This is a genomic window from Rhodococcus sp. IEGM 1351, assembly GCF_030056875.1.
GTDB lineage: Bacteria > Actinomycetota > Actinomycetes > Mycobacteriales > Mycobacteriaceae > Rhodococcus_F > Rhodococcus_F opacus.
Map to the genome: position 1 here is coordinate 1 of NZ_JASHKU010000013.1, position 55,972 is coordinate 55,972.

53 protein-coding genes and 2 pseudogenes are annotated in these 55,972 nt (G+C 66.6%); 29 read left to right on the forward strand and 26 right to left on the reverse strand.

Annotation, left to right across the window (positions count from 1 at the left end; all coding sequences use genetic code 11):
- Window positions 1-53: 53 nt before the first annotated feature.
- Window positions 54-233, forward strand: a pseudogene (locus tag QM806_RS22355) (glycosyl hydrolase family 65 domain-containing protein); the annotation flags it as partial.
- Window positions 234-271: 38 nt separating this feature from the next.
- On the opposite strand, the gene QM806_RS22360 reads toward QM806_RS22355, so the two are convergent.
- Window positions 272-874, reverse strand: a complete 603-nt coding sequence (locus tag QM806_RS22360; protein ID WP_054245538.1) for an Rv1733c family protein — start codon at window positions 872-874, stop codon at window positions 272-274.
- A 296-nt stretch (window positions 875-1,170) separates the two neighbouring features.
- Here QM806_RS22360 and QM806_RS22365 point away from each other — a divergent pair, with 296 nt between their 5' ends.
- From QM806_RS22365 to QM806_RS22380, 4 genes are all read left to right on the forward strand, one after another.
- Entirely contained in the window at window positions 1,171-1,461 is a 291-nt protein-coding gene (locus QM806_RS22365) for a hypothetical protein (RefSeq protein WP_054245539.1), read from the forward strand.
- A gap of 95 nt (window positions 1,462-1,556) precedes the next feature.
- Window positions 1,557-2,228, forward strand: a complete 672-nt coding sequence (locus tag QM806_RS22370; protein ID WP_054245540.1) for a response regulator transcription factor — start codon at window positions 1,557-1,559, stop codon at window positions 2,226-2,228.
- 45 nt (window positions 2,229-2,273) lie between these two features.
- Window positions 2,274-3,992: a GAF domain-containing sensor histidine kinase gene (locus QM806_RS22375; RefSeq protein WP_054245541.1), complete on the forward strand. Its 1,719-nt coding sequence runs from the start codon at window positions 2,274-2,276 to the stop codon at window positions 3,990-3,992.
- Between the two features lie 121 nt (window positions 3,993-4,113).
- Window positions 4,114-4,995 (forward strand): universal stress protein, encoded by an 882-nt coding sequence (locus QM806_RS22380; protein ID WP_005257925.1) that lies wholly within the window; start codon window positions 4,114-4,116, stop codon window positions 4,993-4,995.
- A 12-nt stretch (window positions 4,996-5,007) separates the two neighbouring features.
- Here QM806_RS22380 and QM806_RS22385 read toward each other — a convergent pair whose 3' ends face one another.
- Window positions 5,008-7,341 (reverse strand): heavy metal translocating P-type ATPase, encoded by a 2,334-nt coding sequence (locus QM806_RS22385; protein WP_283292894.1) that lies wholly within the window; start codon window positions 7,339-7,341, stop codon window positions 5,008-5,010.
- A gap of 202 nt (window positions 7,342-7,543) precedes the next feature.
- Here QM806_RS22385 and QM806_RS22390 point away from each other — a divergent pair.
- Together QM806_RS22390 and QM806_RS22395 are read left to right on the forward strand one after the other, a co-directional pair.
- Window positions 7,544-8,443, forward strand: a pseudogene (locus QM806_RS22390) (cation-transporting P-type ATPase); the annotation flags it as partial.
- A gap of 109 nt (window positions 8,444-8,552) precedes the next feature.
- Entirely contained in the window at window positions 8,553-8,744 is a 192-nt protein-coding gene (locus QM806_RS22395; protein ID WP_283292896.1) for a hypothetical protein, read from the forward strand.
- 11 nt (window positions 8,745-8,755) lie between these two features.
- Here QM806_RS22395 and QM806_RS22400 read toward each other — a convergent pair whose 3' ends face one another.
- The 7 genes from QM806_RS22400 to QM806_RS22430 are packed head-to-tail and all read right to left on the reverse strand — an operon-like array spanning window position 8,756 to window position 14,611.
- On the reverse strand, window positions 8,756-9,004 hold the full coding sequence (locus tag QM806_RS22400) for an acyl carrier protein (protein ID WP_005261629.1): 249 nt from the start codon (window positions 9,002-9,004) through the stop codon (window positions 8,756-8,758).
- A gap of 9 nt (window positions 9,005-9,013) precedes the next feature.
- A complete protein-coding gene (locus QM806_RS22405) occupies window positions 9,014-10,180 on the reverse strand; it encodes a dihydrolipoamide acetyltransferase family protein (RefSeq protein ID WP_283292898.1) in 1,167 nt (388 codons plus the stop codon).
- Between the two features lie 15 nt (window positions 10,181-10,195).
- Entirely contained in the window at window positions 10,196-11,170 is a 975-nt protein-coding gene (locus QM806_RS22410; protein ID WP_005261633.1) for an alpha-ketoacid dehydrogenase subunit beta, read from the reverse strand.
- Window positions 11,167-12,165 carry a pyruvate dehydrogenase (acetyl-transferring) E1 component subunit alpha gene (pdhA, locus tag QM806_RS22415; RefSeq protein ID WP_005563393.1) on the reverse strand — a complete coding sequence of 333 codons (999 nt, stop codon included), beginning with the start codon at window positions 12,163-12,165 and terminating at the stop codon, window positions 11,167-11,169. Before pdhA ends, QM806_RS22410 begins: the two co-directional genes overlap by 4 nt.
- Complete coding sequence (gene acsA, locus QM806_RS22420) at window positions 12,162-13,931, reverse strand: acetate--CoA ligase (protein ID WP_043788178.1); 1,770 nt, start codon at window positions 13,929-13,931, stop codon at window positions 12,162-12,164. Before acsA ends, pdhA begins: the two co-directional genes overlap by 4 nt.
- Window positions 13,932-13,940: 9 nt before the next feature.
- Window positions 13,941-14,261, reverse strand: coding sequence for a dsRBD fold-containing protein (locus QM806_RS22425; RefSeq protein ID WP_169693337.1), 321 nt, complete (start codon window positions 14,259-14,261; stop codon window positions 13,941-13,943).
- Window positions 14,258-14,611 (reverse strand): three-helix bundle dimerization domain-containing protein, encoded by a 354-nt coding sequence (locus QM806_RS22430; protein ID WP_005563400.1) that lies wholly within the window; start codon window positions 14,609-14,611, stop codon window positions 14,258-14,260. Before QM806_RS22430 ends, QM806_RS22425 begins: the two co-directional genes overlap by 4 nt.
- A gap of 177 nt (window positions 14,612-14,788) precedes the next feature.
- On the opposite strand from QM806_RS22430, the gene QM806_RS22435 reads away from it, so the two are divergent.
- Genes QM806_RS22435 through QM806_RS22445 form a run of 3 tightly spaced genes read left to right on the forward strand, consistent with a single transcriptional unit; the run spans window position 14,789 to window position 17,875 of the window.
- Window positions 14,789-15,346: a GNAT family N-acetyltransferase gene (locus QM806_RS22435; protein WP_054245545.1), complete on the forward strand. Its 558-nt coding sequence runs from the start codon at window positions 14,789-14,791 to the stop codon at window positions 15,344-15,346.
- A gap of 9 nt (window positions 15,347-15,355) precedes the next feature.
- On the forward strand, window positions 15,356-16,867 hold the full coding sequence (locus QM806_RS22440; RefSeq protein ID WP_349307606.1) for a bifunctional aminoglycoside phosphotransferase/ATP-binding protein: 1,512 nt from the start codon (window positions 15,356-15,358) through the stop codon (window positions 16,865-16,867).
- A gap of 54 nt (window positions 16,868-16,921) precedes the next feature.
- Window positions 16,922-17,875, forward strand: a complete 954-nt coding sequence (locus QM806_RS22445; RefSeq protein WP_283292906.1) for a 1-phosphofructokinase family hexose kinase — start codon at window positions 16,922-16,924, stop codon at window positions 17,873-17,875.
- On the opposite strand, the gene QM806_RS22450 is transcribed toward QM806_RS22445, so the two are convergent.
- Together QM806_RS22450 and ppsA are read right to left on the reverse strand one after the other, a co-directional pair.
- On the reverse strand, window positions 17,876-18,241 hold the full coding sequence (locus QM806_RS22450; protein ID WP_065491096.1) for a hypothetical protein: 366 nt from the start codon (window positions 18,239-18,241) through the stop codon (window positions 17,876-17,878).
- The gene (gene ppsA / locus QM806_RS22455; protein ID WP_005563405.1) at window positions 18,238-20,607 is read right to left on the reverse strand and encodes a phosphoenolpyruvate synthase; all 2,370 of its coding nucleotides are present in this window, start codon (window positions 20,605-20,607) and stop codon (window positions 18,238-18,240) included. The genes QM806_RS22450 and ppsA overlap by 4 nt, the downstream gene beginning before the upstream one ends.
- 157 nt (window positions 20,608-20,764) lie before the next feature.
- On the opposite strand from ppsA, the gene QM806_RS22460 reads away from it, so the two are divergent.
- Complete coding sequence (locus QM806_RS22460) at window positions 20,765-21,487, forward strand: hypothetical protein (protein ID WP_005563406.1); 723 nt, start codon at window positions 20,765-20,767, stop codon at window positions 21,485-21,487.
- A 136-nt stretch (window positions 21,488-21,623) separates the two neighbouring features.
- The gene (locus QM806_RS22465; RefSeq protein WP_167117813.1) at window positions 21,624-24,527 is read left to right on the forward strand and encodes an arylsulfatase; all 2,904 of its coding nucleotides are present in this window, start codon (window positions 21,624-21,626) and stop codon (window positions 24,525-24,527) included.
- 43 nt (window positions 24,528-24,570) lie between these two features.
- Here QM806_RS22465 and QM806_RS22470 read toward each other — a convergent pair whose 3' ends face one another.
- Together QM806_RS22470 and QM806_RS22475 are read right to left on the reverse strand one after the other, a co-directional pair.
- Window positions 24,571-25,446: a 3-oxoacyl-ACP synthase III family protein gene (locus tag QM806_RS22470; RefSeq protein ID WP_005261658.1), complete on the reverse strand. Its 876-nt coding sequence runs from the start codon at window positions 25,444-25,446 to the stop codon at window positions 24,571-24,573.
- Entirely contained in the window at window positions 25,430-26,533 is a 1,104-nt protein-coding gene (locus QM806_RS22475) for a 3-oxoacyl-ACP synthase III family protein (protein ID WP_005563413.1), read from the reverse strand. The genes QM806_RS22470 and QM806_RS22475 overlap by 17 nt, the downstream gene beginning before the upstream one ends.
- A gap of 178 nt (window positions 26,534-26,711) precedes the next feature.
- Between QM806_RS22475 and QM806_RS22480 the strand changes: the two genes are divergently transcribed.
- The 4 genes from QM806_RS22480 (at window position 26,712) to QM806_RS22495 (ending at window position 29,227) form a co-directional block, all read left to right on the forward strand.
- Complete coding sequence (locus tag QM806_RS22480; RefSeq protein WP_005563414.1) at window positions 26,712-27,311, forward strand: CBS domain-containing protein; 600 nt, start codon at window positions 26,712-26,714, stop codon at window positions 27,309-27,311.
- 2 nt (window positions 27,312-27,313) lie between these two features.
- Window positions 27,314-27,571: a hypothetical protein gene (locus QM806_RS22485; protein WP_005563417.1), complete on the forward strand. Its 258-nt coding sequence runs from the start codon at window positions 27,314-27,316 to the stop codon at window positions 27,569-27,571.
- 109 nt (window positions 27,572-27,680) lie between these two features.
- Window positions 27,681-28,577, forward strand: a complete 897-nt coding sequence (locus QM806_RS22490; protein ID WP_043788197.1) for a universal stress protein — start codon at window positions 27,681-27,683, stop codon at window positions 28,575-28,577.
- Window positions 28,578-28,663: 86 nt separating this feature from the next.
- Entirely contained in the window at window positions 28,664-29,227 is a 564-nt protein-coding gene (locus tag QM806_RS22495) for a CBS domain-containing protein (RefSeq protein ID WP_005563421.1), read from the forward strand.
- Between the two features lie 6 nt (window positions 29,228-29,233).
- Here QM806_RS22495 and QM806_RS22500 read toward each other — a convergent pair whose 3' ends face one another.
- Complete coding sequence (locus QM806_RS22500; RefSeq protein ID WP_240482675.1) at window positions 29,234-29,536, reverse strand: DUF1918 domain-containing protein; 303 nt, start codon at window positions 29,534-29,536, stop codon at window positions 29,234-29,236.
- 455 nt (window positions 29,537-29,991) lie between these two features.
- Here QM806_RS22500 and QM806_RS22505 point away from each other — a divergent pair, with 455 nt between their 5' ends.
- Genes QM806_RS22505 through QM806_RS22515 form a run of 3 tightly spaced genes read left to right on the forward strand, consistent with a single transcriptional unit; the run spans window position 29,992 to window position 31,140 of the window.
- Complete coding sequence (locus QM806_RS22505; RefSeq protein ID WP_005563423.1) at window positions 29,992-30,450, forward strand: Hsp20/alpha crystallin family protein; 459 nt, start codon at window positions 29,992-29,994, stop codon at window positions 30,448-30,450.
- Between the two features lie 39 nt (window positions 30,451-30,489).
- Window positions 30,490-30,648, forward strand: a complete 159-nt coding sequence (locus QM806_RS22510) for a hypothetical protein (RefSeq protein WP_037205825.1) — start codon at window positions 30,490-30,492, stop codon at window positions 30,646-30,648.
- Window positions 30,649-30,705: 57 nt separating this feature from the next.
- Window positions 30,706-31,140: a CBS domain-containing protein gene (locus tag QM806_RS22515; protein ID WP_005563426.1), complete on the forward strand. Its 435-nt coding sequence runs from the start codon at window positions 30,706-30,708 to the stop codon at window positions 31,138-31,140.
- A 53-nt stretch (window positions 31,141-31,193) separates the two neighbouring features.
- On the opposite strand, the gene QM806_RS22520 is transcribed toward QM806_RS22515, so the two are convergent.
- Window positions 31,194-31,943, reverse strand: a complete 750-nt coding sequence (locus QM806_RS22520; protein ID WP_054245551.1) for a hypothetical protein — start codon at window positions 31,941-31,943, stop codon at window positions 31,194-31,196.
- 87 nt (window positions 31,944-32,030) lie between these two features.
- A complete protein-coding gene (locus QM806_RS22525) occupies window positions 32,031-33,395 on the reverse strand; it encodes a wax ester/triacylglycerol synthase family O-acyltransferase (RefSeq protein ID WP_169693343.1) in 1,365 nt (454 codons plus the stop codon).
- A 246-nt stretch (window positions 33,396-33,641) separates the two neighbouring features.
- Between QM806_RS22525 and QM806_RS22530 the strand changes: the two genes are divergently transcribed.
- The 5 genes from QM806_RS22530 (at window position 33,642) to QM806_RS22550 (ending at window position 39,107) form a co-directional block, all read left to right on the forward strand.
- Complete coding sequence (locus tag QM806_RS22530) at window positions 33,642-34,637, forward strand: Acg family FMN-binding oxidoreductase (RefSeq protein ID WP_054245553.1); 996 nt, start codon at window positions 33,642-33,644, stop codon at window positions 34,635-34,637.
- Between the two features lie 518 nt (window positions 34,638-35,155).
- Window positions 35,156-35,704 (forward strand): PAS domain S-box protein, encoded by a 549-nt coding sequence (locus tag QM806_RS22535; RefSeq protein WP_005563437.1) that lies wholly within the window; start codon window positions 35,156-35,158, stop codon window positions 35,702-35,704.
- Between the two features lie 300 nt (window positions 35,705-36,004).
- A complete protein-coding gene (locus QM806_RS22540; RefSeq protein ID WP_283292915.1) occupies window positions 36,005-37,576 on the forward strand; it encodes an MBL fold metallo-hydrolase RNA specificity domain-containing protein in 1,572 nt (523 codons plus the stop codon).
- An 82-nt stretch (window positions 37,577-37,658) separates the two neighbouring features.
- Entirely contained in the window at window positions 37,659-38,558 is a 900-nt protein-coding gene (locus QM806_RS22545) for a universal stress protein (protein WP_283292917.1), read from the forward strand.
- Between the two features lie 129 nt (window positions 38,559-38,687).
- Entirely contained in the window at window positions 38,688-39,107 is a 420-nt protein-coding gene (locus QM806_RS22550; protein ID WP_005261688.1) for a hypothetical protein, read from the forward strand.
- Between the two features lie 44 nt (window positions 39,108-39,151).
- Here QM806_RS22550 and QM806_RS22555 read toward each other — a convergent pair whose 3' ends face one another.
- The 5 genes from QM806_RS22555 to QM806_RS22575 form a co-directional block, all read right to left on the reverse strand.
- A complete protein-coding gene (locus QM806_RS22555; RefSeq protein ID WP_005261689.1) occupies window positions 39,152-39,373 on the reverse strand; it encodes an Hsp20 family protein in 222 nt (73 codons plus the stop codon).
- Window positions 39,370-40,767, reverse strand: coding sequence for an alpha/beta family hydrolase (locus QM806_RS22560; RefSeq protein ID WP_241769639.1), 1,398 nt, complete (start codon window positions 40,765-40,767; stop codon window positions 39,370-39,372). The genes QM806_RS22555 and QM806_RS22560 overlap by 4 nt, the downstream gene beginning before the upstream one ends.
- A 124-nt stretch (window positions 40,768-40,891) precedes the next feature.
- Window positions 40,892-42,436, reverse strand: a complete 1,545-nt coding sequence (locus tag QM806_RS22565; protein ID WP_005261692.1) for an FAD-dependent monooxygenase — start codon at window positions 42,434-42,436, stop codon at window positions 40,892-40,894.
- Window positions 42,433-43,560 (reverse strand): GyrI-like domain-containing protein, encoded by a 1,128-nt coding sequence (locus QM806_RS22570; RefSeq protein ID WP_265145955.1) that lies wholly within the window; start codon window positions 43,558-43,560, stop codon window positions 42,433-42,435. Before QM806_RS22570 ends, QM806_RS22565 begins: the two co-directional genes overlap by 4 nt.
- 435 nt (window positions 43,561-43,995) lie before the next feature.
- Window positions 43,996-46,044: an erythromycin esterase family protein gene (locus QM806_RS22575; RefSeq protein ID WP_283292920.1), complete on the reverse strand. Its 2,049-nt coding sequence runs from the start codon at window positions 46,042-46,044 to the stop codon at window positions 43,996-43,998.
- 409 nt (window positions 46,045-46,453) lie between these two features.
- On the opposite strand from QM806_RS22575, the gene QM806_RS22580 reads away from it, so the two are divergent.
- Complete coding sequence (locus QM806_RS22580) at window positions 46,454-47,353, forward strand: universal stress protein (protein WP_082359685.1); 900 nt, start codon at window positions 46,454-46,456, stop codon at window positions 47,351-47,353.
- A gap of 38 nt (window positions 47,354-47,391) precedes the next feature.
- Window positions 47,392-48,399, forward strand: coding sequence for a potassium channel family protein (locus QM806_RS22585; RefSeq protein WP_167117877.1), 1,008 nt, complete (start codon window positions 47,392-47,394; stop codon window positions 48,397-48,399).
- 15 nt (window positions 48,400-48,414) lie between these two features.
- Here QM806_RS22585 and QM806_RS22590 read toward each other — a convergent pair whose 3' ends face one another.
- From QM806_RS22590 to QM806_RS22600, 3 genes are all read right to left on the reverse strand, one after another.
- Window positions 48,415-48,657, reverse strand: a complete 243-nt coding sequence (locus tag QM806_RS22590) for a PLDc N-terminal domain-containing protein (protein ID WP_054245559.1) — start codon at window positions 48,655-48,657, stop codon at window positions 48,415-48,417.
- A gap of 74 nt (window positions 48,658-48,731) precedes the next feature.
- Window positions 48,732-49,274, reverse strand: a complete 543-nt coding sequence (locus tag QM806_RS22595; protein ID WP_005563455.1) for a flavodoxin domain-containing protein — start codon at window positions 49,272-49,274, stop codon at window positions 48,732-48,734.
- Window positions 49,271-50,767, reverse strand: a complete 1,497-nt coding sequence (locus QM806_RS22600; protein ID WP_064080116.1) for a DUF4389 domain-containing protein — start codon at window positions 50,765-50,767, stop codon at window positions 49,271-49,273. The genes QM806_RS22595 and QM806_RS22600 overlap by 4 nt, the downstream gene beginning before the upstream one ends.
- A 188-nt stretch (window positions 50,768-50,955) precedes the next feature.
- Between QM806_RS22600 and QM806_RS22605 the strand changes: the two genes are divergently transcribed.
- Together QM806_RS22605 and QM806_RS22610 are read left to right on the forward strand one after the other, a co-directional pair.
- Window positions 50,956-51,885 carry an ABC transporter ATP-binding protein gene (locus tag QM806_RS22605; protein ID WP_283292925.1) on the forward strand — a complete coding sequence of 310 codons (930 nt, stop codon included), beginning with the start codon at window positions 50,956-50,958 and terminating at the stop codon, window positions 51,883-51,885.
- Entirely contained in the window at window positions 51,882-53,525 is a 1,644-nt protein-coding gene (locus QM806_RS22610; protein WP_064080117.1) for an ABC transporter permease, read from the forward strand. Before QM806_RS22605 ends, QM806_RS22610 begins: the two co-directional genes overlap by 4 nt.
- Before the next feature lie 39 nt (window positions 53,526-53,564).
- Here the strand turns inward: QM806_RS22610 and QM806_RS22615 are convergent, their stop codons facing one another.
- A complete protein-coding gene (locus tag QM806_RS22615) occupies window positions 53,565-54,104 on the reverse strand; it encodes a TetR/AcrR family transcriptional regulator (protein WP_005572908.1) in 540 nt (179 codons plus the stop codon).
- Window positions 54,105-54,157: 53 nt separating this feature from the next.
- Here QM806_RS22615 and QM806_RS22620 point away from each other — a divergent pair, with 53 nt between their 5' ends.
- On the forward strand, window positions 54,158-55,123 hold the full coding sequence (locus QM806_RS22620; protein ID WP_283292927.1) for an alpha/beta fold hydrolase: 966 nt from the start codon (window positions 54,158-54,160) through the stop codon (window positions 55,121-55,123).
- On the opposite strand, the gene QM806_RS22625 is transcribed toward QM806_RS22620, so the two are convergent.
- Window positions 55,099-55,845 carry a response regulator transcription factor gene (locus QM806_RS22625; protein ID WP_005257175.1) on the reverse strand — a complete coding sequence of 249 codons (747 nt, stop codon included), beginning with the start codon at window positions 55,843-55,845 and terminating at the stop codon, window positions 55,099-55,101. The two genes, QM806_RS22620 and QM806_RS22625, sit on opposite strands and share 25 nt — an antisense overlap.
- Window positions 55,846-55,972 lie beyond the last annotated feature (127 nt).

The window sequence follows — 55,972 nt, forward strand, 5'->3', positions numbered from 1 at the left end:
CACGCCGGTCATTGGTACGAGATCCGGCTCGTACACCATCATCGTGGACGTAACCGAACGCGCTCGGTGCGCTGGAGTTTCCGATCGTCTATCGCGGGCACCAGTTGTGGCTGACGATTAACGGTCGACGCGTTCAGGTCAGCGCGGGCGCCGGAAATCGACGCGCGATCGAGATCTCGTGTCGTGACCAGATGGTCCGACTGGAGCCGGGGTGCACGGTGAGTCTGGGCTAGCGGCTGCGTAGCCCGTCCGGGACAAGCGCATCACGATGTCAACTGACCGGCCATCCCGGTGTGCGGCCGAGATCCTTCCATTCTCGGTCCCACTGACGCATCCGGCTTCGTCCGTTCATCCACCGCACCCCCATATACAGCAGGAGGGAGCAGACCGCCGCGGCGACCCAGACCGTCAGTGCCGCGCTCACGGCGATCGCCGCGTTCTGCACCCCTGACCGGGGTTCGTCGACCACGTTGCCGTTCGTGTCCACCCACACGGTAACGGTGTCGCCGCTATGAGTGCCGGGTGTGGTTTCCACGGCGGTCGAGCGCAGGGTGCCGTCCGGTGCAGTCCACTGAGCCGTCGCACGGTCCTGGGTTTCCGGTGAGCGGCTGGGCGCGTCGGCGACCACCACTTGTCGCGGATCATCGATGAGAACGGCTGATTGTGCATGTCTGGTCTGGAGTTCGGCATGAGACCGTTCGTTCAGGCCGGTGTACGTCACGGTTCCGAACGCCGCGGCGAACGGGACCACGATCAGGACGAATGTGATCAGGACGGCCGCGACGACGGAGTCGCAACGGTCCGTGGCTCGCATGAGCGGATTTCGGCTCCAGGGCGCCAGCCGCCACCAGCGCAGTGCCTGATCAGTGGTCATCACAGCCTCCTCGGACCGTCCTTCTGTTTCCGAGTCTTCCGCGTACGAGGAGGACAGCCTAGGGCACAAGGTCATAGGCAGGGGTTGCCCTGTCCTGCAATGTCATTCTGCGATCTGCCGGTATCGGAGCGCGGCTTCGCTGCACGCCGGATGGCACACCATGCTTCGCCGTCCTCCCGCAGAGATCGACAGGAGTGACTTTCGGCCCTGGAATCGGGCGCTCCGTTATCGCACCGTTGTGGAAGAGGCCGACGCACAACATCGGAACCACCCGTCGGCGAAGGAACGAGGACCTCATGTTCGAACGTCACACCACCGCGTCGCCGCCGCGCGACGACCGTCACCGGCGCGACGACGAACCCGGCGAGTTCCTGTACCTCCACCCGATCGGGCTGGTGCTGGCGCTGTTGTCGGGAGCAGTGACCGCAGGCCTGGTCGTCCTGCTCGGCGCCTGGCTCGCAACCCCGCTGGTCGGGGTCGGCGCGGCCGCGACACTCGTCGCCACCGTCGGCCTGGCCGTGGCGATGTTGATGCCCCACCGACCACGCCGGCACGGGGCGCGCCCGGTCCGTCCAGCTGCTCGATGAGCACCGGGCTCCTCGGGCGACGCTTCTGATGCCTGCTGCTCCCGGCGTAGTCTGATCTTCCGGAGCGATCACACAGCAAGACTGGAGGTTGCGGCATGATCAACGTCTTTCTCGTGGACGACCACGAGGTCGTCCGGCGCGGAATCGCCGATCTCCTCACCGCCGACCCCGATCTGACCGTCGTCGGTGAAGCCGCGTCCTACTCGCAGGCGATGGCACGAGTGCCGGCCCTGAAACCCGACGTCGCGGTCCTCGACGTCCGTCTCCCCGACGGCAACGGAATCGAACTGTGCCGCGAACTGCACTCGCTGATGCCGGAGTTGCATTGCCTCATCCTGACCTCGTTCACGGACGACCAGGCGATGCTCGACGCGATTCTCGCCGGGGCCAGTGGATACGTCGTGAAGGACATCCGGGGTATGGAACTGACCCAGGCGGTCCACGACGTCGGGGCAGGAAAGTCGCTCCTCGACAGTCGCGCCGCCGCCGCCCTGATGATGAAGATCCGCGCGGACGCCAGTGAGAAGGACGGAATCTTCGGGCACCTGACCAATCAGGAACGGACGCTCCTCGCCCTGCTCGGTGAAGGGCTGACCAACCGTCAGATCGCTGCACGGATGTTCCTCGCGGAGAAAACCGTCAAGAATTACGTCTCCCGGCTGCTGACCAAACTCGGAGTCGAACGCCGGACTCAGGCAGCGGTACTTGCCACGAAGATGCCGTCGAGACCGTCCGACACCTCACAGGCGAAGCCCCGAGCCCAGTAGCGGTTCCGCCCCGGCGCGCCTCCACGACGTGGGACAATACGTGTCGTGACCCGTCAACCCGATGAACGGGACAGCGCACCTCGTCTCGGCAGCCTCTCCGAGCTCCGGCTCCGTGAACTCCTGACCGAGGTGCAGGAACGCATCGTGCAGATCGTCGATGCCCGGGAGCACGTCGACGGACTCCTCGAGGCGATGCTCTCGGTCACGTCTGGCCTCGACCTCGACAACACGCTCCGCACCATCGTCCATGCCGCGATCAATCTCGTGGATGCCCGGTACGGTGCGCTGGGGGTGGTCAGCCCGCGCGAGGGCTTGAGTGAGTTCGTCTTCGAGGGCATCGACGAGGAGACACGCGAACGTATCGGCGACCTGCCCCGCGGTCGCGGGGTACTCGGTTTCCTCATCACCAATCCCAAGCCGGTCCGACTGAAGGACCTCTCCCATCACGCCGCCTCGGTAGGATTCCCCGACCACCATCCGCCGATGAAAACCTTTCTGGGCGTTCCTATTCAGATCCGAGACGAAGCGTTCGGGAATCTGTATCTCACCGAGAAGGCGAACGGTGCACAGTTCACCGAGGACGACGAGGTCCTTCTCCGCGCACTCGCGGCCGCCGCCGGGATCGCGATCGAGAACGCCCGCCTGTACGAGGAGTCCCGGACGAGGCAGGCGTGGCTCGAGGCGACGCGTGAGATAGCGACCGAACTACTCGCGGGCAGCGAGACCGCCGAGGTGTTGCAGGTGATCACCGACGACGCGCTCTCCCTCACCGATGCCGACAGCGCGTTTCTCGCGGTGCCGGACGACCCCGACATCCCGTCGGACGAGGTCACCGAACTCGTGGTCACCGCGTCGGCCGGAACGGTGTCGGCTCGCATCGGCCGAACGATTCCACTCGAAGGGTCGACGTCCGGCGAAGCCTTCCGTGAGCGGACACCGCTCCGCGTCAACGCTCTGGCCTTCGATCCCGGGTTCGAGACGGGAACCCGGTTCGGTCCGGCGCTGGCGCTGCCGCTGCGTGCAACGCAATCGGTGGCCGGTGTACTGGTGGTGCTCCGTCATGCCGACGCAGCGCCGTTCACCGAGGACCAGCTGGCGTTGATGTCGGGGTTCGCCGATCAGGCGGCCGTCGCGCTGCAGCTCGCCAACAGTCAGCGCCGGATGCACGAATTGGACGTGCTGTCCGATCGGGATCGGATCGCGCGGGATCTCCACGACCACGTCATCCAGCGGCTCTTCGCGGTCGGCCTGTCGCTCCAGAGCACTCTGCAGAGGGCGAAGTCACCCGAGGTCAAGCAGCGACTCGGGCAGTCGGTCGACGATCTTCACGATATCGTGCGTGACATCCGTACCGCGATCTTCGACCTTCACGGCGGTTCGGGTGCCGTGACCCAGTTCCGGCGGCGGTTGCACGAGATCATCGCCGAGATCACCGCGGATTCAGGGCTGCGCACGACCGTGCACATGTCCGGGCCGCTGTCGGTCATCGATGCCGTCCTCGCCGAACATGCCGAGGCGGTCCTGCGTGAGGCACTGAGCAACGCGGTGCGCCACGCAGCGGCCGGCACAGTCACCGTCAGCATCTCCGTCTACGACGATCTCGTCATCGAGGTCGCGGACGACGGCAAAGGGTTTCCGGAGGGCGTCTCCCGAAGTGGCCTGGACAATCTGGCTGCCCGAGCACAGGAAGTCAACGGGCGCTTCACCATCGACACCACCCCCGGCGGCGGAACCACTCTCCGGTGGTCGGCTCCACTGCCCTGAGCCGGGATCGGCTCGCCCGTCCGCCGAGGTGGGGACCTTCTCCCCTACGCCGGCGTCGGAGGCACCGTAACGATGAGAGGTAGCGGCAACTCCTGCCGCGCGTTGCCCCGAGGAGAACACCATGACCGCCCGCCGCCCGATCGTTGTCGGAACAGACGGTTCACCGTCGTCCCTCCAGGCCGTCGCGTGGGCCGCACAGGAGGCGGCGTTACGTAATGCCCCACTGTCGGTGGTCTCGACCACGTTCGTGCCCGGCGCCTACGGTGTCCCGATCGGCATGCCGGAGAGCTTCTTCGACGACGAGGAACGCAACGGGAAGAACCGGCTGGCTGCCGCGGCGGAAATCGCCGCCCGAGCGGTACCTGGGCATTCCCTCGACATTCACACCACGCTCTGCACCGGAACGCCGGCCGGTGAACTCCTCGAAAGATCGAAATCCGCCGCGATGGTCGTCGTCGGCTCGAACCGGCAGGGCATCATCGAGCGCGGCTTCCTGGGATCGGTCAGCGCCGCGGTCGCCACCCACGCACCGTGCCCGGTGGCGGTCATCCGCGGGCTTCCCGATTCCGAGGTCACCCGACTCGAGGGGCCCGTCGTCGTGGGTGTGGACGGGTCGGCACACAGCGAGCCCGCCATTTCGATGGCGTTCGAGGAGGCCGCCCTCCGGCAGTGCGAACTGGTGGCCGTTCACGCCTGGTCCGACGTCGACCTCCCGGTGCACCACGAGGGCGGTAGCGTCTCCGGGTGGAAGCAGGTCGTCACCCAGGAAACGGCCCTCCTGTCGGAGAGTCTCGCCGGCCGGGCCGAGGATTTCCCGGACGTCAAGGTTCGGACGATGGTCGTGATGGACCGACCGGTGCGCAACCTGCGCGAACAAGCCGACAACGCGCGACTTCTCGTCGTGGGCAGCCGCGGACGCGGTGGCTTCACCAGTATGTTGTTGGGATCCACGAGCAGGGCCTTGATGCACTCCGTCCGCTGCCCACTCCTCGTCGTCCGGTAGCGCCGACGGCTGTCAGTGATCGTCGTCGACTCTCGGGGCGAGGGCGAAGTAGTCCTCTTCCTCCTGGGCGAAATGCAAACGCAGCACCGCATACAGCCCGTACAGGCAGGCGAGAAGGTCATCACGCTGGTCCGGGCGGACCTCGCCGTGCGCCTCGACCGCGCCGAGGTGAGTTCCCAGGCGCCGGCTGAGTCGATCGATCTCCGCATGAGCCCTACTCATCGGGGCGGTAGCTTCCGCCGTTCCGAAGGCGTCCGCCAGCGCGGGATACAGTTGGGTCTCCTCGGCACGTTCATGGGGCAGGACCTGCTCCACCAGGACGGTGTGTGCTCTGCGCACCGCCGCCAGTGTCTCGGTTCCGGGTTCGGCGGTCACCCGCTCTGCAGCGTCACGTATCAGCGCCAGCGCTCCCCGCAGATCGTCGTGCTCACGATCGAAACGCTGCAACAGCAGGCCGGTTTCTCGCGTCACCGTGAGTTCGGAGGAGCGGCCGCCGCGAAGGGCGCGCAGGGCGTTGAGGATGACCGCCACGTCGATTCCTTCCTGCAGCAGGGCGCCGGGCGCGGGAGCGATCCAGCCGAACGCCGCGGCGATCATCGCCAGCAGCGACAGCGTCATGCCGATCCCGGCACTCTGGATCGCGATCCGCCTCGACCGTCGTGCGATCTCCATCGCGTCCGCCAACCGGGCGAGGTGATCGGTCGTCAGCACGATATCGGCAGCCTCCGAACTGGCCGTGGCTCCCCGCGCCCCCATCGCCACTCCGACCGACGCCGCCGCCAGGGCGGGGGCGTCGTTGATCCCGTCTCCCACCATGATCGTCACAGCCTTGCGCTTCTCCGCCTGAACTGCTGCCACCTTGTCCATGGGAGTTTGCTCCGCGAGCACGGCGTCGAGTCCGACGATGGATCCGATTTCGAGGGCGGGCGCCGGGCGGTCTCCGGTCAGCATGATCAGTCGGTCCAGTCCGGCTGCCCGCAATCGCCGCAAGGTGCGAGGCGCGTCTCGACGAAGAGGATCCCGCAGCAGGATCGCCCCTACCAGTGCGTCGTCGACCTGGACCCAGGCCACCGCCGCGCCGTCCAGGGCCGATCGCGTCGAGACGGCCTCCGCCCAGTCCGGCAACACGCCGTGATCCGAACCGACCTTCACCGCACGACCGTTCACGATGCCGGTGACCCCGGTCCCCGCCTGCTCGCTGATATCGGTGGGCAGTGGAAGCGGACAGCCCCGTGCCCTCGCGAAGCGGACGATCGACTCGGCGAGAACATGGGGTGACAGCTGGTCGACGGCTGCGGCGAGTTGAAGTACCTCGTCGGGATTGTGGCCGGGGGCGGTTGCGACGTCGAGTCCCGATGGCCTGCCGGTCGTCAGGGTTCCCGTCTTGTCCATCACCAGGGTCCGAGCTCGCCCGAGTGTTTCCAGTGCTCCACCACCGCGGATGACGACACCGATCCGTGAGGCGCGGGACAGCCCCGACACGATGGCGACAGGGGCGGCGAGCAGCAACGGACACGGGGTCGCGACCACGAGAACTGCGACCGCGCGCACGGCGGAACCGCTCAGCCACCATGCGACGGACGACACCAGGAGGGCCAGGGGAAGGAACCAGACGGCGAAGCGGTCCGCGATCCGTACGATCGGTGCCTTGTCGGCAGCGGCCTCCTGCGCCAGTCGGACGATGCCCGAATAGGTGCTGTCCGCGGCGCTCGCGGTGGCGCGCAGCTCGATCGTCGATCCGACGTTCACCACCCCACTGCGCACCGACTCCCCGACCCGGCGTTCGACGTGGAGAGACTCCCCGGTGAGCGCGGACTCGTCCAGGACGGCCGATCGGTCGGCGACGACGACGCCGTCGACGGGGACAACCTCTCCGGACGCGACGACCAGCAGATCGGTGGGCTCGACCGCGTCCAAGGGGACGAGGACGACGTCGTGGCCGATCCGTTTGTGTGCTCGTCGTGGTGCGTGTTCGAGGAGGGCGCGCAGATCGCGTGACGCGCGCCGCTCCGCCGCGGATTCGAGCGTGCGCCCCGTCGCGAGCATGAACCCGATGAGGGCACCTGCCAGATACTCGCCGACCGCGAGTGTTCCCGCGAGGGCGAGCACGGCGATGAGGTCGACACCAGCTGTGCGCTGACGGAGTGCCACGACGACCCAACCCACAGCGGGCGCCAGGGACACCACCGTGCCGATCGCCCAGCACGAGTCCGCGACGCTCGGCCGACCGAGCGAAGTGGCCACCACGCCGGACACGAGCGCCACCGACGTGACTGCGAGCAGGGTGGGTGCCAACAGCCTCGTCAGGCGCGCATTCCACGTTTCGCGGGTTCGTGTGTCGTGCATATGCCTTCCCTCGTCGAGGGCCGACGCGTGAGGACGCGTGTCTCCATCGTCGCAGCCCCGACCCGGTTCGGGCTGCGTGCGACCGTAAGAGAGGACCAAGGTCCCTTTACGCAACCGCCGATGGCGCACCGTCGGAGAAGAACCCCGCCGGGCCCGTCCCACGTGATCCGTACCGGAACGACCCGACGACCAGGAGCGCGCGATGGTGACGCCGACGAAGACAGCTCGCGTGGACCCTCAGGAGTCGACCGACCGGCTACTGCGTGACCTCCGCACCAGACGGGATGGATTGTCACGGAGGGAAGCGGAGCGACGAACACTCGTCTACGGGACCAATGAACTGATTCGGCATCGCGGTCGCACCTGGCCCCGGCAGTTACTGCGGCAGTTCACGCATCCGTTGGCGCTGCTCTTGTGGATGGCTGCCGTACTCGCCGTCTTCAGCGGCTCAGCGCCGCTGGGTGTCGCGATTGTCATCGTGATCCTGCTCAACGCCGCGTTCGCGTTCGTGCAGGAACGACACGCCGAGCAGGCGGTCGAAGCATTGGCGGCGTTTCTGCCGACCAGGGCGCGCGTCGCCCGTCAGGGAACGACGGAGACGGTCGACGTCCGGTCGCTCGTGCCGGGGGACGTGATCTTCCTGACCGAAGGAGACCGCGTGTCCGCCGATGCGCGACTCCTGCCGGGATCGCTCGAGATGGGTCTGGCGTTCATCCCGCTGGGGACGCTCATGGCGGGGTTGTCGCTCGACGATTCGGTCAATTCGCAATCGGGCTCCTGGTCGCCAACGTGCCGGAGGGCCTACTGCCGACGATCACGTTGGCTCTCGCGGTGGGCGTGCGTACTCTCGCCAGACAGGGCGCCCTGGTCAAACGTCTCTCCGCTGTGGAAACACTCGGCTCCACCAGCGTCATCTGTACCGACAAGACCGGCACTCCTCGTCCGGTCGTGGGGTCTGCTGGGAGGTGTGTCGGCAGTATTGGTGATGACGCTCTTCTTCGCGACACTTCTCGAAGGTGGCTGGTATCTGGGTGCCGATGTGGGTGCCGGAATCCTGCACCACACCTGGCAATCGGCGACGACGATGAGCTTCCTCGGCATCGTCGCCTGCCAGATCGGCACTGCGTTCGCCTCGCGAACCGAGCACGCATCGCTCGCAAAGGTTGGAGTCGCGTCCAACCCCCCTGTTGCTGTGGGGAATCGCCTTCGAAGTGTGTTTCGCCGCGCTGGTCGTCACGGTGCCGGTGCTTCGACATATCTTCGGAACCGTGATTCCGCAGTGGCATCAGGTGCTGTGGCTCCTTCCGCTGCCGTTCATCGTCTGTGACGAAGCGTGGCGGTGGCACCGGCGACGGACACCCGGGAGCGTTGCGCCCCGGTCGCCCGCCGAGGTCCCGCAGTAGCCGCGTCGCCCTCACGTGTGTGTTTGCGAGGCAATGTATTCGACGATGTCCTCCACGGTCACCAGTGTCGCGTAGTCGGATTCCGGGATATCGACGCCGAACACGGCATGCAGGCGCACGAGGAAGTTCAGCCAGTCCATCGAATCCAGATCGACCTGATCGCGCAACGGCACATCCGAGGACAGTTCCTCGTCCTCGATCTCCGGTGCGATCTCCCGCAATGCGCGTATGACTCTCGAGTCGATCGTCTCGCTGTTCATCTGTCGTCCTCACCACTTGTCCGGCTGTTGGAGCAGTTCGTTGATTCTGGTCAGGAACTGTGCGCCCCGTGTTCCGTCGCTGGCACGGTGATCGGCGGCGAGGGTAGCTGTCACGACCGTCGCGACCTGCAGATCTCCGTCGAACACCCAGGGGCGTTCACTGGGCCTCCCGAAACCCACCAACGCCACCTGAGGCGGATAGATCACACCGAAAACCGAGGTGACCCCACGTTCCCCGAGGTTCGTCACGGTCAACGTCGGGTCCGACATCTCGGAACTGCGCAGCGAACCGGCACGGGCCCGGGTCACCAGATCGCCGAGTTCCACCATCAGCTGGGAGAGGGGTTTGTCGGCGGTGTCGTGGACCGCGGGAGCGACCAGACCTCCGTCTCTCAGAGAGATCGCCACCCCGAGGTGGATGTGGGGTGCCGGCCGGAACTCGCCGTCCAGCCAGAACCCGTTGAGGTCCGGGAACTGCCGGGCAGCGAGCGCCACCGCCTTGAGTTGCACAGCGGCGAGGAGGACTCGTTCGGTGATCGGACGGGCGGCATTTTCGGTGCGCAACCAGTCCGTCGCCGTCCGCAGTGGAATCTCGTCCATCAGGTAGTAGTGCGGGATCTCCCGCTTGGAGCGGCTCATGGAAGCAGCGATCGCGCGACGCATATCGCGGGTCTTGGCCTCGGCCTTGGCCGGTCCAGGCTCGATGCTGTGGGCTGCCGCGCGCTGAACATCGTCGAGCGTGACCGCAGCACCGGCGCCTGTCCCGGTGACACCGGCGAGATCGATCCCTGTCCTTTCCGCTTCCCTGCGCGCCCTGGGCGAGACCTTGCGCCGTGGTGCCGGTGCTGGTTCCGGTGCCGGTGCTGGTTCCGGTGCGGTGGCGACCGTGGTGGTGCCGGGCACCGCATCGGCAGACGGTCGCTCGGGCGGTGGTGATTCTCCGGGACTCGACAGCGTTGCCAACGGGGTTCCGACCGACACGGTCGTTCCGGGCTCGACGAGCAACCGGTGAACGGTGCCGCTCTGCCAGATCTCCACGTCCACGGCCGCTTTCACGGTGTCGACCGTCGCTATCGCCTGACCGCGCTCGACCTCGTCACCGGGTTTGACCAACCAGTCCGTCAACGTTCCCTCATCCATGTCGGCGCCCAGGGAAGGCAGCGTGAAATCAAACATGGCTATGCCTCGTTCCTACCGATCGCCGATCACATTCCACGCCGTGGACACAATGGTCTCGACCTGAGGAAGGGTCGCGTATTCGAGATGCTTGGCGTACGGGACCGGGACCTCGGCGCTGCACACGCGGCGAGGTGGCGCGTCGAGCTCGTAGAATTCGCGTTCGACTATCTGCGCCATGACTTCCGCCGCGAGACTGCCGGTGCGCCAGCCCTCGTCGACCACCACGGCACGGTGTGTCTTCCGGACCGACGCGGCGATGGTGTCGGTGTCGAGGGGGCGCAGCACCCGAAGGTCGACGACCTCGGCGGCGATTCCCTTCTCTGCCAGTACGTCGGCGGCGGCGAGGGCCTTGGGCAGCGAACCGCCGTACGTGATCAGGCTGATGTGGTTTCCCTCCCGGCGTACCGCTGCCGAGTCGATGTCGACCGGGACGGGCCCCTCGAGGTCTTCCGACGAGTTGTACAGCTGGGTGTGTTCGAAGATGATCACCGGATCGGGGTCCGCGAGGGCCGGTCGGAGCATGCCGCGCGCGTCCGCCACTGTCGCGGGCGCCAGGACCCGGATTCCGGGGATGTGGGCGTACCAGTTCTCGAGGCTGTGCGAATGCTGCGCGGCGAGTTGCCTGCCGGCGCCGGTCGCCATGCGCACCACCACGGGGACGGAGAATTGTCCGCCCGACATGTGCCGGAGCGACGCTGCGGTGTTTACGATCTGGTCGAGCGCGAGCAGGCTGAAGTTGACGGTCATCACCTCGATGATCGGGCGCATCCCGCCCACGGCCGCCCCGATCCCCACTCCCACGAAACCCAACTCCGAGAGCGGGGTGTCGCGGATCCGCTCGTCCCCGAATTCGGCGAGCAGGCCCTTGGACACCGCGTACGTGCCGCCGTAGCGTCCGACATCCTCACCCATGAGGAACACCCGCGGATCGGAGTGCATCGCCTCACGGATCGCTTCCCGCATCGCGTCCCGGTAGCTGATCTTCACGACGCCTCCTCTGTTCGCGCCGGCGTGAGCACGTCGCGCAGGAGGTCCCCGGGCGCCTCCCAGGTGCCTGCCTCGGCGAAGTTCACCGCGGCATCGACCTCCGACATGACGCGGTCGTCGATGCGGAGGAACTCCTCCTCCGAGAACAGCCCGAGCGCTTTGAGCCGCGCCGAGAAGGTGTGAATCGGACCCCTCTCCTTCCAGGACTCCACTTCCGCCTTGTCGCGATACAGTTCCGGGTCGAACATCGAATGGGCACGAAATCGGTACGTCTGGAATTCGATGAAGAAGGGGCCGCCGGTCGTGCGGACGTGCGCGGCGCCGGAGCGGGCCGCGTGCAGGGTAGCAATCACATCCATGCCGTCCGCCTTGAGCGTCGGGACGTCGAACGACGCGGCTTTGACGCACAGATCCGTTTGAGATTCCGAGCGGGACAAGGCCGTGCCCATGGCGTACAGGTTGTTTTCGCAGCAGAACAGCACCGGCAACTGCCACAGCGATGCGAGATTCATGGTCTCGTGAAAGGCGCCCTCCGCCATCGCGCCCTCGCCGAAGAAGCAGGCCGTCACTCGGCGCTTACCCTGCATCTTGTCGGCCAACGCCAGACCGGCCGCGAGCGGCAGACCGCCGGCGACGATCGCATTGCCCCCGTAGAACCGGGTGGCGGCATCGAACAGATGCATCGATCCGCCTCGCCCCCTCGAACAGCCTTCGCGTTTCCCGAACATCTCGGCCATGATCGAGTTCATCGGGACACCGTGCACCAGCGCGTGGCCGTGCTCGCGGTAGGTCGCGACCACCGCATCGCCCGGAGACAGGGCATGCAAGGCCCCGACCGCGACCGCTTCCTCCCCCACATACAGATGCAGGAACCCGCGGATCTTCTGGGCGCCGTACAGCTCCGCAGCCTTCTCCTCGAAGCGTCGAATGCGCAGCATGTCCGTCAGCAACTCGACCGCGAACGCCTTGTCGTAGGGAAAGTCCGGGGCAGTCATCCACCCACCTCCAAAGTCGATGTGTCCCCCTCCGGCAGACCCAGTTCGCGTGCCTTCAGCAGCCTGCGCATGATCTTGCCGCTCCGTGTGTGCGGGAGAACCTCCACGAACTCGATCTCCTTGGGGGCGACCGAGGCGCCGAGTTTCTTGCGGGAGTACCCGAGAAGTTCACGGCGCAGGGCGTCGTCCGCGTTCCAGCCCGTCTTCACGGACACGAAGGCTTTGACCACGGCACCCACGATCGGATCCGGCTTGCCGATGACTCCCGCTTCGGCGACCGCGGGATGCTCCATGAGGACGTTCTCCACCTCGAACGGACCGATGAGGTGACCCGCCGATTTGATGACGTCGTCGGCCCGACCCACGAACCAGTAATAGCCGTCCGCGTCGCGCTTGGCCAAGTCGCCGGTCAGGTACCAGTCGCCCGCGAAGGCGCGCCGGTACCGGTCGTCATTGTGCAGGTAACCGCGGAACATCGAGGGCCAGCCTCGGCGTATCGCGAGTTCCCCCTCCACATTCGGTGTTTCGACGGTTTCGATGCCGCCGTCCCCTGTGCGTCGGACGATGGCGGCGTCGATGCCCGGGAGGGGTCGTCCCATCGATCCGGGTTTGATGGCGAAACCGGGTGTGTTGGCGATCATGATGCCGCCCGTTTCGGTTTGCCACCAGTTGTCGTGGATGGGCCGACCGAGCACGTCTCGTCCCCACAGAACGGCGTCGGGGTTGAGTGGTTCGCCGACACTGGCGATGAGCCGCAGGTGGGGGTAGGAGTATTTGTGCGCCAACTCCGGCCCGGACTTCATCAGCATGCGGATCGCGGTCGGCGCGGTGTACCAGACCGTGACGGCCTGCTCCTCGAGGATGCGGTACCACCGTTCGGCATCGAATTCGTTGCTGTCGACGATCGACGTCACGCCGTGCAGCAACGGTGTGATCACCCCGTACGACGTGCCGGTGACCCAGCCGGGATCCGCCGTGCACCAGAATACGTCCGATGGATGCAGGTCCAGGGCGAACAACCCGGTCGCATAATGGGTGGCCACGGCGCCGTGGACATGGACCGCGCCCTTCGGGGTACCGGTCGTTCCGCTGGTGAAATGTAGCAGGGCAACATCGTCGGCGCAGGTCGGGGTGATATCGCAGTCCCCGTCGGCGTCCACCATCATGCTGTGGAAGTCGAGCGTGTCCGGAACGTCGGTGATCGAACCGGCATCCCCCACCACCAGCACGTGGCGCAAGGACGGCACCGAGTCGCGGATCTTCTCCACCCGCCGCCGATACAGCTGCTCGGTGGTCACCAGGACTTGGGCGTCGCCGAGCCGAAGTCTCGTGGCCAACGGCTCGGGGCCGAAGGCGGAGAACAACGGGGAGACCACGCTTCCGTTGCGCAACGCCCCGAGGATGCTGACGTACAGCTCCGGAATACGACCGGTGAACACGAAGACGGGGTCGCCCTTCCCCACGCCGAGTCCGCGCAGCACGGCGGTGAACTTGCGGACTCGGTGCGCGAAGTCACCGAAGGTGACCTCGGTGACGGGTAGCTCGCCGGCGCCCTTGTTCGGACCCACGAACCGGAACGCGACCTTGTCCCGCTGCGGCCCACAGTCGTGGCGGTCGACCGCGTAATACGCGATGTTGCAGCCACCGGGGGCCGGCCCGAGTCGACGCTCGATGGCAGACCACGAAAACCGGGACCGTTCACCGTCGTAGTCGGTGAAGTTCGGTGCCACCCCACTGGTGGGCGGCGATGTGGGAGTGATGCTCATGGCCGCTGATCACAATCCGCGTCCGCATGCAGCCGCGTCCTCTGTGGCTGCCAGCTCGAACAATTGGTGCGCCAAGTCGGTCAATGCACGAGCAGCAGCCATCTCGCGGCTGACCTGTACTGTGCCGTGTCGAGAGTGGCAGCCGGCCTCTCCCCGTCCCTCGAGGAGGGTCTTGTCGTGTGTACGCAGGCGCGCCCTGGCCTGGGAACGGGTCGGCTCCGCGTCGGGTTCGTATATCTCGATCTCCACAGGCCACATAGTCGCGGGCAGCGGTCTGGTCACCGCCGCTCCGGGCCCCTGCACATCGCGCCCGTGCCACTGGTCCGTCATGGCCACTCCTGTTCGATTGCTGTGTGGTGACGCTCGGTAACGGGGCCCGGTCCCCCGGATCGGTGGGCCACGATCACTCGGTTGCGCGGTGTGGGATCACAACGCTCGGACGGCGACCGTTCAGGATGCCGTTCGAGTGCCGTGACGAGCCGTTGCCGGGCAACTCGCTCGGCCAGTTCCGGTATGTCGGCGATCGGCACCCCCGCGAGATCCGAAATGCTGCCCGCGACTATCCGGGCAATCGCGTCCCGCGTGAAACTCCCCCCGAACTCGGGAATCAGCCGCTCCACCACCGGGGCCTGCGCATGCACCATCGACGTGGTCTCCGTGTCACTGTTCGTGCTGGTCATTGCGTTTCGAGGATCCTTCGATGCCGGGTGGGCGTCCTTGGTTTCCTTCAGCATCGCGAACCCACCGACACCGGCAATAGAGGCGAAGGACCGTAGTCGAGGACCAAAGGCTCTGACGCCGCGTCCGCCTCCCACGCTTGAATGAATTCCGACGGCCGACGACGGAGGTGACGGTGCATGAAAGCCCGGATGCCACGCGCGGTCACCACGGGTGTCGTCGTGCGCTCCCTTCGACCCACCGACCGAGACGACGTGCAGTCTCTGCACGAGCGGATGGACCAGCACGACGCGTACCTGAGGTTCTTCGGCGCCCGTCCGACGCATCTCGGGGATCTGGCCGCGTCACTGTGCCGGCAAGACCCCGGGCATTGCGCACTGGGCGCCTACATCGGTGGCGTCCTGGTAGGAGTCGCGAACTACGTGAGCCCGGTACACCAGTTGGACAACGACTCCCCGTTGGTCGAATTCGCGCTGGTGGTCGATCACAATTACCAATCGCACGGAATCGGAACGATGCTGCTGACCCGGCTCGTCGACGCAGCGAGGGCGCACGGTATCGGGCGGATGACGGCGGAGGTGCTGGCGCAGAACACCGTGATGCTCGAGGTGATCCGAGAGCGGGGGTGGGCCCACGCGCTGCGTCGTGACGGGACCACGCTTCACCTCGACCTCGACCTCGATGAGGACGCGCAGGCTGACGGACCTTCGGCGCTGCCCCGGCCCGTCGTGATGTGACGCACCATCATGTCGGCGACCGAGAGAACTCAGAGGTGTTCGCCACCGCAGGCAGTCGGTGGCCTCGAGGTGGACGGAGTCGAGACGCACACGGCCTATGTCGTCATGGTCGGTGATGTCGTCTTCAAGGCGAAGAAGCCGATCCGGACGGCGTTCGCCGACTTCGGCACCGCCGAAAGGCGTCGCGCGGCCTGTGAGCGTGAAGTGACATTGAACCGCAGGCTGTGCCCCGACGTGTATCTCGGAGTCGCCGATTTGACGGACCCGGCGGGAGGACCGACCGAAGCGCTGGTCAAGATGCGCCGGATGCCGTCGGACCGACGACTGACCCGGCTGCTCGGCGGGGGCGGTGACGCCACCGCACACGTGGATGCGATCGCCGCCGTCGTCGCCCGATTCCATGCCGGAGCGGACCAGTCCGCGGACATCGATCGTGACGCCATGCCCGGCGCGGTGGCCGCGCGGTGGTGCGCCAACGTCTCCGAGGTGACGAGTTACCGGTGCGATGTCCTCCCGGCTGCGGACGTCGACGAGGTGGAGCGACGGGCCCTCAGGTATCTGAATGGGCGGAAACAGCTGTTCGAGAACCGCATTCGGGAAGGCCGGACAGTCGATGGTCACGGCGATCTTCTGGCGGACGACATCTTCTGCCTCGACGATGGGCCGCGCATTCTCGACTGTCTCGACTTCGACGACCACCTACGCCACGTCGACGGTATCGACGACGCGGCATGCCTTGCCATGGATCTCGAGTACCTGGGACGCGAGGACCTCGGGTTGCGGTTCCTCGATCGATATTGCGCCGCGGCACACGACCAGCCCCCGACATCGTTGCGGCATCACTACATCGCCTATCGGGCGTTCGTCCGCGCGAAGGTGGCCTGTTTGCGGTACACGCAGGGCTCCCGCGTTGCCCGCGAGGATGCCCGGGCGCACTGCCGCCTGGCCTTGCGGCATCTGCGCGCCGGAACCGTGCGAATGGCTCTGGTCGGTGGGCTGCCCGGCACCGGAAAGTCGACGCTGTCACGCGGATTGGCTGATGTCACCGGATCCGTCGTCATCTCCAGCGACCGCGTCCGCAAGGAACTCGCCGGCCTCGATCCGCATTTCGGTCAGGTGGCCGGATTCGGTGAGGGCCTGTACAGCGGCACCATGACCGACCGCACCTACGCCGAGGTGCTGCGGCGCGCTCGCGACCATCTCACGGCGGGAAGGTCGGTCGTGCTGGATGCGTCGTGGCCCCACCCGATGCTCCGGGAGCGCGCTGCGCTCGTCGCTTCCTGCACCCACAGCGATCTCGTCGAACTCGTATGCAGGGCACCACGCGCCGTGGCGATCGCGAGAATCGGGAGCCGTCCAACCGGCGACTCGGACGCCACCCCCGTCGTGTACGACGCGATGGCCGCGAGTGCCACGGCGTGGACGTCGGCCACCGCGGTCGACACGGACACGGCCGCCGGGGACAGCGTGCAGACGGCGGAGCGGATCTGGCATTCCACGTCGGGGTGGCGAGATGAGTAGTCACAGCTACCGTTCGCCGGTAACGGCCCGGCGTGCCCGACGACAGGAGAGCCCATGCCCGACATCGTGACGTTGACGATGAATCCTGCGCTCGACATCACCACGAGCACGAATCGGGTGGTGCCGACCGACAAGGTGCGCTGCGGCGCACCTCGCCGCGATCCCGGCGGCGGCGGACTGAACGTGGCCCGGGTACTGCACGTTCTCGGAACTCCCGCGACGGCGGTGTTTCCTTCGGGCGGCCATACCGGCCGGGCCCTCGAGGATCTCGTGGCCACCGAGGGTGTCGGGATCCGGAGTCTGACGATCCGCGGTTCCACACGGGAGAGCCTGACGATCAACGAGAACGAGACGGGTCTGCAGTACCGTTTCGTCCTGCCGGGACCGACAGTGACCGCAAGGGAACAGGTGGCCTGTCTCGACCTGGTCATCGAGGTCGCGTCGGGCGCCGACTATGTGGTGGTGAGCGGAAGTCTGCCACCGGGTGTGCCCGCCGATTTCTACCAGCAGGTGGCAGACGTCGTCGGCGACCTCGGTGCGCGAGTCATCGTCGATACGTCCGGTCCGGCCCTGAGACAACTTCGGGGTGGTGTGTTTCTCGTCAAACCGAGCATTCGCGAACTCCGGGACTGGACGGGGCGGGAGTTGTCGGCGATCGACGACCAGGTGGCTGCGGCTCGGGAAGTCATCGACCGGGGGATCTCCCAGGTCGTCGTCCTCTCGCTCGGTGCCGATGGCGCTCTGCTGGTCACGCGGGACCGTGACGAGTATCTCCCGTCGGTCCAAGTCCCGGTGGTCAGCGGTGTCGGTGCGGGCGACAGCATGGTCGCCGGCGTGGTGTGCGGCCTGGCACAGGGTCGTTCGTTGAGCGACTCGGTGCGGTACGGGATCGCCGCGGGGGCGGCCATGCTGCAGACACCGGGCACCGCCCTGTGCCGGCGATCCGACGTCGAGAGGTTCTATCAACTGCTCACCGACGGATCCGCCGCGGGCACCATCGTCGGATAGTCAGGCGTGAGCGAGATGGAGACCGGCCGCGCTCAGTTCCGCGTAGTTCGGATCGCATCGTGAACCATCCAGCGCGAGTTGACAGTACACGGCGTCGTAAGCTCGTGGGTCACCTGTCGAGGCGATGGGACGGGTGCGGCGCTCCAGCATGGTGGCGCCGGGCCATCTCGACTGGATCGCCTCGGCGAGCTGCGCCCCGTCGATATCGGCGACGATGAGCGGACCGCCCTCCCCCACCACGACCACCTGACGGGCGTCGGGCAGCTGCCACACGGCGACCGGCAGCACCGTGTCGGTGCCACCGGGACCGTGCACGGTGACGGAGTCGCCGGTGCTGCTGATCAGTGTCGCGACGGGTTCGCTCATCGGGTTCCTCCTCGCCGGTCCCCATCCGCGGACGTTCGCAGGTCTGACCTCGCTCGGTCGAGCAGGATCCTGCGTTCCGCAGCCGCGATGTTGTGGCGCGTAATGGCGGCGACGTCCGGTGCCACGGACACCGAGGTGATGCCGTTGCGTACGAGATGTTCCGCCAGAGCGGGGTTGGTCGACACTGCCTGCCCGCACAGGGAGGTGGTGAGCCCGGCACGTGTGGCACGCTCGATGATGACGTCGATGGCGTCGAGTACGGCGGGGTCCATGGTGTCGAACAGATCCCGGCAGATCTCGGAATCCCGATCGACTCCCAGCACGAGTTGGGTGAGGTCGTTGGTACCGATGGAGACGCCATCGATGCCGAGGGCCGCGTACTCCGGAATCCAGTACGCGACGGAGGGGACCTCCGCCATGATCCATCGGTGCATGCGGCGATCCGCGCCCAGTGGATGGGAGTCGAGGTCGGCAAGGCACTGAGCGAGCTCCCACCGGGTGCGGACGAACGGGATCATCAGATGCACGTTCGGGTAGCGCTTCCTGACGGTGAACAGCACGTCGAGATCGAGGCGGAACAGTTCGGGTTCGCGCACGTAGCGGAAGCAGCCGCGGTAGCCGATCATCGGGTTGTCTTCGTGCGGCTCCACGTCGCCACCGGAAAGGTTGGCGAATTCGTTGGTGCGTAGATCGATCGCCCGGTAGATGACGGGGCGCGGCGTGAACGCGGCGGCGATGCGTTCGACCGCCGCCGCCATCTCGGCCACGTACTCGTCGCGGCGTCCCTGCGCGATCATCGCTGCCGGGTGTGTCCCACCCAGCGCGTCCATGATCATGAACTCGGCGCGCAGCAACCCCACTCCGTCGACGTCGGAAGCGGCCACACGGTCGGCGGCGTCCGGTGTGGCGAGGTTGACGTACACGGAGGTGGCCGTCGCCTCCGGTGCGGACCCCGTACCGGTCCGCTCCGTCACCGGTCGCGGTGCGGAAACGGCACCCTTCGCCGACGACTCCGGTGCAGAGGTGGATACCGCTCCGTCGTAGACCACCCCCGAATCACCGTCGACCGTGACGATCGCCCCCTCCACCAGTTCGGTGGTGGCGGTCCGGGTACCGACGACCACGGGACGTCCCAGCTCGCGACCGACGATGGCGGCGTGACAGGTGATCCCGCCGCCGTCCGTGACGATCGCCGCCGCACGGCGCAGCACGGGAAGCCAGTCGGGGCGTGTCATGGGTGCGACGAGTATCTCTCCGTCGGACAACCGGTGGGCGTCGGACACGGACCGCAGGATGCGGACGCGGCCGGTCGCGGTTCCGGGGCCTGCGCCGAGCCCGTGGACGAGGGCCTTGCTCGTCGATTCGCGATGTTCCTCCGTGCGAGCCCGGGGCTGTCCCAGAGTCGTGATGGGGCGCGTCTGGACGATCCACAACCGATTTGCGGCGAACGCGAATTCGAGGTCCTGGGGGACGTGATAATGGTCTTCGACAGCGACGGCGAGCAACGCCAATCGTTCGAGTTGCTGGTCGGTGAGAACGCGTCGGCCTCGTGCCGTGGCGGGAATCTCTACCGAATGCTCCCCTTCGTCATCCGCGGTGATGGAGAAGGACTGTGACCCGATGTGGGCGTCGATCACTGCGAATCCCGACTTCGCCACCACATAGGTGTCCGGCTCCACCTGGCCTCCCACCACGACCTCGCCCAGTCCGGTCGCGGCTTCGACGACGATGCGATCGCGTGCACCGGTTCTGGGATCTGCGGTGAAGACCACGCCCGACTGGTCGGCGTCCACCATCAACTGGACGACGACCGCGATCGACGGCTCGTCGGTCACTCCCTGAACGCTGCGATAGGTGAGTGCGCGCTCGGACCACAGCGACGCCCAGCATTTGCCGATTGCCTCGATCAGCGCGTCGTCACCGGACACGCCGACGAAGCTGTCGTGGATACCTGCGAACGAGGTGTCGGCCGCGTCTTCGGCGGGGGCGGACGAGCGGACCGCGACCCTCGGCGCCCCCGCGCCGAGCTCACGATACGCAGCGAGAATTTCCGCCCGCAGGGCAGCAGGCATCGGAACGCCGAGTACGGTCGACCGCAACTCGTGCGACGCTGCGGTGAGGGTGTTGTCGTCGGTCCCGGCTTTCGGCAACCCGTGTTCCCGAAGGGTGTCGCGCACTCCCGCCTCGTCCATCGCCCCCAGATAGCCTTCCGCGGTGACGGCAAATCCTGGTGGGACCGGATAGCGGGCGCGCGTCAGCTCACCGAGATTGGCCGCCTTGCCCCCTACCGATGGTGCGTCCGCCAATCCGAGTTGATCGATCGGCTTGACCCAGCGGTGTTCGACCACCGTCTGTTGCACGTTCATGAGGTCTCCTCGTCGTCATGGTCCAGCGAACACCGTCGACTTCGGACCGCACAGGGTCCAAAGTCACCGCCACTTCGCGCGGGGCCGAAATACCCTGTCGAACTCCGGTCTGCGGCTCGATGATGGGACGTAACCTCGACCGACAGGAGGTACCGTCGTGGCGCGCTCGGCCGTCATCCGGCAGTCCCTCGGTGGTGCGGTGTTGATTGCGACGCACGTGATCCTGACGAAACCGCTGCGCCGGCGGCGCACGACGTGGGGCGCGACCGCAACGGAGGCGGCGGCAGCGCTGCCGGGAGACGAGCTGATCCCCCACCCCGCATGGCGCTACACGCACGCCGTCACGGTCGACGCGCCGCCGGAAGTGGTGTGGCCCTGGATCGTCCAGCTGGGTCAGGGCCGCGGCGGCTTCTACAGTTACGTCGGACTCGAGAACCTCATCGGTTGTCGCGTGCGTAACACCGACAAGGTACTTCGGGACTACCAGAACCTGGACACCGGCGACGAAGTGCGGCTGCACCCGAAAGCGCCCCCGCTGACTGTCGCGTCGGTCGAACCGAATGCACGCCTGGTCCTCCATGCCCGCGACCCCCGCACCGGCGACGCCTCCATCTGGGCGTTTCATCTTCTTCGCGACCAGGCTGGGCGCACCCGGTTGATCGAGCGGGGCTGCAGCTCCTGCGGCCCCGGACTCGTCAGCCGTCTCTTCTTCGGGCCTCTGCTGATGGAGCCGATCGGCTTCGTCATGAGCCGGAAGATGCTTCTCACGATCCGGGCCCTCGCATCGGCCGCCGGCACCGAAGCTGCACGACCACGGCCCCCGAGGCGTGGCTTCGTCCCGCGACGGATCGATCTCGGCCGCCGCCGCGAGTGCGGCTGATCAGGCACCGTTCGCAAACGGGACGAGTGGCGCAACTGAGGTCTTTAGATCCTTGTCGCCGAGTCTGCCGCCGGACGAGCATCGAGAGCAGGCCGCCCACACAGAACCGGCGACACCGATGACGGAGATTCCCCCCATGACTGAAGACAACGCGCTGGTCCTCGTCGCCGGCTATCCGGACCTCGACCGTGCCCGTGAGGACTTCGACGCGCTCACCGCTCAGGTGCGCGGCAAGCAGATCACCCTTCGGGGTGCAGTCCTGGTAACGAAGGACCCAGACGGGAACCTCACCATGATCGACACGGGCGACCATCTGGGCCGTAAAGGCGCCGGCTGGGGTGCCGGGGTCGGCCTGGTGGTGGGGTTGTTCGCCCCGCCGATGCTGGCTGCAGCCGCCGTCGGCGCCGGTGCCGGCGCGCTGGCAGGCAAGTTCGCCTCACACCGCATCACGAGCGGCCTCGAGACCAAGATCGGTGAGGCGCTGGCCTCCGGGACATGTGTGTTGATCGCGGTCCTGCCGTCGGGCAGCCGGCTGCAGGTGGAGCAGGCGCTCGGCGGCGCCCCCCTGAAGTCGGTCGCGGAGTTGGATGGTTCGAGCCTGAGGGACCTCGAGGCGTCCCTGGCCTCTGCAATGGGGAAGTTCGATCCGGACCGCACGCGGCTACCGATCCCCAACCGAACCTTCGGGGGCACCATTGGCCGCACGGTGCAGGACTCCGTACCGGATTGGACGATCGTGCCCGGGCCGAAGCCACCGGACGGTGCTCCGAACGTGCTGATCGTGCTGATCGACGACGCCGGTTTCGGTGGACCGGACACCTTCGGCGGTGCTATCCGCACCCCCACCTTGAGCCGGGTTCAGCAACAGGGATTGACCTACAACCGCTTTCACGTGACCGCGGTGTGCTCGCCCACCCGGGCGGGGCTTCTCACCGGCCGCAACCACCACCGCGTGGGATTCGGCTCGATTGCCGAGTACCCGGGCCCCTTCCCCGGATACACGGCCGTGCGGCCGAGAAGCTGCACCGCACTCCCCCGGATTCTCAGCGAGAACGGGTACGTGACCGGCGGCTTCGGCAAGTGGCATCTCACCCCGGACAACGTGCAGGGCGCCGCCGGACCCTTCGACAACTGGCCGCAGGGGTGGGGCTTCGACCACTGGTGGGGATTCCTCAGTGGTGCGGCCGGACAATACGATCCGATCGTCACCCAGGACAACTCGGTCCTCGGCGTCCCGGAGGGCAAAGACGGTCACGGCTACTACTTCCCCGACGACCTCACCGACAAGGCGGTGGAGTGGCTCCACGGTGTCCAGGCTCAGGACCCACAGAAACCGTGGTTCATGTACTACTCCACCGGGTGCAGCCACGCCCCGCACCATGTGGCCAAGGAATGGGCAGACAAATACAAGGGGCAATTCGACGACGGCTGGGACACCTACCGCGAGAAGACGCTCGAGCGTCAGAAGGTACTCGGGATCGTTCCCGCGGACACCGAACTGACCGAGCGACCGGACCTGTTTCCCGCCTGGGATACGTTGTCCGACTCCCAGAAGAAGCTCTATGCCCGGCAGATGGAGGTGTTCGCCGGGTACTCCGAGAACGCCGACTGGAACGTCGGGCGGCTGCTCGACTCGATCGAGGACATGGGCGACCTCGACAACACGCTCGTCTTCTATATCTGGGGTGACAACGGCGCCAGCATGGAAGGGACGATCACCGGCTCCTTCAACGAGATGACCTTCCTCAACGGGGTGGTACTCGACGCCGAACACCAGTTGAAGCTGATCGACGAATACGGTGGGATCGAGGCGCTCGGCGGCGACCACACCGCTCCGCACTTCGCCGCCGCCTGGGCGCACGCGAACAACACCCCGTTCCAGTGGGGCAAGCAGATGGCCAGCCACCTCGGTGGCGACCGCGACCCGATGGTGATCGCGTGGCCGAACCGGATCACCCCCGACTCACAGGTGCGGGGGCAGTTCACCCACTGCATCGACATCACCCCCACCGTCCTCGCCGCGATAGGGCTGCCCGAACCGACCACCGTCGACGGGATCGACCAGGAACCCATGGACGGAACGAGCTTTCTCCCCACATTCGCCGACGCCGACGCGCCCGAACAGCACACGGTGCAGTACTTCGAGATGTTCGGCAGCCGCGCGATCTATCAGGACGGCTGGTGGGCGTGCACCCGCCTGGACAAGGCCCCCTGGGACTTCTCCCCGGAGACCATCAAACGGTTCGCACCGGGTGTCTACAACCCGGACGACGATGTCTGGGAGCTCTACTACCTGCCCGACGACTTCTCCCAGGCCCACAACGTCGCCGCCGATCACCCCGACAGACTGGAGGAGCTGAAGCAGCTGTGGTGGCGTGAGGCGGAACGCAACCGGGCTCTCCCCCTGCTCGGGGGAATGTCGATCTTCTTCGGCCTGCTGCCGCCGATGCCGACGACCACGCGATTCACCTTCAAGGGCGACGTCCAGAACGTGCAGCGCGGCATGGTCCCTCGCGTGGCGGGACGCTCGTACGCCATCGAAGCGAACCTTCACGTACCCGAGGACGGCGCCGAGGGTGTCATCGTTGCCAACGCCGACTTCATCGGCGGCTTCGCACTGTGGGTCGACGGCACCGGCATACTCCACCACACGTATTCCTTCCTCGGTGTGGAGACCTACAGGCAGGCGTCCGAGCAGAAGATTCCGACCGGTGACGTCACCGTGAAGATGCTGTTCGAGACCGAGGAGCCCAAACCGGGCAGCGGTGGTCACGTGTCCTTGTGGGCGAACGACGAACTGATCGGGGAAGGTGATATGCCCCGGACGGTGCCCGTGGCCTTCAGTTCGTACGCGGGAATGGACGTGGGCCGCGACAACGGCCTGGTCGTCGACCGCGATTACGAGGACAAGGCCCCGTACCGGTTCACCGGGACCGTCCACGAGGTCGTGTTCGATCTCCAACCGGCACACCACGAGGCCGAGCTCGCGCTGCACGAGCACGCGGCGATGCAGGGTGTCGGGCACGGCGCGGCCGGCTGACGCGACGATGCCTTTGCCCGGGCTCAGATGCCTTTGCCCGGGCTCAGGGGTGTTCGCTGTACAGGGCGGCGCCGGCGGTGACCCCTGCACCCACGGCGATGATCAGGACTCGGTTCCCGGCCGGGATACCACCCGTCCGGCGGTCCAGGGCCGCCACGAGGGACGCGGTATGCATCCGTTCGTCGTCCGCGACCACGATCCGTGGCACGGGGACGCCCAGGTGCTCGGCGAGCGTCGCGCGGAACTTCCGCCGGGCGGGAGCGGCCACGATCAGATCGACATCGGCGAGGTCGAGGGAGGATGCTTCCAGGCATTCCCGTGCCGCCTGCGCTCCGGCGGTCGCGAATCGCTCGTCCATCGAATCCGATTCCCGGAACCGCAGTACGTTCCGGGCGTCCTCGAGTCCGACGGTGGCGCAGAAACTTTCACCGGCATCGTAGCGATTCACCCAATGGACGGGGCCCAGGCCGAATTCGTCGTCGGTCCAGCGGCAGAGAATGGCTCCACCCGTCGGCGCGAACGGAAAGTGCTCGCTCATCCCACGTCCGGGATCGGCGTCACTGGCAACCACCAGCGCCCAGTCGATCGTGTGCGACCGCAGGAATCCGTCGACGATCTGCAGACCGTTGAGAGCCCCACAGGATCCGTTGGCGACATCGAAGGAAAAGGTCCCGTGCGTGTCGTCGTGGGGGTCCTCCGGGTGGGCACCGATATCATCCTGGATGAGCGCCGCGAGGGCGGGCTCTCCCAGATTCCGGTCGCGGTACAACCCGACGTTGACGAGCAGATCCAGGTCGTCGGCATTCCGACCGGCCCGTTCGAGGCAGGTCTGGGCGGCCGACACCGCGAGATGCAATGCACTGTGGCGGGTACGCCAGCCGCCTCGTGTGACGTCGAGCCGATCAATGACTGTGCCCATAGCGTGCCACCAATTCCTCGTCCAGGGTCAACAGAACGACGCCGATCTCCAAACCCGATGCGAGGGCGATCAACGCCACGGTCTCACCCGCTCGGATGCGGCCTGCTTCGAGTTCCTCGACGAGCGCGACGGTGTGGGTCGTCGAGGCCGTATTTCCGTAGCGGTCGACGGTGATGACCGCGTCGTGCCGTGGAGAATCGCCCAGCGTGGCGGTCACCTCGGCCATCCCTTTGCGGATCGCCCGCGCCGAGGTTTGGTGTGTGATCACGTGATCGATGTCGTGGAGGGAGATCCCGGCGGCGTCGAGCACCTCGTGCAACAACAGCGGGGTGTCCGCGATCGCCGCCCGCTGGATCCCCCGCGAATTGGTGAACATCCGGGCGCCGGGGTCGCCGCCCTTCGGGTACGCGAGACAGAGCCGACTGTAGTCGGCGACGGTGGTGAATCCGGCCAAACCGATCCCGGCCGATCCGGCGGGGGCACGTTCGAGGAGCAGCGCGGCCCCGGCGTCGCCGAGCGTGAGGGACGCAAGCTCCTTGCTCATGATGTTCCGGATGTGCTGGGCAGCATTCTGTCCGAGCTGCGAAATGTACTCACCACTGACGACAAGTGCCCGTTCGACGATTCCCTGACGGATCCAGTTGTTCATCACCGTCACACCGGTCAACATGCCGGCGCACGCGTTCGAGAGATCGAAGGTCATCGCCCCCTGCGCGCCGATCGCCTGGGCGACGGCACTGCTCATCGTCGGTTCCAGCCATTGGGTGAGACCGCCGTGAAACTTGGTGATGCTACAACTGACCACCACGTCGATCGACCCGGCGTCCCGGCTCGACCGTTCCAGGCAATCCAGTGCCGCCGAGATCGCCAGTGTGTAGGAGTCCTCGTCCCCCACCGACACCCGGCGCTCGCGGATCCCGGTGAGCCGCTCGAGGTCGATGTGAGTCGAGTGACGGGTGGTCGACATCAGGTCCGTGGTCGTGAGATGTGTCGCGGGTAGATGCCGGCCGGCCCCGGCGAGACGCGTAGCGAACGGCATTCGCAGGTCGCCGTTCTCGGTCTCCATGACCAGCCAACGCTTGACCATTCTTTCCACCTCCGTGCTCACTCCACAATCGCGCACCGGCGATCTCGTCACCAGGGCATTTGGACCCTTCCGGGGGATCGTTCGAACCAACACCGAGGAATGCGACGAGGTGAGGTCCTAGGACCCTTGTCCGGTGACAGTGGCACGCCGACGCTGAGGGACGAGGAGAGGAGTCGTCATGCAGGCACGACACGTCATGAGCAGCCCGGTCACCACGGTGGACCGATCCACCTCGGTGGACGAATGCCTTCGGTTGGTCGGAAGTTCGGGCTTCACGGTGCTTCCGGTCGTCGACGAGCGGAAGCATCTCGTGGGCATCGTGTCCGAGGGTGATCTCCTCCGTGCACGATTCCGTGAGCTGGGCGGGGCCGATTCGCAGCCGGACGAGATGACCGCAGGCGACGTGATGGCCAGTCCCGTGGTGGCGATGACGGCCGACGCGGAGGTCAGCGAACTCGCATCCGCCATGCTTCGATCTCGGCTGCGCGGCATCCCCATCGTCCACGATCACGACATCCTCGGGATCGTCACCCGTCCCGATCTCATCGCCGTCCTCACGACCGACGACGCTCAGGTCGCGAAGGAAGTGCAGCACCGCCTCGACGTCTACGGTGGAGCCGGCCGATGGCGCGTAGACGTTGCCCACGGCTCCGCCTCGATCTTCGGCGTCACGCCTCACGACCCGGAACGAAATGTCATCGCCGCCCTGGCCGACACCGTGCCGGGCATCGCCGAGGTGCACTTCCCGCCCGAATCGACATCTCCCGGTGGGACGTAGCAATGCAAGCAAGATATCTCGAAGCCCGAGACCTGCGATGGCCATGGGTCGCCGCGGCCACCGTCGTGGGCCTCGCGGCATTGTCGGTGACGTCTCCCCTCACCGTCCTCGGGGGCGCAGCAACGATCGTCTTCATCGGACTCGGCATCTTCCGCAATCCACACCACCGTGTCGTCGGCGCCGCGATCGTGTCGGTCGGTGTCGGACTGATGGTCCCGGGTTTGCCCGCCCTACTTCTCCACGGTGTGAACTCGCTGTGAGCGGCCGCCCCGCGATCCGGAGAGGGCTGTGTGCCCTATCGAGACGGTCACGCGGCGGTGGCACATTCTCGACCAGGCCTGCACGAACGAACAGAGACGAGGAATCGACATGCAGACAGATTCACCGATCGTCGTAGGTGTGGACGGATCGGCGCAATCGCTCGACGCCGTGCGCTGGGCAGCCGACGCGGCCGTCCACCACCGAGCCCCGCTACTTCTGGTGTCGTCCCTCCTGAAGGCGCCCGGCACGTTCGGCGACGCTGTCAACCTGTCCGCAGGCGCATTCACCGGCGTCGAATACGGGGGTACCCAGCGGCTCGCCACGGCCGCCGAACTCGCCCGGCGGAGCGTGCCCGGCAACCATCTCACCCTCCGGACGGCGCTACGTCACGGCTCGGCCGTGACGGTCCTGCTCGACGCCGCGAAGTCGGCTCGCATGCTGGTCGTCGGTTCCCGTGGCCTCGGAGAGTTCACCGGCGGCCTGGTGGGATCGGTCAGCTCCGCGGTCGCCAGTCATGCAGCGTGCCCGGTGGCGGTGATCCGCGGAATGCCCGAGACGGATGCGCCGCCATTGGACGGTCCGGTGGTGGTCGGTGTCGACGGTTCGCCGAACAGCGAACCGGCCATCGCGGCTGCCTTCGAGGAAGCCTCTCTGCGCGGCGTCGATCTCGTGGCGGTGCACGCGTGGAGCGACTTCAGCCTGTTGACCGTTACCCCCGCCGATCTCAGCGACAACGATCTTCCCTGGTCGGCAATCGAAACCGCCGAACAGGCCGTCCTGTCGGAGAGCCTCGCCGGATGGAAGGACAAGTATCCGGACGTGTCCGTCCGCAAAGTTGTCGTCCGAGATCGACCGGTTCACCACCTGCTCCAGCAAGCACGGGAATCGCAGTTGGTGGTGACAGGCAGCCGGGGGCGTGGTGGTTTCGCCTCACTGTTGCTCGGTTCGACCAGCCGGGCGCTTCTGCACTCCATCACCTGCCCGCTGCTGATCGTCCGCCGTTGACGTAGGTCGGGCCAGAACGACGCGTCGGCCCTGCCGCCTGTCGGCGCCCGATTGCAACGCCGGTTTGTCGAAAGGAAGGAGCTGTCATGCAAGCGCAACAGATCATGAGTAGCCCGGTCACCACTGTGACTCGGTCGACCCCGGTCGACGAATGCCTCCGCATCATTGCGAGTTCGGGGTTCACCGTCCTGCCGGTCGTCGACGAGTCGCAGCATCTGGTGGGCATCGTCTCCGAGGGCGATCTGCTCCGCGAAAAGTTCGCTACGCTCCCCAGAGCCGATGTCACAGCGGCCGAGACGATGACCAGCCCAGTCGTCGCTATGACAGCGGACACCGACGTCAGCGACCTCGCGTCTGCGATGCTGCGCTCAGGTCTGCGCGGGATCCCCATCGTCCACGAACACGACGTCATCGGAATCGTCACCCGGCGTGATCTTCTCGAGATCCTGACGATGGACGACACGAACATAGCGAGGGAAGTGCAACACCGCCTCGATGTGTATGCGGGATCGCGGCGGTGGACGGTGCGGATCGCAGACGGCAAGGTGACGATCGCCGGGCTCGCGCTCGACGATCCGGAACGGGGGGTAGTGACTGCCCTCGCCGAGACCGTGCCGGGCGTCGCAGACGTTCAGCTCACCCAGTCCTGATCGAGATCAGGACTTTCGGGGGCGGGTTCGGAGAGTCCGCTGCTCGATGTGCGGTTTCCCGGCAATGGCGTCTTGGAGCGCGGAAATGCGCCGCCGCTCGTGACTGTCCTCCTCGCTCTTCGCAGCGGCCGTCACCACATGCGCGTCCGGGCCGGGGAACACGAGCGCCTCGTGATCGTCCCGTATCCACCTGACGAGGTACGGCGGTGTGCCGTCGGCGCGGCGAACCTCGACGATGTGCCCGACCTCGTCCGGGCTGTCGACGACCGTGCCTTTCACCACCAGCCAGTCCCCTGGTTCTGCATGCATGTCGATCTCCATTCGTCGCGATCCGACCCGGGCGGCCCGTGCGTGTGCCGTAGTTCGATCGTCCTGGTCCGTGCGATTTCCGTGACGGTGCTGTCGAGGCGGGTGAGGTAGTGGGGGCCGGCCCCCTTCAGAGTCCACTCGCCTCGGGTGGTGACGGTAGGGCCGAGGGTCCTCGGTTCGGACTCGCCACACCTGTCACCACCCGCTACGCAGATCGGCGAGGTCAGTTTGGCGGATCGTCGACATGAGTGTCGACAGTCGCGGCCACAACTTCGCCGAAGTACGTGCTCGACGAGGCACGGCAGGCGATGTCGCTCTGAGCCGAGTGTGCGAGACAAGGGTCAGGCCGCCGACCGCAGTCCGCGAATTGAGGACCGTCGGCCCTACTGGCTTCACCCGATGACGAGTGGACTCGAAGACGCCAGCAACTACTTCCGAATCCTCTGGAGTCAATCATGAGCATTCTGTCCCCCCGCCGCCCACACCAGGCCCTGCTCCCGTCCCTGCCGGACTGGTCCGACCTCATGGCCAGATTCGAGGCGATGCCCCCCTGGACCTCCCTCGAAGGCCACATGATCCGCGTCGAGGAACACCTCGACAAGGGCCGCTACACCCTGCGCGCCGAACTCCCCGGAGTCGACCCTGCCAAAGACGTCGACATCAGCGTCCGCGACGGACAAATGACGATCAAAGCCGAACGCACCGAACAACACAAGGAAGGCGCCCGATCCGAATTCCATTACGGCAGCTTCTACCGATCCATGCCCCTGCCCCCCGGCGCCAAGGAAGACGACATCGACGCCACCTACACCGACGGCATCCTGACTGTCACGATGCCGGTCACCGAATCCCCGACACCGGAAAAACACGTCGAAATCACGAAAACCACCCCCACCGGCGAAGAGACCACCTGACCACCGGTTCGAACCCACCCGCGGCCCATCGAGGACAGCATGCCCAAGACGATCATCCCCGTCATCGGAGCCCTGTGGCTTGTCCTCGCGGCGATCGGCGCCTGGAGCACCATCGCCTTCGCGATCGCCGCGCCGGCCGCCGTCCTCCTGGGCACGTACCTGCTGGCCAGTGCCGTCACCGGTTCCAACGGCCACTGAAGCCTCAGCGCGGACCATCGAAACAATTGTTTGCAACCATTTTGGAGATCACCACTCATGACCACAGCACGTGACATCATGCACACCGGTGCAACCTGCATCGGCGAACACGACACCCTCACCACCGCCGCGCAACGCATGCGCGAGCTCGACGTCGGAGCGCTACCGATCTGCGGTGACGACGACCGCCTCCACGGCATCATCACCGACCGGGACATCGTCCTCAAATGCGTCGCCGCCGGCACAGATCCCAACACGATGACCGCCGGCGACCTCGCCCAGGGCAGCACCTACCACGTCGACACCGCAGCCACCGTGGAACAGGTCGTCACCGTGATGGAAGAACACCAGATCCGCCGCCTGCCCGTCCTCGACGACCACCGGCTCGTCGGCATGATCAGCGAAGCCGACATCGCCCGGCACCTGCCCGAACACGCCGTCGGCGCGTTCGTCGAAGCCATCTGCGCACCGAAAGCCCTCCCCAGCCACTGAAACCCACCACGACGATGAGGGCCCACAACAGCCCACGCCGTGGCAATCGGTCTCTACCTGCCCTCCGGTCGGATTTCGTTGCCGCCGGGGGTGTCGGCGGCCCCGACTATCTGATCGACCCGCTCGTGGAAGATCCGCCAGCGTCGCTCGTTCTCGTGCGTGAGCACCGCGCTGTGAGCCGCGAGATCCGCGGCATAATCGAGCATTTCCGAGGCCGAGAACAGGTACCGCGGAACGACACGGTGCGCAGTGAGGTCCGCTCGCAGGGCGGCCGGGGTGAAGTCGACCCGCCCGAGGATCGCGACCGCGCGGTCGAGGTTGCGGGCGATGAGTTCGGCCGTCGACGCGCACTGCCAGTCGTTGCTCACGATGCGGTGCCGTTCGGCCAGCAGATCCGCAAGTTCCGGGTAGCTCAGCAATGCCTCCAACATGTCCCATGCCGCGGACATCGCCGACGCCAGCCATTGCCCGATCGCCCGGTTCGCCTCCCCTAACGCGCTGAGATCGCGTTTCAGATTCGTGATCTCCGCGGGCTCGCCACCGCCCTCCATGAACAGGATCCCGAGCGTCTCGGTGGCGCGATCATCGTTGAGGTCGGAAGCGCCCGCGAACGGGCTGAGGGACGTCTCGCCGGACGGTGCGACCACCGACCACCGTTCGGCCAGTGCCTTCAATGCCCGTGAGTTGCGCTGCAACCGGATCACGTCGTGAAATGGTGATTCGGAATAGAACTTCTCGTGTTCCCGGTGAAACCGTGCGAGGTTGCGCACCGTGAGTAGCAGCTGGTCTCGCTCCGTCTGCATCGTTCGAGCGTGGCACAGCACGACGGGACATCGCCGGCGAATCGGCGAACTCTCGCATCGTCCGGGGTAATACTCCTCGCGAGTGGATCAATCCCGGTGCCGTGACGCCTCGAGTGACCGCAGCGTCTGTTCCATTCCGCGGGCAACCACGTCGACCTCGGGGCATACGGCACCGTCACCGACAACCGTGATCGTGAACTGCCCCGCATAGGAGAACGCGCCGGCACCCACCGCGATGTTTCCCATCAGGGCCACTACCGGGACGATCTCGCGCACGGCGGCCCCGAAGAGGTAGAGGGGGACGGGCGGGCCGGGCACGTCGGCGACGTACGTGTTCATCATTCGTTGCCGAGACAGCAGAGTCAGGGCAATCCACCGGACGGTCCGGCCGCCGACCACGGCCCCCCGGCGCGGACGGACACCCCGCTTACGGGTGGCGGTGTCGGCGGCTATCGACACCAGTCGGCGGACGGGATCGTCGATCCAGAGCGGGAGCGGCACGATCATCTGCCCAAGCAGATTCCCGCGCGCCGGCCCCGGCAGCTCCCGATGCAGCGACACGGGCACGACCGCACGCAACTCGAGGTTGTCGACAGGTTCCCCTCGACTGCGTAACAGTTCACGCAGGCCACCGGCGAAGACGGCAAGCAGCACATCGTTGACCTTCACACCGTACCGATCGGAGATCCTCCGCATCGTTGCGAGTTCGGTTCGTACGATAGCGAACTCACGAGCAGCACCGATCGGCCGATTCAGGCTGCATCGCGGCGCCCGTCCCCCGGAGACCATCTCCCGCACCGATGCCCACGCACGCCGGGTACGACACACGATCGTCGCCGGCCGTGTACACGCCGCCAGCACACGAGCCGCCGCGGCCCGGCGACGCCGGAGGTTGTCGACGATCAGCTCGTTCGCCGCCGGCACCGGGGCCGGCATCCACGGCTCGACCCGAGGAGCCGGGCCGTCGGGCGCAGAGTCGAACAGTGCACCGAGCATCGCCACCCCGGCCGGGCCGTCGGCGATCACGTGGTGGACCCGGACATAGACCGCGGTCCGGCCGCCCGCCAGGCCGGGTACGAACCACATCTTCCACAGCGGCCGGGAGCGGTCGAGCGGACGCCGACGCAACTCCTCGACCACCTCGAGTAGCCGCGCCTCGTCAGCGTGATGCACCGGCGGGACGGCACACACGTGGTCTCGAACATCGAAGGCTGCCGCATCCACCCACAGTGGCCGTCCCAGACCCCACCGAGGCACGTAGACCACCTGCCGCAGACGCGGCGCCAGAGGCAACCGCGCCTCGATCGATGTCTGGACGTCCCCGAGCAGAATCCGCCCGTCCGTGTCGACGAGGTCACAGGCGTCGAGCAGGGCCACGAGACCGATGTCCTGCGACCACCCGGCCTCGTCCGGCCACAGAGTCATCACGTCCTGTGCGGTCAACCGCTCCACGAGCCTCACCCCATCAGTGCAGGAACGTCGATCCCGGACCGACCACGACTACCACGGCCTCGCGAGGTGTCGTCCTTCCACCAGTGTCGATCCGGGAGTGCGCGGGAAAATAGGGTCACAGGTCAACGCCCACAGTCGTCACTCGATGACCATCGGCCCTAATCGTGAACTCCCAACCGGCGAACACTGAAGACGGAATGCCCCGGGCCGTCAGAGCAACTCGGGCAGGCGGTCGAGGAGACGACAATGCAGCCTACTGTCCCCGATGACGATCTCATTCGGATCGCCGTCGGCCTTGCCTGCCGAGCGCCGTCGGTACACAACACCCAACCGTGGCGGTGGCGCTATGACGGTGGTGTGCTCGATTTGTCTGCCGATTCCCACCGCCGACTCGCCTCGGCGGACCCGTCGGAGCGGCAACTGGTGGTCAGCTGTGGAGCGGCCCTGCATCATCTGGGCACCGCATTGACCGCGCTGGGCTGGTTGGCCGACATACGCCGCGTACCCGACCAGGCGAGCCCGTCCCATGTCGCCCAGATCCGGTTCCACCATTACACCCGAAGCCCGCAGTCGCACGATCTCGATCTGCTTTCCGCGATTCGCCGCCGCTATTCGGATCGGGGCCCGTTCGATCCGGTCGATCCGAATACACTGTCACCGGCCTCGCTGAAGGACATGGTTCGCGGGCATGGCGTTCACCTGACGGTATTGCCGCACAGCGCCCGACCAGTGCTTGCGGCCGCCACCGAACTCACCGCCGCCTCCCGGCGGCTCGACCCCACCTACCAAACCGAACTCTACTGGTGGGCAGGACATTCCCTCCCCGAGGACGGAATCCCGACAGAGGCACTGGCCACCGCAGACAATCAGGCCCGCGTCGACATCGGGCGCCGATTCCCCATCGGCTCCGACAGCGGTTCCATCCTCCATCCCGACCAAGCGACGGTGCTCGTCCTCAGCACCGACGGCGACGACCGTGGAGCGTGGGTGCGCACCGGCGAAGCCCTGTCGGCCGTACTGCTCGAAGCCACGGCCACCGGACACGCAACATGCCCGCTGACCCACATGACCGAGTTGCCGCAAAGTCGAAAAATGATTGGCAACCTGCTGCCGGACTCGGGTGTACCGCAAGTCCTGATTCGAATCGGTTCGACCGGCACGCAGGTTCCTCCACGACAGACACCCCGCCGCCCGATCGAGTCGGTTCTCACCATCGTCCCGCGACCCGGTCAACGTTGCTGACCGGCTTGGCGCAGAGATCGCAGGGGGACCGTTCTGGGACGCAGTTCGGGCCAGGAGGGCGACTCCCACACCGCGCCCGGGTCGCGCAGCCGGGCCGTACCCCCGAACCCGGGCAGTGCCGGGGCGTGGACCCGCATCCAGAGGCGGGCCGAATCAGTGACTTATTGCCCTGTGCAGCGGGGACCCCTGCACGTAATCCTTGCAGAGGGTGGTGGAGCACCGTATCCCCGATAACCGTCGGTGGCCGGCGGCCCCACCCGTCCACGCGCCGATCTGAAAGATGCCGTCCTGGGCGATGAGCAGCATCCGATTACCGAACTTCCGGCGCCGCCCGAGGGCCGACGCGACCATCGGACGACCATCGGACGACCATCGGACGACCATCGGGCACCGGATCAACGTGTGTGGCGGCCAGCGCCGCCGTCCTCGTGTTGGGCTGTGTCGCGCTCGCCGCGGTGCTGATCTGACCCACCCGCGGTGGTGCCTCGCGCACCGCCCCGACCCGGAGGCCTGAACATATGAGCAACCATCCGATACACCGGCTCGATCAACTCCTGCCACCCCTGCGATCGATCAGTAGCGCGGAGATCAAGACCCGCATCGACGCGATGCTCGCCGCCTCCGGCACCCCACGACGGTCGGAGCCGAAAGACGACAGACGACGCCGGAATCCGGCGACCGCGGAGGACTACCTCGAGCAACTTCCCGCCCTCGTGTTGCTGCGACGGCTACCGGTGCCCGCTCTCGCGGTGGACAGGCATGGTGTGATCTCGCATGCGAATTGGGCGCTGGAGCGGATGCTGGGTTACGGCGAGGGCGGGCTCGGTGATGGTTCGGTCGCGGATTTCGTCGATCCGCAGTCGTCGCCGAACGATGCCGAGGCGGTGGCCATCCTGCACGATTTCGCCGGGAAGGTGATCGAACTCGCGCATCAGGACGGGTTCGTCGTTCGTGCACTGGTGAGCAGGTCGGTACTGCTCAGGCACGACGATCCGATCACGCTCGTGTGCTTCGAGGACGTCACCGAACGATTGTGGGACGGCGGTCGGGCTCGCGCATTCGATTGAACGCCGGTGCACCTGGGACACCTCGCGCGAGCTCGACGGCTGCTGGTACGCCACACCGCCGCTACTACGAGTAACTCACCCGCGGCCTGGAGGTGACGGGAGACCCTACCGGCCCGCCTGCCCTCCGATGTTCACTCGAATCGTGAGAGCCGTGCGATACAGGCAAGGGCACCGGACCCGGATGCTGGGAGCGAGTGCATCAGAGTCTGGATTTCGTCGCTGCCTCGGACAGGGCAGCGTCGCGTCGTTCGACACCCGCGCGCTTCGGCCGGAAGCCAGATCGAATACGAGGAGCCTCGCATGGCGAATCACGTGAACCTCACTTTTCACGGTGCTGCGAAGACAGTGACCGGCTCATGCATGGAGATCGAGTCGGAGGGCACGCGCATCCTGGTGGACTGCGGCCTGTTTCAGGGATCGCGCACCCTCGAGACCTTGAACTACGGTGCCTTCACCTTCGCGCCGGACACGATTGATGCAGTCGTTCTCACCCACGCGCATATCGATCATTGCGGCCTGTTACCCAAGTTGGTGGCGCAAGGCTTCGAAGGGCCGATCTTCTGCACCGACCAAACCTCCGACCTGCTGCAATACATGCTCGCCGACGCCGGGCGTATCCAGGAGTTCGAGGCGCAACACCGAAACCGACGACGCGATCGTGCCGGAGAGGCGACAATTACCCCGCTCTACACCGAACACGATGGGCTCACGGCGTGGCGGCAGACCCGTCCTGTGCCGTTGGAGGAATGGTTCGAGCCCGCTACAGGCTTTCGAGCGCGGCTGTGGAATGCCGGTCATATTCTGGGCGCAACATCGGCGGAGGTCGACGCCGGGGGCGTGCGCCTGCTCTGTTCCGGTGATCTCGGTCCTCAGTACAAGGCGTTTCACGCCGATCCGGAGGGTCCATCGGGGTTGGACTTCGTCATCTGCGAATCGACGTACGGCAGCCGAACCCGTGTGCGACTGAGCATCGACCAGCGGCGTGACCTGCTGGAAGAGGAGATCAACAAGGCCATTTCGCGTGGTGGAAATCTCGTGATCCCTGCCTTCGCGTTGGAACGAACGCAGGAACTGCTGCTCGACATTGCGTATCTCGCCGACGCGAACCGCATCCCCAACGTTCCGGTCTTCGTCGACTCTCCGCTGGCCAACCGCGCGACCAGCGTATTCGCCAGGCATGCAGGCGAGCTCGAGGATCTCGGGGGCAAGGACATCTTCCACCATCCCTCGATCCACTATGTCGATGATGCTTCCGCCTCGATGCGGATCAACAGCATGTCGGGGGTCATCATCATCGCGGCTTCGGGGATGTGCGAGGCGGGACGCATCCGCCATCACCTCGCACACAATCTGCATCGCCGGGATTCGACGATCTTGTTCGTCGGATTCCAAGCCCAAGGCTCGCTGGGACGCGTCATCCTCGAAGGCGCACGGCAAGTGAAAATTTCGGGCACCGACGTCAATGTGCGAGCGCATATTCGGCGGCTCGACAGCTATTCCGCCCACGCAGATCAGGCCGAACTGCTGGACTGGATCAAGGAGCGGAAGCCTATCTCGGGCAGCCTGTTCCTGACCCACGGTGAACCGGGGGCAATCTCGGCGCTGACCGAACTGGCGTCGGAAGACGACCCTTCCCTTTCGATCGTCACCCCGAACATCGGGGAAAGCTACCAACTGCAGTGCGGCACCCCCGCGAAGCTGATCGGCACCGCCCGCACAGATGCTGCGCAACTGATCGGGCGCGACTGGCAGAACGACTACGCCGACTTCGCGGTGAGCCTCAAGCGTCAACTTGCCCAGATCCCGGATCCGGTGAACCGCCAGAAGGCCGTCGCGGATTTGCGCAAAGTTCTGGAACGGTACGGAATGTGATGACCTTCTCCTCTACGGCGCCATCACGGCAGCGGCGACGATGGTGGGGACTCGATGATCCGCGTAATCCCGAGGAGACATCATGACCACCCGCCGCCCGATCGTCGCCGGAGTAGACGGATCGGAGTCGTCCCTCCAGGCCGTGTCATGGGCGGCGCACGAAGCCGCATTGCGGAATGCTCCGCTGACCTTGGTGACCACCATGTTCGTCCCCGGCGCCTACGGTATGCCGGTCGGGGTGCCTGCCAGCTTTTTCGAGGAGGAGGAACTCGAGTGCAAGGCGCGGCTCGTCCGGGCCGAGGAGGTGGCCGCCCGGGCCGTACCGGGGCACACCCTCGAGATCGACACGGCGTTCTGCATGGGCGCTCCCTCCGGTGAGCTGGTCGAGCGGTCGAAGTCTGCACTGATGGTGGTTGTCGGCGCGAACCGACACGGAATCATCGACCGCACCGTGCTGGGATCGGTCAGTGCGGCGGTCGTGACTCATGCGCACGCGCCCGTCGCTGTCGTGCGAGACCTGCCGCACACCGAGATCAACGACGTCGCAGGGCCCGTCGTGGTCGGTGTCGACGGCTCGGCGAACAGCGAGCCGGCGATCTCGGCGGCGTTCGAAGAGGCCGCATTGCGTCAGGTCGAACTTGTTGCGGTACACGCCTGGTCGGATGTCGAGCTGCACGCCCCGTTCCCCAGTGACGTCGACTGGACGCAGGTCGAAAGCCGCGAGGGGGCGATGCTGTCGGAGAGCCTGGCCGGTCGCGCCGAGGACTTCCCCGACGTGCAGGTCCGGCCGGTCGTGGTCATGGACCAACCTGTTCGGAATCTGCGCGAGCAGGCCGAGCGGGCGCAACTCCTGGTGGTCGGGAGCCGTGGGCGAGGTGGATTCGCGAGCATGCTGCTGGGCTCGACCAGCAGAGCCCTGCTACACACGGTGACGTGTCCCCTACTCATCGTCCGTTCAGTGCTCCCGAGTTCCGCGACGTAGGCCTGTCGGTGTCGGCGCGGGCCCGACGGCAGTGGTCGGACGACCTGGCAGGCGAAGCACGGGACCAGCGCGCCACGACCCGGGGCGAAACTGGAGGGATCACAAGGATTCTGGAGGAAGGTGGTGCCGATGACCGGACAGGCAGAGACGCACCGATACAGCTTGCTTCACTCCGCGATGGACGAATTGCTGGAGGGAACACGCGCCGTGACCCGCCTCATGGGAACAATGGGAGGCGAGGCGGTCAGCGCAATACCTGAGCCCGTTGCGGTGCCGGTGACCCGGATGCTGGAGTCGCTTCAGCAGTTGGTCGAGCTGGCCCCACCGTTGGTCGCGGAGTTCGACGTCCTGGTCGAGGAACTACACGCCCAGCGGTTGACAGTGCAGGCATTGCAGGCAGAACTGTCGGCTTTCGACCATCAGATGGAACTAATCGAGCAGGCACTGGCGCCCCTGCAGGGCTGGACCCATCAGTGGTCCCGTCTGCGTCAATCGCTGATCCGGACACCACACGCGGATGCACCGCAACCCGGCTTGCCGGAGAGCTGAGCACGGCCGATGTTCGGAGCCTGCGGCCGGACAAGCAATTACGTTCAGAGACTGCCTTTTCGGATGCCTCGGGCTGCGGTTCCTTCATGCGGAATGCCGGGAAGATCGGGGTGCAATCCTTCCTTGTGTTGTTCGGTGCGTTCGGCTTTGATCGTCATGTGTCCGTCGTGGACGCTGATGTCGACGTCTGTGGCGGGGTCGACTCCGGGGAGTTCGGCGCGCAGGGTGTAGCGGCCCTTGTCGAGGTGTTCCTCGACAAGGATCATGTGGCCTTCGAGGGAGGTCCAGGGGGGCATTCGGGTTCTATCGTTGCATACTGCGGCGCAGGGGGTGACAGCGTGGACGGGAGGTGTGTGGTGAACCATTCGCGGGCCAGTACTGCAGCCCGTTCGAGGGTGCCGGGTTCTTCGAACAGGTGGGTGGCACCGGGCACGATCTCGATCCGGCACATGCCCGGGATCACGGCCTGCGCGCGGCGATTGAGGTCGAGGACGGTTTCATCGCGGGAGCCGACGATCAACAGCGTGGGGGTTCGGACCTCGGTCAGACGCTCACCGGCGAGGTCGGCTCGGCCACCGCGGGAGACGATCGCCTTGATGTCGACGTGGGAGTCGGTGCCCGCGCGCAGTGCTGCTGCGGCGCCCGTGCTGGCCCCGAAGTATCCGATCGGCAGACCGACGGTGTCCGATCGTGTCCCGAGCCACCGGGTGGCCGCGACGAGCCGCTCGGCGAGGAGGTCGATGTCGAATACCAGCGTGCGGTCGCCTTCTTCTGCGGCGGTGAGTAGGTCGAACAGGAGGGTGGCAAGTCCGGCCCGGTTCAGGATCTGGGCGACGTAGCGGTTGCGAGGGCTGTGGCGGCTGCTGCCGCTGCCGTGGGCGAACACGACTATCCCGATGGCGTCTTCTGGAACGACGAGGTGCCCGGCAAGCCGGACCCGGCCCACGTCGACCTCGATGTCGTCGTCGCGAATCGGCGGATCGTCACCGGTGTCCGGTGCCGTGGCGGCGGGTTCTCCGAAGCCGCTGCGTGCACGCTGCAATAGTTCGGTCACGTCTTCGTCGGTGGTCTGGGAAAACTCGTAGTATCCCTGTCCGACAGCGGAGAATCCTTTCGGGGTCTGCATGCACACGACCTCGTCGGCGTCCTCGGCGAGGTCGTCGATCCGGCGCGGCGACCCTATCGGGACTGCGATGACGACCCGCGCGGCGCCCTGTGCGCGCGCGACCTGGCACGCGGCCCGCGCGGTCGCACCGGTCGCCACGCCGTCGTCGACGATCAACGCAATCCGTCCCCCCAGCGGGATCCGGCCGAACTCCTCCCGCACTCGTTCAGCGCGGTGACGAAGTTCCGCCAACTGGGTGCGTTCGACGGCGGCGATATCGGTGACGGTCAGACCGACCCGACTGACGACATCGGTGTTGATCACCCGTACGCCGCCCTCGCCGATCGCGCCGAAGGCCAGTTCGGGCTGGTACGGGACACCGAGCTTGCGGACCACGATCACGTCGAGAGGGGCGTGCAATGCCTTCGCGACCTCGAATGCGACCGGCACACCCCCTCGGGGTAACCCCAGCACCACGACGTCTCGTCCTCGAAACTCGCGCAGGCGTCTGGCCAGGCGTCGTCCCGCATCGGCGCGATCGGCGAATTCCATCAGAACCTCCTCGAGCCGGAACATTCTCAGCCCTGTTCCGAACCTACTTCCGTCCGACCCAGGCATTCCAGGGCCATTGGTCGCCAATCGCGGTCCTCAGCCGGCGCCGACCGGAGATGCCGCAACGTCACGTCGAGCGTGCCGGAGACGCTCCGATCAGTTCCAGCCACTCGGCGGCCCCCTGAGTGTCGGAGCCGCTCCGAAACCCGACGTATCCATCTGGTCGAACGATCACGATGCCGGTACCCGACCAGCTGCGAATTCGGTGGACCTGTAGCCGTCCGTCAGGCGCCGGCGGCATTCCCCACTGCGTGTCCCGATGTAGGAGCACCTGTACTGCCGGCGTCGCGATCAGGTCGTGCAGACGTTGCCGGCCGCCGTCGACGGTCACCTCCTCGTCCGGGATCCGCTCACCGGCCGGGGCGGCGACGCCGGAATAGCCGGACCCCTCGACCGACAGTGGACCGCGCCGATAGTGCCGGCGAAGCTGGGCGAGCACTCGCACCGCGTGCGCGACGAGCCGACGCCGCCGCAACAGCACCGGGACCAGCGGTGCCCCTGCGGAGGAGAAGGCGCCGCGTAGAAGCGACGGCACCCGACCGCGGCCGGCCTCGGCCCAGAACAGCACGTGGGTCAGCAGCAGCACCTGGTGGGCGGCGGGCCGACGGTCCTCCGCATACGACCGCAACAGGGTGGCGTCGCCACCGGGCCGGAGGTGTGCCGCGAACGCGAGTTTCCACCCCAGGTCGGCAGAGTCCTGGATACCTGTGTTCATGCCCTGGCCGCCCGCCGGGGAGAAGGCATGAGCGGCGTCCCCTGCGAGAAAGACCGGCCCGCATCGATACTGGGACGCGACGCGGTGCTGGACCGGTACCCGCTCCGACCAGGCGATCCGGGTGATGCGGGCATGCACGTCAGCCCTGTCGAGGATCTTCTGCAGGTGGTGTCGGTCGGTCGGGGCCTCCGCGCAGTTCGGGGGTCGGGCGGTGAGCACCCGCCAGCGAGCGGTTTCGCCCAGCGGCAGCAGGAACAGCAGCCCCTCACGGTGGACCGCGACGTGTGCGACGCCGGTCTGGACCTCACCGTCGAGTTCGACGTCGGCGAGGAGAATCTCGTGCGGGTACACCGACCCGTCCCAGGAGATGCCGGCCGTCGCGCGCACCGTGCTGGTGCTGCCGTCACACCCGACGAGGAACCGGGCCGCGACTTGTCGGCGGATGCCGTGATGCGTCACATCGCAGACGACTCCGTCGACTGCCCGAAAGGACTCGTACTGCGTCTCCCACTCCACCTCGACGCCACGGCCGCGGAGTGCTCGTCGCAGAACGGCTTCCACGTCGGCTTGCCGCACGAGCAGGAAATTCGGGAATGCGGTGTCCGGCAGCCGTATTTCACCCACGTCGACGGGCACACAGCGCCGACGCAGGTGGAGGTGCACCTGCGGGTTGGAGTCTCCGAGCGCGAGGAGTTCCTCGGTCACACCGTGCGGCCGCAGTACTTCGAGGGTACGGGACTGGACGAGGAAAGCCCGCGAGAATCGGGGTGCGTCGGGTCTGCGGTCGACGATGCGCACGTGTGCGCCGTGATCGTGAGCGATCAGCGCCGCGGCGAGTCCGGTCGGGCCTGCGCCGACGACGAGCACGTCGAGAGGCTGCCCGTCCGGCGCGGTCATCTCGGTTTCGTCTCCGTCCGGACGAGCCGCCACCACGCCGTGTCAGGCTGTGCGGTGCCCTCTCCTGACTCGGCGCGTTCGAGAACGTCGTCGCGAAGACGACCGGGCAAGATGCAGTATCGGATCGAGGACCGATGGCTCACCAGCGCGAGAGGCCACCACAACACCCGGACGTACTCCTCGGCGGAGCGTGCGCCGTCCCACTGGTAGAAACCGCGGTACCGGTCCTCTTCGTCCGCGGTGAGCCACAGCTTCGACACGAATCCGGGGAACCCCGCGAACAATGCTGTGTTGAGCAGGCTTTCGGCCCTGAACAGCGGGTGACCCCAGCCGTGGACACCGCGCAGTCGGAAGGAGACGACGAGGACCGCCGGATCGGGTGGAGACTCACCGCGCATGACGGTCTCGCGGTAGACGACTCCGGTGGTGCCGTCAGCGAAGGTCATTCTCCGGCCCCTGTGCCGTTTCGGTTGGTGAAGGCGGCGGAGGGCGAGGAGGTTCGCCGTACGCGCGGCACACCGGAACAATCGCGGCGCCGCAACCCGCAAGGGCACCGGTCGTGGTTCGGCGTCACGGATGGAGTGCTCTGCACCAGGATTGGAGACTGTCGTCGTCTCGTCCTCGCGCGCGACGGCCTCGCCGCCTCGCCCCTGATCCCGGTTCACGGCGGGGCGCCGAATGCAGGGCATGAACACCTCGGTGCGGGGCGCGGCGACTCCGGGCCCGTCCAGGTAGGACTCCCACGGGTCTCCGGACGGGACGTAGCCGTGCGCGGTGATCCAGTGTGTGGCGGCTGCGTACGCTGCGCCGACTCCCTTGTAGTCCCCGATATGGAGAGTGGTGGCGGCGCGACCCGCCGGTTGCGACGTCGGCTCGACTCGACCGCGGGCGGCGATGCCGCCGCTGAGGGGGAATCCGGCCTCGACGTCCCACTGCCCGTCCTCCGCCTGGCGGTACCGCGCGAACGGGGCACCGGTGACGTACCGGCCCTGCCGTTCTGCGACAGTGACCACCTCACCGAAAGCTGGCCCGAGAAAGTCCTCGATGTGGTCCAGACGGAGGCGGTCCCGCACCACGGCGGCCGGGTGCGCCTCGATCTCGACGAGTTCGACCTGGTATCCCATACGTCTACCCTCGCCGCTGCACGCGGGGCGGCGCGAGGGCCGAAGGTCCCCGACGGCGGACCCGGGTCGGATGGTGGGTCCGAGCGTGCCAACAGAGAGCTACCGGGCGGGGCCACAAGTCGATGCCTAGTGGCCCCTCGGTAAAGGACCAAGTCCTCTCGGCCGGCCCGCGTACACCGGGTGCGATGGAACATAGACACGGGAAGACACCCCACGACCCACCCCGACCAGGAGATACGTGCTGGCGCCCGGCTCGGCTGAGGGAGATGGGATCGATGCTGCTGTTGCACCTTCTCGGCGGCTTGACCGATGAGGAAGTCGACCTCGTTGTCGCAGAGGAACTCGAACTCCTCGGATGCCCTGCCTGACAGACCAGCTCACGGGCTCGCCCCGTTCGCACCGCACGGCCTACACATGGACGACCGGGACCGGTTGCTAGAACGCCGAGGGATAGGTCTCCGGTGTTTCGCCTTCAACCCAGAGACTTGTGCGTTCGAGGGGCTCGACCGCCCTGGTCGTGTCGATATGGATTACCGCATCGAACTGATCCGAGATCCGGGTGTGGAAGTAGTGACTCTGCCGCTCGGTCTCGGGTCGGTAGATCACCCCTATCGCCCGCTGCAGTCTCGCAGCCCGCAGTGTCCTCGCGGCAGCGTTCCCCTCGTCTGTGCGCACGAGGAAGGACGGCTCTCCGAGTTCGTGGAAGAGTTCCTCGACGCTACCGGGCAACGCCGGGCGCACTTCCTTGCGTTCGGCCGGTCCACCCCACTGACTCGCCGCGGTGACCGAACCCTCGAACGTGGTGAACCCGATCAGCCGACAGGCGTCGGGATACGCTTCCCGCACCAGTTGCCCCACGGTCACTTCGCCGTGGGTTCCGGCCTCGGTTGCGCGCGCGTCGCCGGCATGCGAATTGTGTGCCCACACCACTATCCGAGATGCTCTGCCCGAGTGCCGGTCGAGGTGCGAGACGAGGGCTGCCAGTGTCTGAACCATATGACGATCCCGTAGGTTCCACGAGGACACGCGGCCACTGAACATCGTTCGGTAGTAGCCCTCGGCATCGCACACACTCACCGCGTTGCGTTCGGCGTAGAACTGCTCGTCCTCGGCGGCCATTCCGTCGCGCCGAACATACTCGAGGGAATGGCGTTGCAGCTCGACGAGTTGTTCGACAGCCTGCTGCTCGCACGACTCCCCTGCACCGAATGCCGCTGCGTAGCCATATGATTGGCCGTCGTCGCCACTGAGGTGATCGAAGCAGGAGTAGCGGTCACGCGCACGCCGAGCGGCCGCGGGGTCCACCCGATCGAGGTATTCCACGACCTCACGCATCGATCTGTGCAGGCTGTACAGATCGAGACCGTAGAACCCCGTGAGGGTTCGTCCTTGCGCCCTCGAGCGGTCGTTGTGTTCCTTCAACCATCCGACGAAGTCCAGTACCGGGGCATTCCGCCACATCCAGGACGGGAACCGCTCGAACCCACGGAGAGCTTCTTCGGCGGTCGTGTCGTGACCACCACCGCGCACGTAGCGGTTGACGCGGTAGGCGTCCGGCCAGTCGGCCTCCGCAGCAATCGCCGAGAATCCCTTGTCCTCGACGAGCCGTTTGGTGATTTCCGCGCGCGCCGCATAGAACTCGTGAGTGCCGTGCGAGCTTTCGCCGATCACCACGATCCGGGCGTCACCCACCAGATCGAGAAGCACGTTGAGCGAGGGGACACCGTCCGGGGCATCGAGCGCCGCGATCCGTACAGCTGTTGCTGCCGAACCGAATTCGAGCGCCTTCGCATCACGAGCTGTCCCAGCGGAAGTGGGCGTGCGCAGAAGCGTCAGGACCTCGCTGTCGGTGACCTGTGCGAAGTTCCAGAACGACTCGCCGACTGCGTGGAAGGGAAACGGCATCGTTGCGCACACCACGTCGTCGACCATGGCGCTGAGGTCGCGGCAGGTGGACTCCGGTGCGGCGGGCACCGCCACCACGATCTGGGCAGGTTCCTGTCGGCGCAGTGAGTCGACGGCAGCGAACATACTCGCGCCGGTGGCGAGGCCGTCGTCGACGAGGATGACGATCTTGTCGGCGACGTCGGGAGGCGGTCGGTTCTCTCGGTAGACGGCTTCCCGTCGCAGCAGTTCCCGGCCCTCGCGATCGAGCTCCCGGCGGATCTGTTCCGGCGAGATTCGCAGGTCTCGTATCAAGTCGTCGTTGACCACCACGATTCCGCCGCTGGCCAGTGCGCCCATCGCGAACTCCGCGTGGCCCGGCACACCGAGCTTACGCACGACGAAGGCGTCGAGGGGGGCACCCAACGAGGCTGCCACCTCCCACGCCACGGGGATGCCTCCCCGCGCCAGCCCGAGCACGGTGACCTTCGGGTTGCCGCGAAAGCCTTCGAGGAGTCCTGCCAGGACCCGTCCGGCCTCCCGTCGGTCTTGAAAGACTTGCTCCGGCCGCTCCGCCGGCGTCGCTGTGGTCGCGCTCATGTCACCCTGCTTCCCAGTGTCCGGACGCGTGTGTATTCCGTGCCCCAGTTCGATCCTTGCGGCGTCGATCCGGGAGGGAACAGGGCCGAAGTGCCCCTCTCCGCGAACGACCACCACCCTTGACGAAATGCCCCAACTAGTGACCGTCGGCCCTACTGCCATGCCGCCCAGCCGCCTTCGATGTAGACGTACCCCTTCGTCGACGTCGGAGCCGTCATGCCTGCCGTGATCATTCTCGCCGTAGTCGTTTCACGCGGGCTTCTCCTTGCCCTCTCCATGCGTGTCGTGACTCAGTACGAGCGAGGTGTTCATTTCCGACTCGGCTGCGGATCGTGACGATGCCGATCCAGTCTCAGATTGCCCAGACCACGCTTTCGCCCCGAGCCGATCCAGAGAAACGGAAAATGGAATGAGTGACGCCGCCCATCATCCTCGTCACATCGTTGTCGGGATCGACGGTTCGCGCGGTGCGCTGAACGCCGCCGCGTGGGCGGCGGAAGTTGCTGCCCTTCATCGTGTTCCGTTGCGGCTGCTCTTCGTGCACGATCCCTCCGAAGGTGGGCGACGGGGCGAGGCACACCACGGGGAGCACGAGCGACAGAGAGCCCAGGACGCGCACATGCACCTCACCGAGGCCGCAGAAGTCGCCCGCCACGTCGCCGCCTCCGGACCCACGCGGCCCGGGACCACCGAAATCAGAATGGAGATGCGGGCGGGAACGTCCTTCACAGCACTCCTCGAGGCCGCGGACGCGGCCGAACTGCTGGTGCTCGGCGCCAGGAGCGACTCGTCCTCCGCACCCGCGTCGCTCGTGACGACCGCGGCGCTGATCGCACGCTCCGCCTGTCCAGTTGCGGTGGTCAGGCCTGGGTTTCGCCGCACCGGTGGGTCGATTGTGACAGGAGTACGGTCGGACGGCGAACCGGACGTCCTGCACTATGCATTTCGGCACGCACAACTGAGCGGGACCGTGCTGCGCGCTGTGCACTCCGTCGCGACCGGACCGAATTCGTCGATACCGGACCTCACCGCAGGTTCGGACGAGGCGCGAGATCGTCTCGATGCATGGTTGGCGCCGGAGAGGGGCCGCTTCCCCGAGGTCGTCGTGGACCCGATCACCACGGAGGCGCCGGCGGATGAAGTGTTGGTCCGCTACTCGTCGTCGGCCGAGTTGCTGATCGTCGGACGCGGTGTCCCCGCTGCACCGCGCGGAATGCTCGGCCGCACGGCCACGGGCGTCCTCATGCACGCGACGTGCCCGGTCATCTTTGCCGGTCCGCACCGCCGCCTTCGGTACGCAGGCAAGTGACCGTGGCACCCCACGACGGGCAGGCCGGGAGGACCGTGATGAGTCCCCTCCTGAGGATCGGCCGCGCACTGGGGGCCTTCGGGTTCGTCGTCGTTGCAGGCACGCTCGGGTATGTCGTCCTGGGCTTCGGCATTCTGGATGCGCTGTACCAAACCGTGACGACGATCAGCACGGTCGGGTTTCGTGAAGTCCACCCACTCGGTGCGGTGGGCCAGATCTTCACGATCCTGCTCATACTTGCGGGTGCCGGTACGGCTCTGTACACCTTCGGGGTAATCCTCGAAGCACTCATCGAGGGACATCTACGTCAGCACATGGAGCGTCGACGAATGGACAGACACATCAGCCGGATGACCGGGCACGCGATCATCTGTGGTTTCGGCCGGGTCGGACGGGCCGGAGCGCAGTACCTGGCCACGCTCGGGATGCCGGTCGTCGTCGTCGATCGAGATCCGGAGCGCCTCGGCGACCTCGACGTCCCGACAGTAGTCGGGGATGTCACTGACGACGAGGTTCTCGAAGCGGCGGGAATCGGCCGTGCCCACGCTCTGATCACGGCGCTCGACACCGACGCGGACAATGTCTACGTCACCCTCTCGAGCCGCGCGTTGCGGCCGGACCTGATCATCATCGCCCGCGCCCGCAACGACGGTTCGACATCCAAGCTGATTCGGGCGGGAGCAAACCGCGTCGTCAACCCTCAGCTCATCGGGGGGCGCCGGATGGGTGCCTTCGCGCTCCAGCCACACGTCGCCGAGTTCCTGGACGTCGTGATGCACGACGAGACACTGGACTACCGGATCGAGGAGGTCGAGGTCTCGGCTGGTTCGCCGCTGGCCGGGCGGACCCTGGCGGAAGCGGACCTCGCGGCGGCCACCGGCTCGCTGTTGATGGCGTTGCGGTCACCGACGGGGCAGTTCATTGCCAATCCCCCGCTGGAGCGACGTCTGGACCCGGGCACCATTGTCATTGCACTCGGAACGGCGCCGCAGCTCGATGCGCTCCGCCGCGAGGTCAAGCAGAGCGAGGGAATCGGCTCACCCTGAACGGTTTCCGGCCCTTCATCGTGCCTCCTCCGGGGTGCGGCGAGCCCACCGGAAATACGCAATGGGTCCGATGAAGTTCACCGCGATCACGGCAGCCCAAATAGTTCGGCTCCCCCTGATCTCGCGGGGATCACGCTTCGCCAGATCCGCCCAGGCCGCCACGGCCAGCCCCAATTGCACCGCCGCCGCCACGACCAGCGCGGCGCGCTGCGGCGTTGTCAGACTCGCCCACGTCACACGCCTCTTCACTGGACTCATCGATGCTCCTCCGATCTCACCTCCACCGGCCCGGCACCGCGAGAGCAATGCCTCCGCGGCGCCGACCACTGGATCTAGGTCCGTCTTTCCGTGTCCCGGGTCGATTCGGCGGCGATGGTGCCTGCCCACGCGCACACGTCCGACCAGTCCCGGGCGTCGCCGTAGTGCCCACCCATGAGCCTGAAGACGACTCGCCCGAATCCTGGCCAATCACCCGGGGCGATCGCCCCGGCGAAGAATCGGTGGTCGCGCACGTCGGCCGCATCCCGCAGCAACTGCACCGCTCGAGGCTCCGGTGTCATGCGACGAAGAAGACGCGCCAGCCGCTTGGACAGGGTCGTGCTGGTGACGCCCACCGACGACACCGAGAACGCCCATACTCGCTTCCCCTCGAATTGCGACCGCAGGCGCTCGACCGCGTCGGAGGCGTCGGCGAGCCACTGCCCGTCATGGATCGCGCTTCCGAGAACGATCACGTCGTAGGAGTGCACGTGTGACACGTCCGCGGCCACCCGCACATCGACTTCCTGCCCGAAACCTTCGATACACGACCCGAGTCTCTCGGCTATCCCGCGGGTCGAGCCCTTCGCTGTCGCGTACGCCACCAGTACTTTCATGGGCGCGGCCTTTCCGGAGAGGTGTCGGCACCGGAATCGTCTCCGCCCGAGTGAGGCCTGGGCTCATCCGGCTCGAACGGTCCCTGATCGAGGCGGAACGGTGGGTACTCGTCCCGCATCAGGGTCGCGTAGGCCGCGACGCGAAACGCCCAGCGGTTGATGCCCATCACGAAGTCGAAAAGACCGTGTGGGTACCGTCCGGTGAAGAGAAGCGCAATTGCCGAGAAGGTCACCACGAGACCGAGCAGAGAACCGAAGAGCCACGTCTGCCCGTAGTGCGCACCGTCGGCGGCGAACGCTCCGGCACGCCAGCTCCCGAACCACCCTCCCGCGAGTAGCGACAGGATCAGGTAGTGCGGGATCGCCAACAGCCACCACTTCACGAGCACCAGTCCGCGGGACAGCCGCACGGGATAATCGACGTCGAAGTCCGCCGGATAGTCGGTACGTTTCAGGGTGAAGGGTGGGTAGCGGTCCGTCGCCAGGGCCGAGTAGGTATAGAACTGCACGCGCCACCACCACCGGAGAACGCCGACGCCGAAGTCGAAGAGGGCCCGCGGATACCGCGCCGTGAACAGGATCACGAATCCGGACACCAGGGTGGTGACGACGAACGCGACCCCGAGGAAGAAGAGCACGAAGTAGTGCGGGATCGCCAGTAACCACTTCACCAGCCACAGCCATCGCGACAGTGGCTCGTCGAGTTCACCCACGAGACGAGTGGGATAGACGGTCCATGGAACCTGGGGGTGGGTGACGTCGCCGGCGAACGTGTCGCCGGCTGCGTCCCGTCCGACGGGATGCGGTTGCGGCGGACCGTGCCGACCCAGACCGATCGCTCCTGCCACGATCAACGGGATTCCGATGATCAGAAAGACGACTGCACCGATCAGGACACTCAGAGCGAGCGGTCCGAGGAAGGCGAGGCGTGCCCCGGCCTGAATGTCGGCGGACACCCCGGGGGCGGCGTCGGCATTCATCACGACAGCCGTCCAGGCACCCTGCTGCAGCTCCCAGCGCACTTCTTGTGTGCCGGGACCCGCTGAAGAGGTCGACCAGAACGACTGCGCCCCTGGTGCTTCCGCGGGCCGGGTTCCAGGAATCTGCCGATAGGTCGGTCGGAACGGATCGAAGTGCACGTCTGTCACCTCGGTGCGAGCAACGTCGGTGAAGTACTTGTCGACCTCGTCACGAGGGCCGATCCCGATGAAGATCTCCTGGCTGGGATCGGTGGCGGTGGCTCGCAGCAGTACCCGGCCGAGGTCCTCGGTGCTGAACCCTTCCGGCAAGTCGGCGCCCTCGAAGAGATCGACCTTCTCCGATACCAGGGCACTTTCACTCGTCTCGAAGTGCTCACGCGGCGAGGTGAAGTGCCCCCCGTCGCGTTGCATGAAGTAGGCCCACCCCAGAAACACCGCGGCAGTGAGCAGCGCGAACCCGGTCAGGGCGCTCAGACAGCCCAAGACGAGAACAGCCACTCTGCCGGTTCGCACAGGAAATTCCTCCCGGTCCGTGTCCCCGAAGTCTCAGTGTGGGTCCTGGCTCCATCGGCGCGTCAGGGTCATTGGTCACCACCTCGCCCGACCGGTCGCGCGTGGTTGCGGCAACGAAAGAACGCGGACGAAAGGCCCTAGTACACCGGCCGGTGGATCAGCGACAGTTGAGCAGGACAGGAGCCGACATGCACCACGTCATAGAAGTGCACAGTCTTCACAAATACTTCGGTCACGTTCACGCACTGGACGGGTTGGATCTCACCGTCGACACCGGCGAGATCCACGGCTTCCTCGGGCCGAACGGTTCCGGAAAATCCACCACCATCCGTGTACTGCTCGGGATCCTGCGTGCCACGTCGGGTCAGGCCCGGATGCTCGGTCGCGATTCGTGGTCCGATGCAGTCGCGCTGCACCGTGAAGTGGCCTACGTGCCCGGCGACGTCACACTGTGGCCGTCCTTGTCCGGTGGCGAAACGATCGACCTGCTGGCACGATTGCGCGGCGGACTCGACGAACAACGCCGCGGAGAACTCATCGATCGGTTCGATCTGGATCCGCGCAAGAAGGCGCGGAGCTACTCCAAAGGTAACCGGCAGAAGGTAGCCCTGGTGTCGGCCCTCTCGTCGCACGCCAGGGTTCTGCTCCTCGACGAACCCACCTCCGGTCTGGACCCATTGATGGAGCAAGTCTTCCGCGAGTGCGCCCGCGAAGCGGTCGACCGCGGCGCCACCATCCTGTTGTCGAGCCACATCCTCTCCGAGGTCGAGGCGCTCTGCCATCGGGTGACGATCATCCGTGAAGGCAAGACAGTCGACAGCGGCGCCGTCGACTCGATGCGTCACCTCAGCCGCACTTCGATCACCGCCGAACTGCTCGGCGACCCGGGCGACCTGCACCACATCCCCGGCGTCGCGGATATCGTGATCAACGGCAGCACGCTGCATTGTCAGGTCGACAGCGGAGGTCTCGGCCAGCTGATCCGGGTGCTCGGGGACACGGGCGTCCGAAGCCTGGTCAGCACGCCGCCCACGTTGGAGGAGTTGTTCCTGCGGCACTATCGGGTGGGTGGCGCCCCGGACGAGCCGACAGCCGGCAGGGTGAAGGAGCGGACATGACCACCGCGTCCGTGACCGGCCCCCGCGACGCTGCCGGGGTGCGCGCGGGTCTCACTGCGGACTTCGCCGGCACACTGCACCTTCTTCGACTCTGCCTGCGCCGCGACAGGGTCGTGCTTCCGTTGTGGACCGTGATCATCGGCGTACTGATGCCGATCACCTATGCCGGCAGCATCAAATCGGTCTACCCGACGCCTACCGATCTGGCGAAGTTTGCGGCGGCGACCGCCGCCAGTCCCGCCCAGATCGCCATGTACGGACCCATATTCAACCCCAGTCCCGGGGCGGTGGCGATCTGGAAAGCCGGGGCGCTGTACACCGTGATCGCCGTCGCGGTGATCCTGACCGTGATCCGGCACACCCGGGCCGAGGAGGAATCCGGTCGCGCCGAGCTGATCGATTCGACCGCGGTCGGCCGATACTCCGGACTGACCGCCGCGATCGTCGTGGCCGCGGGTGCGTCGATCGTGACGGGAACCGCATTCGCCGTCGTGTTGAGCATGTTCGACCTGCCGCCGGCCGGCTCGATCGGCTACGGAGCCGCCCTGGCCGCAAGCGGTCTCGTGTTCACCGGCGTAGCCGCCGTCGCCGCGCAGTTGACCACCTCCGCCCGCACGGCGCGCGGCGTCGCGCTGGGCGCACTCGGAGTGTTCTTTGCGCTCCGCGCCGTCGGTGATGCCGGTTCCGGGGCATTGTCGTGGTGGTCGCCGCAGGGCTGGTCGTTGCAGCTGCGCCCGTTCGCCGAGGAGCGGTGGTGGGTTCTCCTGCTGCATGTGGCAGCGACCGCGGCGTCGACCGCCGGCGCCTACGTGCTGCTTCGCCGCCGCGACGTCGGTGGCGGACTCATCGCGGAACGCCCCGGCGGCGAGACCGCCGGGCCGGCTCTCGCGGGGCCCATCGGTCTGGCGTGGCGGATGCACCGCGGGACACTGCTCGCGTGGACCGTCGCCCTGCTCCTGTACGGACTGTTGTTCGGCAGTGCCGCCCACGGACTCGGCAACCAACTCGGCGACAGCCGGACGATCAACGACTTCCTTGCCCGCCTCGGCGGAAATGCAACCGTGGAGGACGTCTTCGTCGCCTTCGCGCTCACCATGCTGGGCATCGCCGCGTCGGCATACGCGATTTCCGCCGCCCTCCGGCTCCATTACGAGGAAACCGCGCAACGCGGCGAGCCGGTGATCGCGGGCGCGGTCGGCCGCGTTCGGTGGGCACTGAGCCACCTGCTGTTCGCGGTGCTCGGCCCAGCCGTCGCCATCGTCGTCGCCGGGGTCGCCGTCGGAGTGACGTACGGCGCGTCCGTCGGGGACATCTCGGACAAGCTCCCCGCGACGGTCGCCGGCGCACTGGTTCAACTTCCCGCGATCTGGATAGCGGCCGGAGTAGCCGTGGCACTGTTCGGACTGCTGCCCCGCCTCGCGCCCGCCGCATGGGCCGTCTATGTAGCGTTCATCCTGATCTTCACGGTCGGCTCCCTCGCCGGCCTCCCGGCCTGGGTCCTCGACCTGGAACCATTCGGTCACCTTCCGAAACTTCCTGGTGGGGCGTTCGACCCGGCACCGATCGTGTGGGAATCGGTCATCGCGGCCGCACTCGTCACAGTCGGATTGATCGGCTTCCGCCGACGCGACCTGAGGTGACCGATCTCGGTAGCGACTCTCGGCGGCGAACGCGGGACGTCAGTTCAGCGCAGCCCGCACCACCAGTGTGAACGTCGGCCGCGGATCCGTGGTGTCCCATCGGGCGATGCGATGCAGAATCATCCCCTCTGCGCAGGCCATGACCGCGGTGGCGGCGGTCTGCGGATCCCGTGCTCCCAGCCGGTGGAATGCCGAGACGGCCGACGCCTCCATGGCTGTGCGTCCGCGCGCCAGCGCTTCCCGGAGAGCGGGGTCGTGGCTGGCCTCCAGGAACAGGACCAGCCGGGCGGCGGTGACGGTTCGGTTGGTGACGGTCGTGTAGTCGATCAGACGGCAGAGCGCGTCGACGAGGTCGTCTGCGGATGTCGGTGCCAGCACGCCGACTTCGGACATCTCGCGTTCCACGATCGCGTCGACGGTGCCGGTGAGCAGCGCCGCCCGGGTACGGAAGTAGTTGGAGGTGGTTCCCTTCGGGAGGTCGGCGCGTTCGTCGACCCGGGCGTGGGTGAGCGATCGCAGACCCTCGGTTCCGACCAGGTCGATCGCTGCGTCGAGCGCTCTCGTTCTCGTTGGCGTCACACCGCTACTATAAACATAGTGACTTGGCACTATGATCGTAGTAACGTGAGGTCATGAGACACGCGGCCCGCGAAAACGACAGACTTTCCGGCCCGAACGGCGAGCCGGACAACACCTTTCCTGCATTGGACGGTGTCCGGCACCGCTACCTCCGACTCCCCGGCCTGCGCATGCACGTGGCCGAGGCCGGTCACGGCGAACCGGTGGTGCTGCTCCACGGCTTCCCCCAGCACTGGTGGGAGTGGCACGGGATACTCCCGGGGCTGGCCGCGCACTACCGGGTGATCTGCCCGGATCTTCGCGGCGCCGGCTGGACCGACGCCCCGCCCACCGGATACGACCGCGAGCAGTTGCTCGCCGACGTCATGGCGCTCCTGGACGCGCTCGAACTCGACCGGGTCTGCCTGATCGCGCACGACTGGGGCGCACTGCTCGGATACGAGCTGTGCCTGAGCGCGCCCCACCGTGTCCGGAAGTACGTGAGCCTCGGTGTCCCTCACCCGTTCGTGCGGTTCGACCCACGGCTGCTGCTGACGATCGCCCGGCACGGCTGGTTCCAACCCGTGATCGCCGCACCGTTCTTCGGTCCACGCCTGCTCGGCCGGGGACATCAACGGCTGACCTACCACCTGCTGCGGGGTTTCACCACGAACCCGAACGCCTGGTCGGAGCGGGACATCGAACTGTTCGCCGAACGGCTGCGCGAACCGGCCCGCGCCGACGCGGCGTCCGCTCTCTACCGCTGCTTCATCATGCGCGAGGCCGCGCGGATCATGACCGGCACGTACAGGCACTGCCGGCTCAGCACCCCCACCCGGGCGCTCATCGGCGCCGAAGACCCCATCGTGCGCCCGGAGTTCCTCGGCGGATTCGAGGAGCACACCGCCGACTTCGGTGTCGAGTTCGTCGACGGCGCCTCACACTTCCTCGTCGACGAGACGCCGGATGTCGTGCTCGAACGGGCGCTCGAATTCTTCGCGCAGCCGGGTCCGTGTCACGAGGCGGCGACAGGCACCTGACGGACGGAGTCGATGCTCCCCGGACGTTCGACCTCGCCGAGCGCGAATCCCACGCCGCGCACGGTGTGGACGACGTACGGCGATCCGACGGCCACCAGCTTCCGCCGCAGCGAGCAGACATAGGCATTGAGGACGTTCGTCTTCGATTCGACCGTCACACCCCACACCATGAGCATGAGGTCGCGGCGGGTGACGACTCGGCCGACATTCTGCGCGAGCACGGTGAAGAGGACGAATTCCGTCCTGGTCAGGGTGGTGCGCAGCCCGTCGTGGTCGGGTTCGTGAGGCTCCTCGCACAGGCAGACGTCCTGCGCGCCGGCAGGTGCCTGTGCGGACACGTCGGGCTTCACCCGGCGGAGGATCGCGCGGAGCCGTGCGACGAGTTCGTCCGCCCCGACCGGCATCTCCATCACGTCGTCGGCGCCGGCCTCGAGGAGGTCACTGCGGCGGTTGCCGGAACGGAAGGTGCCGATCACCACGATGGCGAGCGCGAATCGCATCGCTTTCAACGCCCGCACCGTTGTGTCGGCGTCGAGGTGCGGCGATCGCGCGTCGACGATGACCACGTCGGGAGGTTCGATCCGCGATCGCACCGGTTCCGCGTACGTCCTCGTGACGAAGAATCCCCCATCCCGGAGGCGGTCGACGAGAGATGTCTCGACGTCGGCGTCGATCAGCAGAACACGCGGACGAGCGATGGCCGGGCTCGACACAGAGTTCATGCGGGTTCCTCCTGTTTTTCGAGCCTTGCGTTGGGGTGCCAGCTAGATCAACCGGGGGCTGAGATCAAGTTCCCACGCCGCAGTTGATGACGATATCGAGCGAAACTCCCCTATCGTTACCGAAGAG

Bases quoted from the DNA above. Each gene is read 5' to 3' on its own strand.
- QM806_RS22475 (WP_005563413.1), bottom strand. From the start codon at position 26,533: ATGGTCAAGCGTTGGCTGGTCATGGAGACCGAGAACGGCGACCTGCGA.
- QM806_RS22435 (WP_054245545.1), top strand. From the start codon at position 14,789: ATGAAAGCCCGGATGCCACGCGCGGTCACCACGGGTGTCGTCGTGCGC.
- QM806_RS22590 (WP_054245559.1), bottom strand. From the start codon at position 48,657: ATGAGTCCAGTGAAGAGGCGTGTGACGTGGGCGAGTCTGACAACGCCG.
- QM806_RS22625 (WP_005257175.1), bottom strand. From the start codon at position 55,845: ATGAACTCTGTGTCGAGCCCGGCCATCGCTCGTCCGCGTGTTCTGCTG.
- QM806_RS22380 (WP_005257925.1), top strand. From the start codon at position 4,114: ATGACCGCCCGCCGCCCGATCGTTGTCGGAACAGACGGTTCACCGTCG.
- QM806_RS22495 (WP_005563421.1), top strand. From the start codon at position 28,664: ATGCAAGCGCAACAGATCATGAGTAGCCCGGTCACCACTGTGACTCGG.
- QM806_RS22610 (WP_064080117.1), top strand. From the start codon at position 51,882: ATGACCACCGCGTCCGTGACCGGCCCCCGCGACGCTGCCGGGGTGCGC.
- QM806_RS22620 (WP_283292927.1), top strand. From the start codon at position 54,158: ATGAGACACGCGGCCCGCGAAAACGACAGACTTTCCGGCCCGAACGGC.
- QM806_RS22555 (WP_005261689.1), bottom strand. From the start codon at position 39,373: ATGATCCTTGTCGAGGAACACCTCGACAAGGGCCGCTACACCCTGCGC.
- QM806_RS22605 (WP_283292925.1), top strand. From the start codon at position 50,956: ATGCACCACGTCATAGAAGTGCACAGTCTTCACAAATACTTCGGTCAC.
- QM806_RS22365 (WP_054245539.1), top strand. From the start codon at position 1,171: ATGTTCGAACGTCACACCACCGCGTCGCCGCCGCGCGACGACCGTCAC.
- QM806_RS22520 (WP_054245551.1), bottom strand. From the start codon at position 31,943: ATGCAGACGGAGCGAGACCAGCTGCTACTCACGGTGCGCAACCTCGCA.
- pdhA (WP_005563393.1), bottom strand. From the start codon at position 12,165: ATGACTGCCCCGGACTTTCCCTACGACAAGGCGTTCGCGGTCGAGTTG.
- QM806_RS22445 (WP_283292906.1), top strand. From the start codon at position 16,922: ATGCCCGACATCGTGACGTTGACGATGAATCCTGCGCTCGACATCACC.
- QM806_RS22440 (WP_349307606.1), top strand. From the start codon at position 15,356: ATGTCGGCGACCGAGAGAACTCAGAGGTGTTCGCCACCGCAGGCAGTC.
- QM806_RS22500 (WP_240482675.1), bottom strand. From the start codon at position 29,536: ATGCATGCAGAACCAGGGGACTGGCTGGTGGTGAAAGGCACGGTCGTC.
- QM806_RS22585 (WP_167117877.1), top strand. From the start codon at position 47,392: ATGAGTCCCCTCCTGAGGATCGGCCGCGCACTGGGGGCCTTCGGGTTC.
- QM806_RS22385 (WP_283292894.1), bottom strand. From the start codon at position 7,341: ATGCACGACACACGAACCCGCGAAACGTGGAATGCGCGCCTGACGAGG.
- QM806_RS22485 (WP_005563417.1), top strand. From the start codon at position 27,314: ATGCAAGCAAGATATCTCGAAGCCCGAGACCTGCGATGGCCATGGGTC.
- QM806_RS22595 (WP_005563455.1), bottom strand. From the start codon at position 49,274: ATGAAAGTACTGGTGGCGTACGCGACAGCGAAGGGCTCGACCCGCGGG.
- QM806_RS22580 (WP_082359685.1), top strand. From the start codon at position 46,454: ATGAGTGACGCCGCCCATCATCCTCGTCACATCGTTGTCGGGATCGAC.
- QM806_RS22465 (WP_167117813.1), top strand. From the start codon at position 21,624: ATGACTGAAGACAACGCGCTGGTCCTCGTCGCCGGCTATCCGGACCTC.
- QM806_RS22425 (WP_169693337.1), bottom strand. From the start codon at position 14,261: ATGACGGACCAGTGGCACGGGCGCGATGTGCAGGGGCCCGGAGCGGCG.
- QM806_RS22480 (WP_005563414.1), top strand. From the start codon at position 26,712: ATGCAGGCACGACACGTCATGAGCAGCCCGGTCACCACGGTGGACCGA.
- QM806_RS22570 (WP_265145955.1), bottom strand. From the start codon at position 43,560: ATGGGATACCAGGTCGAACTCGTCGAGATCGAGGCGCACCCGGCCGCC.
- QM806_RS22540 (WP_283292915.1), top strand. From the start codon at position 36,005: ATGGCGAATCACGTGAACCTCACTTTTCACGGTGCTGCGAAGACAGTG.
- QM806_RS22575 (WP_283292920.1), bottom strand. From the start codon at position 46,044: ATGAGCGCGACCACAGCGACGCCGGCGGAGCGGCCGGAGCAAGTCTTT.
- QM806_RS22370 (WP_054245540.1), top strand. From the start codon at position 1,557: ATGATCAACGTCTTTCTCGTGGACGACCACGAGGTCGTCCGGCGCGGA.
- QM806_RS22450 (WP_065491096.1), bottom strand. From the start codon at position 18,241: ATGAGCGAACCCGTCGCGACACTGATCAGCAGCACCGGCGACTCCGTC.
- QM806_RS22505 (WP_005563423.1), top strand. From the start codon at position 29,992: ATGAGCATTCTGTCCCCCCGCCGCCCACACCAGGCCCTGCTCCCGTCC.
- QM806_RS22535 (WP_005563437.1), top strand. From the start codon at position 35,156: ATGAGCAACCATCCGATACACCGGCTCGATCAACTCCTGCCACCCCTG.
- QM806_RS22550 (WP_005261688.1), top strand. From the start codon at position 38,688: ATGACCGGACAGGCAGAGACGCACCGATACAGCTTGCTTCACTCCGCG.
- QM806_RS22360 (WP_054245538.1), bottom strand. From the start codon at position 874: ATGACCACTGATCAGGCACTGCGCTGGTGGCGGCTGGCGCCCTGGAGC.
- QM806_RS22510 (WP_037205825.1), top strand. From the start codon at position 30,490: ATGCCCAAGACGATCATCCCCGTCATCGGAGCCCTGTGGCTTGTCCTC.
- QM806_RS22405 (WP_283292898.1), bottom strand. From the start codon at position 10,180: ATGTTTGATTTCACGCTGCCTTCCCTGGGCGCCGACATGGATGAGGGA.
- acsA (WP_043788178.1), bottom strand. From the start codon at position 13,931: ATGAGCATCACTCCCACATCGCCGCCCACCAGTGGGGTGGCACCGAAC.
- QM806_RS22565 (WP_005261692.1), bottom strand. From the start codon at position 42,436: ATGACCGCGCCGGACGGGCAGCCTCTCGACGTGCTCGTCGTCGGCGCA.
- QM806_RS22515 (WP_005563426.1), top strand. From the start codon at position 30,706: ATGACCACAGCACGTGACATCATGCACACCGGTGCAACCTGCATCGGC.
- QM806_RS22530 (WP_054245553.1), top strand. From the start codon at position 33,642: ATGCAGCCTACTGTCCCCGATGACGATCTCATTCGGATCGCCGTCGGC.
- QM806_RS22430 (WP_005563400.1), bottom strand. From the start codon at position 14,611: ATGACCAGCACGAACAGTGACACGGAGACCACGTCGATGGTGCATGCG.
- QM806_RS22490 (WP_043788197.1), top strand. From the start codon at position 27,681: ATGCAGACAGATTCACCGATCGTCGTAGGTGTGGACGGATCGGCGCAA.
- QM806_RS22400 (WP_005261629.1), bottom strand. From the start codon at position 9,004: ATGAACAGCGAGACGATCGACTCGAGAGTCATACGCGCATTGCGGGAG.
- ppsA (WP_005563405.1), bottom strand. From the start codon at position 20,607: ATGAACGTGCAACAGACGGTGGTCGAACACCGCTGGGTCAAGCCGATC.
- QM806_RS22545 (WP_283292917.1), top strand. From the start codon at position 37,659: ATGACCACCCGCCGCCCGATCGTCGCCGGAGTAGACGGATCGGAGTCG.
- QM806_RS22470 (WP_005261658.1), bottom strand. From the start codon at position 25,446: ATGGGCACAGTCATTGATCGGCTCGACGTCACACGAGGCGGCTGGCGT.